The sequence below is a fragment of the Pseudomonas sp. R3-57 genome (assembly GCF_051132065.1).
Classification (GTDB): Bacteria; Pseudomonadota; Gammaproteobacteria; order Pseudomonadales; family Pseudomonadaceae; genus Aquipseudomonas.
The window spans coordinates 2915209-2972717 of the sequence record NZ_CP071655.1; the positions used below are offsets into that span (position 1 = coordinate 2915209).

A 57509-nucleotide genomic window follows, 5' to 3' on the forward strand; every position below is an offset into this window, starting at 1 on the left:
CCAACGCCGCGGCAGAGGGCAGGGTGGCGCTGTTGCTGGTAGAGGCTGAGCGCGAAGTGGCCGGTACGATTGCGGCGAATGCACTGAATCGTGAAGCGGCGGATACCCGTAAGATTCATTCGGAGGATGTCCTCGACGAGCTGATTCTGGCGGTCATCCGTCAGGGCGGTGAAGTGGTGGTCGTACCGCCGGAGCGTTCGATGCCGACCGAAACCGGGGCGGCGGCGGTTTATCGTTATTGATCAGTCAAACCGAGCGCCGGCGATGGACTGCTGGCGCCATCTTGTAGTTTTCAATGAAGGCACGATGCCGGCGTTATCGGTGCGTTGCGCCGCGCGTGACAGTTTTTCACAGATGAAGGTTCACAGTCGGTTACAAACTGTGGCTAAAATGCCACCTTTCACCGACGCCGGAACACGGCGTGGGCTCAAGGACGTGCCACTTTGTATTCAGACCGCTGCACAAGACGCAGGGCCTTCGGCCACCCGGCGCGCAGTTTGTTCACTTCTGACGTGTGACGATTTCCGTGAAACTCATCATTGCTGCTATCTATGTCGTTTCGATTGCCTACGTTCACCTGCGCGGGCGTGTGCGGCACAAGCTCGGTCGACAACTGAGCGACCACTCGACGTTTCTCGCGCCGATCAATTGCTTCCTCTATCTGTTTTCGAAAAAGCCGAACCAGCCTTATCTCGACCCGAGCGAGTTTCCCGACCTGAGTCCGTTGCAGGCGCACTGGGAGGAGATTCGCGAAGAAGGTCAGAATCTGTTGCGTGCCGGTGAGATCAAACGCTCGAACCAGTACGACGATGTCGGTTTCAACTCGTTCTTCAAAAGCGGCTGGAAGCGTTTCTATCTGAAGTGGTACGGCGAGAGCCATCCTTCGGCGATGAAACTCTGCCCGCGCACTACCGAACTGGTGCAGAGCATTGGCTCGATCAAGGCGGCGATGTTTGCCGAACTGCCACCGGGTTCGAAGCTGGTGCGTCATCGCGATCCGTATGCCGGTTCGTACCGCTATCACTTGGGCCTGGATACGCCGAACGATGCCGGTTGCTACATCAACGTTGACGGTGAGAGCTATCACTGGCGCGATGGCGAGGCGGTGATGTTCGACGAGACGTTTATTCATTACGCGGAAAACACCACTGACAAGAATCGCATCATTCTGTTTTGTGACATTGAGCGGCCAATGAAGTATCGCTGGGCGGCGGCGTTCAACAGCTGGTTCAGTCGTACGGTGATGTCGGCGGCGGGTGCGCCGAATGATGCGGGGGATCGTACGGGTGGCATTAACCGTTTGTTTGCGCGGATCTACAAGATTCGGTTGCGGGGCAAGGAGCTGAAGAAGCGTAACCGTACGCGTTATTACCTGGAGAAGTGGGCGATTTTTGCTGGGCTTTTGGCGATCTTTATTTTGATCTGATTCTTGTTTGGGGCTTGCTTTGAGGCGCTGAGTTCTGGGGGGCATATCCGTTGCTTCGGGTGCTGCGGCTGGCGGTTTCGCCTGACGGCGACTCACTTTTTTTCAGACGCCAAAAAAAGTAAGCAAAAAACGCTTGCTCCTACGTACGGCCCTCGCAGGCTCGGGTCCCTTCGCTGCGGGATCGATCCGGGCGCAGCGGCTACGGTTTGCTTCGCTGCACCTCCTTCCGCTGTGTCTGGCTGCGCCAGACGGTCGCTGCGCTCCCACGCCCGGATCGATCCCTCCACTCAGCCTTCCGACGTCGCCGGTGAGTCAAAAGCAAGATCAAAAGCACTCGAGCTGGCGCTCATTGTTGAGTGGTGAGAAGCGTCGCATGGCTTGAGATCTTCGGTGGATTCGCCCCTCATCGGAACGCCGCCCGCCCAGCCCTCTCCCGAGGGAGAGGGGGCCGATTTTGGTTGGTTTTGGAACTTGCGTTCGACTCGGTATTTCAGGTTCGCGCATTTCTCACATCCACCGCGGTCAGTCCCCTCTCCCTCCGGGAGAGGGCTAGGGTGAGGGGCTTTTGATTCTCAGCCTTCAGCCTTCAACACCGCCGGTGACCAGGATCAAAAGCAGGCGAGCTGACATTCGGCCTTATGGTTGTACTCAGTCCCTGTGGGAGCTTGCCTGCAAGCGATGGCGGCCTGACAGCCGACCTTTCCCTGACGGATGTCACCGCTTCCCTGTGGGAGCGAGCCCGCTCGCGAAGAGGCCAGCCCTGACAACACTGTTCCCGACTCGCTGGCTATTGCTCATCCAGACGCCTTCTTCGTCCGCTTCGCCGGCGCCTTGGCCGCCGGTTTTGCTTTGGACTTGGTCGGGGCCTTGCCGCCGAGGCTGCGTTTGAGCAGTTCGGTCAGATCGATAACGTCAGCGGTTTTACGTTCTTCCTCGCCGCCCACTGTTTCAACGTCTTCGATCTTGCCTTCATGGGCTTTCTTCTCGACCAGCGCCATGATCTTGTCTTCGAACTCGTCCTTGTAATCGTCGGGGCTCCAGTCGCCGCTCATGTCTTCCACCAGGCGTTTGGCCATGTCCAGTTCGCCCTTGGCCAACTGTGGTTTGGTCACGTCGCTGCCCAGTGCCAGTTCATCGAGGCTGCGTACTTCCTGTGGCCAGCGCAGTTTCACCAGTACCAGCGCATCCTCGACCGGCATTAGCGCGGCGAGGTACTGCCGTGTGTGCAAGACCACGCGGGAGAGGGCGACTTTGTTGGTTTTGCTCAGGGTCTCGCGCAGCAGGGCGTAGACCTTGCCGCCGCGCTTATCGGGGGCCAGGTAATACGGCGTGTCGATGTTTTGCAGGGGAATCTGTTCGGCGTCGACGAAGGAGAAGATGTCGATGGTCTGGGTCGACACCGGGTGCGCCGAGCGGATTTCTTCCTCGCTGAGCACCACATAACGGCCTTTTTCATAGGCCACGCCTTTGACTATGTTTTCCTTGGTGACTTCCTTGCCGGTGACCTTGTTTACTCGTTTATAGCCCACTGGCTCCATGCTGCGGCTGTCGAGCCAATCGAAGTCCACGCCCTGCGACGAGGTTGCCGAGACCAGCGCGACAGGGATGTGAACCAGTCCGAAACTGATCGCGCCTTTCCAGATTGCTCGAGCCATAGCCAGTTCTCCGAGTGATGATCGGATGACCTGCGCGCCGGGCGGAAAGTTTCCCCGGAATGCGTGGGCCGGGCGTCACTTGGTCAAGTCGTGTTACATGTTGTTTAAGGCGTGTGGGTTAACAAATCCGAACCCGCAGCGTAGCGTGGACTCGAAGGCTCTATTCCTTGCTCATCGAGAGGCTGCGTCATGAAGCGCATCATGCTTGCCATCTTCGCTCTGCTGCTCAGCGGCGGTATGGTCCACGCTGACCTGTTACTGGCGCAAAGCCCGACTGGCAACAGCAATAACCCGTACAACAGCCCGATTCGCCGGGCCAATCCCAACAGCATGCAAGGCACCCAGCCGAGCACACCGCCCATCCGCGGTCCCAACACCGTTCCGACGCCGCGTCAGCCCACCGTCGAGAACCGTGGCATTGGCAACGGCCAACCGATTCGCTCGGTGCCGAGTCACCCGCCGACTTTCATTCCCAACCCGCCTCCGCGCAGCGGAGACAGCAACCGTTGAGCGGCAGAACCGTACTCTGCCGGCCCCTGAAACGAACAAAAGGAATCGTGCATGTTGCGTAAAACCCTTTTAGCCACACTGTGCGCCGGTGCGCTGATCAGCGCGCCGGCCTTCGCCGCTGCGCCCAAAGAGCTGCAAAGCGAGCAGGGCACCCTCGAGGTCACCACCGTCGCCGCAGGGCTGGAACATCCGTGGGCGCTGGCGTTTCTGCCGGATCGCCAGGGCATGCTGGTGACCGAGCGGCCGGGCAATCTGCGTCTGGTCGGCAACGACGGCAAGCTGTCGGCGCCGATCTCCGGCGTGCCGCAGGTCTGGGCCAAGGGGCAGGGCGGTTTGCTGGACGTGGTGCTGTCGCCGGACTTCAAGCAGGATCGGCTGGTGTACCTGTCCTATGCCGAAGGCGGTGGCGCCGGCAACAAGGCCGGGACGGCGGTCGGGCGCGGGCGACTTTCCGATGACTTGAAGACGCTCAAGGATTTCAAAGTGATTTTCCGTCAGGAGCCGAAGCTCTCGGTCGGCAATCATTTCGGTTCGCGGCTGGTGTTCGACCGCGACGGTTATCTGTTCATCACCTTGGGCGAGAACAACGATCGGCCGACCGCTCAGGATCTCGACAAGCTGCAAGGCAAGGTCGTGCGCCTGTACCCGGACGGCAAGGTGCCGGACGACAACCCCTTCGTCGGCCAGTCTGGTGTCCGCCCGGAGATCTGGGCCTATGGCCTGCGCAATCCGCAGGGTGCTGCGCTCAACCCATGGACCGGCACACTGTGGGAAAACGAACACGGCCCGCGCGGTGGCGACGAGGTGAACATCATCGAGCGCGGCAAGAATTACGGCTGGCCGCTGGCAACCCACGGTATCAATTACTCGATGCAACCCATTCCGGAAGCGCAGGGCAAAACTGCCGAAGGCACGGTGGCCCCGCACCATGTCTGGGAAAAATCGCCGGGGGTCACCGGCATGACGTTCTACGATGGCGACCGCTTCAAAGCGTGGCAGCACAATGCGTTTATCGGTGCGCTGGTGACCCAGGAACTGATCCGTTTGCAGTTCGACGGCGACAAGGTCGTGCACGAGGAACGTCTGCTGGGCGAACTGAATCAACGCATCCGTGATGTGCGTCAGGGGCCGGATGGTTATCTGTATGTGCTGACCGATGAGGATAAAGGCTCGCTGTACAAGATCGGCCTGAAGTGACGCAAGTATCACCACAAAACACAGATGATTTTCATTGAATGATCGGCCGCCTTCGCGAGCAGGCTCGCTCCCACATTTGCAATGCAATCCCCCTGTGGGAGCGAGCCTGCTCGCGAAGAGGCCGCCCGGGGCAAAGCAAAACTCAGGACAGTCCCGCATTTGGCCGAACCGCCGCCGTGATGCCTTGTTATAGTTCGGGCCTCATTTCCCGCCCGGTAAAGGATCACTGCCATGTCTCAATACTCCGCTTTCAGCGTCGAACTGGCCGATAACATCGCCCATGTGCAGATCAATCGCCCGGAAAAGATCAACGCGATGAACGCTGCGTTCTGGAGCGAGATCATCGAGATTTTCCAGTGGGTCGATGACACCGACGAAGTGCGCGTGGTGGTGCTCAGTGGCAACGGCAAACATTTTTCCTCGGGCATCGACCTGATGATGCTGGCCGGTGTTGCCAATGAACTGGGCAAGGACGTCGGGCGCAATGCGCGGCTGCTGCGGCGCAAGATTCTCGCCCTGCAAGCGTCTTTCAATGCCGTCGACAATTGCCGCAAACCGGTACTGGCCGCAGTTCAGGGCTATTGCCTGGGCGGTGCGATCGACCTGATTTCTGCCTGCGACATGCGCTACGCCGCCGAGGACGCGCAATTCTCGATCAAGGAAATCGATATCGGCATGGCCGCCGATGTTGGCACTTTGCAACGGTTGCCACGGATCATCGGTGACGGCATGCTGCGTGAACTGGCTTACACCGGCCGCACCTTTGGTGCTGACGAGGCGCGCAACATCGGACTGGTCAATCGCGTTTACGGCGACAAGGACGCACTGCTCGAAGGCGTGTTCGACATCGCTCGCGAGATTGCCGCGAAATCGCCGATCGCGGTCACCGGCACCAAGGAAATGATCAGCTACATGCGTGACCATCGCATCGACGACGGCCTCGAATACGTTGCCACCTGGAACGCCGCCATGCTGCAATCCACTGATTTGCGCGTAGCCATGGCCGCCCATATGAGCAAACAGAAACCCGAATTTCTGGACTGAGAAACCATGACAGCTCGCTGGACCACTGCAGTACTCGACACCGATCAACCCGGCGGCATGGCCGTGGCACGCAGCCCGGAAGGCTTTCTGTTCGATGACAACGGCGCGCTGTTTCCCCGCGAATGGCTCAAGCGCCAGGACCTGTCGATCCTCGCCGAGCATGGCATTGGCCATCTCGATGGCGAGCCGGTGTATCTGCTCGAGTTGCGCAGTGCCAGCGAGGTGCCGGGTTGCAGCTGGAAAGGCCTGCGCGCGTTCATGCTCGAAGGTGACCACACAATCTACAAAGTCCTCGGTTACGCCGCGCAGATCGGCACCTGGGCCCGCGAGCATCGATTCTGCGGCAATTGCGGCCAGCCGATGACGCAGGTGCCGCGCGAGCGGGCGATGTATTGCCAGCCCTGCGACCTGCGCAGTTACCCGCGGATCTCGCCGAGCATGATCGTGCTGATCACGCGGGGCGATGAAGTTCTGCTGGCACGTTCACCGCGTTTCGTCACCGGCGTCTACAGCACCCTGGCCGGGTTCGCCGAGCCGGGCGAGTCGGCCGAGGAATGCCTGATTCGCGAAGTGCGCGAAGAAGTGCAGATCGAAGTGAAAAATATCCAGTACATGGGCAGCCAGTGCTGGCCGTTCCCGCATTCGATGATGCTCGGCTTCCATGCCGAGTACGCCGGCGGCGAGATTGTCTGTCAGGAAGACGAGATCGAAGACGCCCAGTGGTTCAACGTGCACGATTTGCCGCCGCTGCCGGCGTCGAAATCGATTGCCCGTTACCTGATCGACGTCTACGTCGCGCGGCGCTTAGGGCACGCTGAACCAGTGCTGCCAGGCTAGACGTACGGTCAAGCCCAGCACCACGGTAATGAACACCGGGCGAATGAACTTGGCGCCGCCGCTGATCGCGGTACGCGCGCCAAAGAATGCGCCGACCATGACCGACAGGCCCATGCACAGGCCGATGATCCAGTCGACCTGACCGGAAAAGATGAACACCGACAGCGCCGCAATGTTGCTGACGAAGTTCATGCTGCGCGCCACGCCGCTGGCCTTGACCAGATCGATCGGGTACAGCAGCAGGCTGCTCACGGTCCAGAAGGCACCGGTGCCGGGGCCGGCCACGCCATCATAGAAACCGAGGCTGAAGCCTTGGGTCGATTGCCATTTCTTCTTGATCGGCGCGTTGCTGTCCAGCGGCGCTTTCGGCGTGCCCCCAAACAACAGATAGAGCCCGCAGGCAAAGACGATCACCGGCAGCATTTTGTTCAGCCACTCGGCGGGCAGGTAATGCGCGACGACGGCACCGGTCAGCGCGCCGACCAGCGTGCCGACGATCGCGTGGGTCCATTGGCGCGGATGGAACAGTTTGCGCTTATAGAAGGTGAAACTGGCGGTCGCCGAACCGAAGGTCGAACTCAGTTTGTTGGTGCCCAGCACCAGATGCGGCGGTAGGCCCGCGGTGAGCAGGGCGGGCGTGGTGAGCAAACCGCCGCCGCCAGCGATGGCATCGATGAAACCGGCAAGGAAGGCAACAGCGGCCAGAATGGCCAGGGTGGTGAGGTCAACGCTGAGTTCGAAGGGCATGGAATCGGCTTATTCGGCAAGGCGCAGAACGTGGGCTGCGGGGAGGCCGGACATGTTACTCATTTCCGGGTGTTGCGGCGACAGTTGCAGCTCCATCGCCAGCAGGCTGGCTGCCACATTGGTTTCGCGGTGAATGCAAATCCCTTGTGGGAGCCAGCCTGCTGGCGATGGCCGACAACCCGGTCTCAAAAGTGACTCCACAGCCATTCCTTGACTCAAAACCCTGCATCATCAGAAATGCGGCCTAAAGCCAGTACCGGTTCACTCGTTCTACTCAAGGTTATCGCTGGCTTGGCCGTCCACTTCGCGAGCAGGCTCGCTCCCACTGAGGAGCGCATCATCACATTCACAAGGAGTTTCAAACGTGAAAGGTTTCAAGGGGTATATCGGTATTGTCACAGTGGCGCTGGGATCGGCCAATGCCTGGGCCGATCTGCCTCACAGTTCGATTCTCAGCCGTTACGGCGTAACCACCGAGCAATTGCCGAGCGCGGCAGACGTCGAGGTCATTGAACCTGTCGAAGCAAAAAGCCGTTTTCAGATCCAGCCCGAACAACCCTACGTAACGTTTCGCCTGGGCGACGGGGTGGTCTCGCAAACCACCGGCAATCCGATCATCGATCGCATGGAGCAGCAGGACCTGGCGCGTTGCCGGCGCCTGCAGGAGGAACTCGCCCGGCGTGGCGGCACCCATGTCAGTTGCGACAACAGCATTCCGGGCATGAGCCAGCCCCGGTAATTGCGCCGTCGGAGCTGCCTCATGCGGCAGCTCCGCTTGCAGCCCTTCAGTCTTCTTCGCGAACGGTGGCGACTTCGTCTGCACGAACCTTCACTTTCGCCCCGGAGATGTCTTCGAACTCATAGAAGCCATCGTCGGTTTTGGTCTTCGGCATGTCCTTGGTCAGATACTGGGTGCCGTTCTGCAAAGTCACGACGGTTGCGGTCGAGCAACCGCCCAGGGCCAGGGCTGCAGCGATGGCCAAAGGAATGCCCAGTGTCTTGAATTTCATACCCACCTCGTGTGCCTCATTCATGTGCTGCCGAGCATTGTCGGCTTCTAACGCGGTTGGTGCCATCCGCACCGGAAAAGTTCGATGGGCCCGGTAAAAAAATGCCATTGATCATTTTCCGTTTGCGCCGGGCTGTGCAGAGCTGATATCTGTACGCATAACCAGTATCCGCTTCGCCATGGCCCTGAATTCCGTGACTGCCAACCCTCTCGACGACCCGTTCTATTACCTTAACAACTTCCGTCAAGTGCTTGATTGGCTTGAATTTCGTTATGCCGACGTGATGAGCGATCGTGAGCATGCCTTTATTCGCGACTTCAAGTCATTGCCGCGCCCCGCACAGGGCTTGCTGGTGCGGATGGTCATGCGCAAGGGCGTGCATTTTCGCGCGGGCAAACTCAATTACCCGGAAATCGGCGACATCGCTGAAGCGGCTCAGCCATTGCTGGCCCACGGCTGGATCGAGGAACACGCGCCGCTGACGCTCGCCGAGTTGTTCGATGTGCTGCTCAAGGCCGAGCTGTTGCAAGCGTTCGGCGCCGTAATCGAGCAGCCCAAGGGGCGCAAGGATGACTGGTTACCGCAGCTGGCCGAACAGTTCAGCGAACCGCGCAGTCTGCGCGCCTGGGCGCCGCAACTGGGCGACCGTCTGTTCAGCCTGACCCTCATGGACCTGTGCGACCGCTTGCGCCTGATGTTCTTCGGCAATCTGTACCAGGACTGGTCGGAATTCGTCCTCGCCGACCTCGGCATTTTTACCTACGAAAAAGTCGAGTTCTGCGCCGACTCGCGCGGTCTGCGCAGCCGTGACGACGTTGATGCCTGCCTGTTCCTGCACCAGTGTCAATTGCGCTTCGAAGCCGGAGAGCCGCTTGAGGACATCGTCGCTCAGGTAACCGCGCTGCACTTCGACAACCCATGGCTGCAACGGCGGCGCGGCAAGGTGTTGTTTCAGATCGGCCAGTATTGCGAGCGCATCAGCGAATTCGCCCTGGCTCTGAGTATTTACCGCGATTGCGCCTACCCAGGCGCACGTTTGCGCATGATCCGCGTGCTGGAGCGCAGTGGCGAATATCCGCTGGGACTGGAGCTGGCCACCCTCGCGCAGCAGGCCCCGGAAAGCGCCGCCGAGCAACAGGGTTTGCAGCGGATCGTGCCGCGCTTGCGGCGCAAACTCGGTGGGCCGCCGCTCAAACGCGCAGCGGCGAGAGCGGTCGAGCGTCTGGATCTGCATTTACCGAGAGTCGATCCGACGTTGTCCGTCGAGTATTACGTGCAGGCGCATCTGCACGACGACGAAGGCCCGGTGCATTACGTGGAAAACAGCCTGATCAATTCGCTGTTCGGGCTGCTGTGCTGGCCGGCGATTTTCGCGCCTTTGCCCGGCGCATTCTTTCACCCGTTCCAGCGTGGGCCGGTGGATTTGCTCAACGAAGACTTTCAGCAGCGCCGCACCGAGCTGTTTCAGGCGTGCCTGAGCGAGCTCGACGACGGCCGCTACGCTGCAACCATCCGCGAACGCTTCGTTGCCAAGTGGGGCATTCAGTCGCCGTTCGTGTTCTGGGGCGCATTGAATGAGCAATTGCTGGAGCAGGCGTTGGCCTGCCTGCCCGCCGAACATCTGAAACACTGGTTCAACCGCTTGCTGCTCGACATCAAAGCCAACCGCGCCGGCATGCCCGATCTGATCCAGTTCTGGCCGCAGCGCAAGACCTACCGAATGATCGAAGTCAAAGGCCCCGGCGATCGCTTGCAGGACAACCAGTTGCGTTGGCTGGAGTTTTGCCACGAACACCAGATGCCGGTAGCCGTGTGTTACGTGCAATGGGCGGAGCAGAGCGTTTGAGCTACAGCATCGCCGTGCGCGCGTTGTGCGAATTCACCGCCAAGAGCGGTGACCTCGACCTGCGGTTCACCCCGTCACCCACAGCGCTGGAAGGCATCGCCGGGCATCGCACCGTGGCTTCGCGGCGCAGCGAGCATTACCAGAGCGAGGTGGCGCTCGAAGGCGAGTTCCGCCAGTTGAAGGTCAAGGGCAGGGCGGACGGCTACGATCCGACGGCCAACTGCCTGGAAGAAGTCAAAACCTATCGCGGCGATCTGAACAAGCAGCCGGCCAACCACCGCCAGTTGCATTGGGCGCAGGCGAAGATCTATGGCTGGTTGATGTGCTGCAAACTCGACTTGCAGCAAATCAATCTGGCGCTGGTGTACTTCGACATCGTCAGTGAGAAGGAAACCTGTCTGGTCGAGTCGTTCAGCGCTGAAACACTCAAAGGCTTCTTCGAGCAGCAATGCGCGTTGTTCCTGCTATGGGCCGAGCAGGAAATGGCCCATCGCGACGCGCGTAACCTGGCGGCGCAGCAACTGGCGTTTCCCCACGCGGATTTCCGCCCCGGCCAACGGCATCTGGCCGAATCGGTGTTCAAAGCGGTCAGCACCGGTCGCTGCCTGATGGCGCAGGCGCCGACCGGCATCGGCAAGACCCTCGGCACGCTGTTCCCGATGCTCAAGGCGCTGGCGCCGCAGCAACTGGACAAGGTGTTCTTCCTCACCGCCAAGACGCCGGGACGCAAACTGGCGCTGGACGCCAGCCAGGTGTTGTTCAAACAGTCGCCGACGTTGCCCTTGCGGGTTTTGGAAATGGTCGCTCGCGACAAGGCCTGCGAACACCCGGACAAAGCCTGCCATGGCGACTCCTGCCCGCTGGCCCAAGGCTTTTACGATCGCCTGCCCGCCGCGCGCGAGGCGGCCAGTCGGATTCGTTTGCTTGATCAGGCAGCGATGCGCGAGGTCGCCGCGCAACATGCGCTGTGTCCGTATTACCTGAGCCAGGAAATGGCGCGCTGGGCCGACGTGGTGGTCGCCGACTACAACTATTACTTCGACTTCAGCGCGCTGCTGTTCGGCCTCGCCCAACTCAACCAATGGAAGGTCGCGGTGCTCGCCGACGAAGCGCATAACCTCGTCGAGCGCGGCCGGCAGATGTACAGCGCCAGCCTTGATCAGTTCGTGCTGGGTACCGTGCGCAAAACTGCCCCCGCACCGCTGAAGAACAGCCTGCAACGCCTGAACCGCGAGTGGAACGCGCTGCATGCGCCGCAAATTCTGGCGTATCAGGCGTATGACAAGGCGCCGGAAAAACTTCTGCAGGCGATCTCGCTGTGTTGTGCCGCCATCGGCGACTACCTCAACGAACACCCGCAAGGCCTCGACAGCGGTTTGCAGAACTTCTATTTCGACCTGCTGCAATTTGCTCGTGTGGCCGAGCTGTACGACGCGCATTACCTGTTCGATATCAGCAAACGCGACCTCGAGCGCAAAAAACCGCTGTCGCAGCTGTGCCTGCGCAACGTGGTGCCGGCGGCGTTCATCGGCCCACGGCTGACGGCGGCGCGCAGCAGTGTGCTGTTTTCCGCCACGCTCAGCCCGCGTAATTATTACGCCGATCTGCTCGGCACACCGGCCACTACCGTGTGGATTGACGTCGAATCACCGTTCCACGCCGAACAGCTGGATGTGCAGATCATCAGCCGCATCTCCACCCGGTTCAACCATCGCCAGGCGTCGCTGGAACCGATCGTCGAACTGATCGCGCGCCAGTTCAGTGAGCGCCCGGGCAACTATCTGGCGTTCTTCAGCAGCTTCGACTATCTGCAACAAGTCGCGGCGCTGATGGCCGAGCGTTATCCGCAGATCACTCTTTGGCAACAGTCGCGGGGCATGGTCGAAGGCGCGCGGCAGGCGTTTCTCGACCAATTCACCGCAGACAGCCAGGGCATCGGCTTCGCCGTGCTCGGCGGTGCGTTCGGCGAGGGCATCGATCTGCCCGGTGCGCGCTTGATCGGCGCGTTCATCGCCACACTCGGGCTGGCCCAGCTCAACCCGATCAATGAACAGCTGAAACGGCGCATGGCGGCGATTTTTGGTGCCGGTTATGACTACACCTATTTGTACCCCGGCCTGCAAAAAGTCGTGCAGGCCGCTGGCCGGGTCATACGTACACGCGAGGACCGCGGGGTGGTCATGTTGATCGATGACCGCTTTGCCGAAAGCCGGATCAAGCAACTATTGCCGCGTTGGTGGGCGATCAATCATGAAACCACGGCTTCCCAAATCGGCTAATTGCCGCATAATTTCGCTCATGACAACGGCCGGTGAGCATGATGAGCGAAAACACTAAAGACGCTGTGATCGAGAACATGCGTTTTCGCCTGCTGATCGATTCGGTGATCGATTACGCGATCTACATGATCGACCCGGACGGCATCATCACCAGCTGGAACTCCGGGGCCAAGCGCTTCAAGGGCTATGAAGAAGCGGAAATTCTCGGCGAACATTTTTCGCGCTTCTACACCGCTGAAGACCGCGCCGCCGGTTTGCCGCAACGCGCATTGAATACCGCGATCAACGAAGGTCGCTTCGAAGGCGAGGGCTGGCGGGTGCGCAAGGACGGCACCAATTTCTGGTCGCACGTGGTGATCGACCCGATCATCGACCCGGATGGCCGCTTGCTCGGTTTCGCCAAGATCACCCGTGACCTCACCGACCGCAAGATGGCCGAGGAAACCCTCAAGCAAAGTGAACAGCAGTTCCGCCTACTGGTACAGGGCGTTACCGATTACGCCATCTACATGCTCAGCCCCGAGGGCCGGGTCAGTAACTGGAACCAGGGCGCGCAGCGGATCAAGGGCTATCTGCCGGAAGAAATCATCGGTCAGCATTTCTCGATCTTCTACACCCCCGAAGACCGCGAACTCGGCGAGCCGCAACGGTCGCTGGAAATCGCCACCCGCGAGGGCCGTTTCGAGAACAAGAGCTGGCGCATGCGTAAGGACGGCACGCGATTTCTGGCGCATGTGGTGGTCGATGCGATTCGCGGCGATACCGGCATCCTGCTCGGTTTCGCCAAGATTACCCGTGATATCACCGAGGCCCATCAGTCCCGCCAAGCGCTGGAAAAAACCCGTGAAGCGCTGTTTCAGGCGCAGAAGATGCAGGCCCTCGGTCAACTCAGCGGCGGCATTGCCCATGATTTCAATAACCTGCTGACGGTGATCCTCGGCAATCTGGAGATCGTGCAAAAGCGCATGGGCGCCGACCCGAAAATCAGCCGTCTGCTGGAAAACGCCACCCAGGGTGCCTTGCGCGGTGTGTCGCTGACCCAGCGCATGCTAGCGTTCGCGCGCCGCCAGGAACTGAAGACCGAATCGGTCGACATCGCCCAGTTGGTGCAGGGCATCACCGGTTTGCTGCGCAGCTCGCTGGGGCCGGGCATCCGCATCGAGACGCGTTTTCCCGACGATCTGCAGCCAGTGCTGGCCGACAACAATCAGCTCGAACTGGCCTTGCTCAATCTGGCGACCAATGCCCGCGACGCCATGCCCGACGGCGGCACGGTGACCATCACCGCACAGCCGCAAGTGGTGCTGGAGCTGGGTGATTCGCAGTTGCCGGCCGGGCGTTACGTGTGCCTCAGTCTGACCGACACCGGGGAGGGCATGGATGCGCCAACGCTGGCGTCGGCCCGCGACCCGTTTTTCACCACCAAGGGGCTGGGCAAGGGCACCGGGCTGGGCTTGTCGATGGTCCACGGTTTTATTGAACAACTGGGTGGCCGTTTCATTCTCAAAAGCGAACAGGGTCAGGGCACCACGGCTGAACTGTGGATTCCGGTGGCGCTCGAGGTCGTCGCCAGCAAGCCACAGTTTTCCTCGACCGCGCCGGTTTCGGTGCCACGCCTCAGCGTGCTGGTGGTCGATGACGACTCGCTGGTAATGACCAGCACCAGCCTGCTGCTCGAGGACCTCGGTCATCGCGTCCTCGGTGCCGCTTCCGGTGAACAAGCGTTGCGCCTGTTCGATCAGGGCGAAGTCATCGACCTCATGATCACCGACATGGCCATGCCGAAAATGAGCGGCGCGCAACTGGCGCACGCGGTGCGTATGCTCAAACCAGACCTGCCGATCATCCTCGCCACCGGTTACGCCGAACGCCTGGAAGGCTTCGCCGCCGAACTGCCGCGCTTGCCCAAGCCATTCACGCAGATGGGACTGGTGGCGATCATTGCGCAATCGATGAAGTGAGGCACTGGTCAGTTCGCCTGAACTTGTCCGTCACCGAGGGTTTCGAAAGGTTTTTAACCACCTCGGAGCGTGTTTGTTTTGTCTCGCATATTGACCCATCCCACGGCTGAAGAAGAGGCGCTGACCGAACACAACGCCAAGATGTTCGGCTCGCCCAAGGAGCGTCTGGATTTCTATCGGCGCGAAATCCAATACGAAACCAGCATCCTCGCCAACCGCACCGACGCCTATCTGGCGGCGCAGTCGTTTCTGGTGATCGCTTTTGCCTCGTGCATGGCCAACCTCAACCCGGAGTGGGGCAAGCTGTTCACCCTGGTGGTGCCGCCGTTTCTGGCGCTGCTCGGCGTGCTCAGCTCGCTGAACGCCTGGCCGGGGATTCGCGCCGCGTACGACATCATCGATCACTGGCACTTCAAGCAGAGCCAGTTATTGGAGGCTGAACCGGTGATGGGGCTGGCGTACGACGAATCGCCGCTGTTCAGCGAAGTCGAGTCGAGCCACAAGGGTTATCGCAAGTCGCTGTTGTTTTCGTTGCGTACGCCGTGGATCTTTGCGACGTTCTGGATATTGCTGGGGGGGTATGCGGTGTTTATCCAGGTGACGAATCCGGGGGGGTGAAGGCAGCGGTACCGAAGAGTTTGGGCTCTTGGTTCGGCTGTATTTAGTGGTGGACTTTTAGATCGAACCCCCTCACCCCAGCCCTCTCCCCCAAGGGGGCGAGGGGGAAAGGGAGCAAATCTCCAGTGTTCTTCAGTGAAGTGTACGACTGGATATCGCAGGACGACGTAACTCTCAAATCCACTGCGGTCAGTTCCCTCTCCCTCTGGGAGAGGGCTAGGGTGAGGGGCTTTCAGACTTAACTCGCCACTTCAAGCTCACGCTCAACCGCTTGAGAATGCTGCGAAGCCTGAGGAATCGGCGGAAAATCCTCATTCAACACGCACAGATGATCAATCGCATCCTCAAACAGCAAGTCGGCTTTCTTGCGCAAGGCCCGGTAATGCTCGAACTGCTCCATATCCAGATTCTCCACCTCCAGCATCGCGTTGGCCGCGCGATTGAGGGTGTGGGCGTTGTTGAACAATTGACGGTTGCGTTCCAGAGCCAATGCTCTGCAAGCCTTGATTTGCGCAGGAGTCGAACGTTCTTTCATGACCGTAACCTTTTTCTTCAGGATTCCGTTTCATAGGCGTCGCGCCGCAGGGGAATCGAACCTGCCGGGCCGCCGCTTGATGCACTCAGCGACGGTTATGGTTGTGACCGCTGGCAACGAAGCGGGGATCCATTTTTTTGCAGAAAAAACTTCGATCAATTAACCGTTAAAGCGCCACGAAAAAAATCAGCTTTTTTGTTTCTTGTACTGTTCATATCCCGCGAGGATTGGCTGGGTGCTGATGCCGTGCACGAGGATGCTCAGCGCCACCACCGACAAGGTCAGGTCGGTACACAGCGTGGCGACGTTGTTGGTCAGGCCGTGATTCAACGCGAAGAACAGGTAGAACAGGCTGCCGATCCCGCGGATGCCGAACCAGCCGATCAACAGCCGCTGGCGGCCCTTGAGCAGCGTGCCCCATGGCATCAGCGCGACGCAGGCCGGGCGAATCAGGCAGAACAGCACACCGCCGACCAACAGGGCCCGCCAGTCCCAGTGCGCCAACAGCACCACGCCGAGCAGGGTCACCAGAAACACTTCCATGGCCCGTTCGACCAGCCCGCCGAACGCGAGCATGTCGCCCATCATGATGCCGGCGGCCAATTGGCTGCTCTTCAGCTCATCGGTGTCGCCACGCACCGCGTGTTGCGGTTCGACGTTCTGATGGCCGACCACCGGTTGCACCAGATGCTCGGCGGGCGGCTGGCTGACGCCGGTGGACTTCACTTCGACCTGGCGCAAGCCGAGGCCGGCGGCGAATACCGAAAGAAAGCCATAACCGCCAATCGCTTCGGCAACCACGTAAGCCAGGGCGATCAGCGCCAGCGCGAGGTAGTCATTGGGGCTGAGAGTGCTGTCTTCATTGTGGATACGCAGCAACACCGTGACGCGACCGATACCGCGGCCCATCCAGTAACCGGTCAACAGACCCGCCGGCACCGCCCACAGCACACTGCGCAACAGCCAGCCTTGCCACTCGCCGGCGACGTTGTCGCTGTGAATCAGCAACAGGCCGAGAATCACGAACGGGAAGGCGATGCCGTCATTCAGACCCGCCTCGCCGGACAGGCCAAAGCGCACACCGTCGACATCCCGCGCATCGTTGACCTGCACCAGCGCTGCGAGCACCGGGTCGGTCGGCGCCAGAATCGCGCCGATCAGCAACGACGGTCCCCATGGCAACTGAAGGCCCCAGTGCAGCAGCAGGCAGACCCCGGCAATCGTCAGCACCATCACCGGGCCGGCCAAGCCAAACGCGATGCGCCAGCGTTTATCCGTCAGCGGTAAACGCAACTTCAGGCCGCAGACGAACAGGGAAAACAGCACCGCCACTTCGGTCAGGTGCTCCATCCACAGCGAGGCGTTTTCCAGCGACAGTTTCAAAAGGTTCAGGCCGCTCGGGCCGATGGCGACGCCCAGCAGCAGACACACGGCGGACGTCGTCACCGGCATCCAGCGCAAGTACGAGGCGGTTAGCGCCAGGGTCAGCAACACCGCACCGAGCACCGCGACCCACACCGTAAAACTCACGAACGGACACCATCAATTATCAATGTAAACGCACTCATCGACTCAACCTGCGGTCGTGCGCAGGTACTCGGGGATGAGCACGTTGAACCACAGCAGAATCATCGACACCAGCAGGGTCACCAGCACCAGCAGGCCGACGCCCCACACCGAGGCGGAGTAGAGCAGGCCTTGTTCCTTGCGCTCGTGCATGAACGTCGGCAGCCCGACAAACAACAGGAAAGTCGAATAAATCGATGCAGCACCGAGCACTAGAATCGCCAGCCAGCGACTGGGATACAGCCCGGCAATCCCGGCGACGAAAAACGGCGTTACGGTGTAAGCGGCAAAACCTATGCATTGATTGAGCGTCGGCCGCGCGTCAAAGGTGCGCGACATCCAGCGAATGAAACCGCCCATGATCGCCACGCCGACGACGATGGTCAGGTACAGCAGAATGCACAACTGCAACGCGCTGGCCGTGCTCAATCGCACGTTCTCGCCGACCGCCAGGCTCCAGCCGACGTAGGTGGTGCCGATGAACAGGCATACGGCCGGAATCAGCGCGAGCAGCAGCAGGTGCGCAAGGTAATGTCTGGGGTGGGCTTCTTCTTCGCGGCGGATATCGGTCCAGGCGAAGTTGGGTCGGGTGAACAGCTTGACGATAGGTGCGGACATGACGACCTCCAGATCCTGTTGGCCCGTCGGGCTCTACAGGTATGGAGGCACGCCACGCCGCTGGGTTCAGTTTTTCTCGCCGGCGGTCAAAGCATCGGTTTGCCGCCGGTGACGCCGTAGCGCTGACCGGTGATGTAACTGGCTTCATCCGAGGCCAGCAGCACATAGATCGGCGCGACTTCCACTGGTTGACCGGGACGGCCAAGCGGCGTGCTGCCACCGAAGTTCTGTACTTCTTCCTCGGGCATGGTCGAGACAATCAACGGCGTCCAGATCGGCCCCGGCGCCACGCTGTTGACGCGGATTTCCTTCGGCCCTAGCATCTGCGCCAGGCCACCGGTGAAGTTGGCAATCGCCCCTTTGGTGGTCGCGTAGGCGAGCAGGGTCGGTTTGGGCATGTCCGAATTGACCGAACTGGTATTGATGATCGACGAACCCGGACGCATGTGCTTGATCGCCGCCTGACAGATGCGGAACATCGCTGTGATGTTCACATCGAAGGTCATCAGCCATTCTTCATCGGGAATTTCTTCGAAATTCTCATGGGTCATCTGGAACGCAGCGTTATTGACCAGCACATCGATACGCCCAAAGCGCTCGACAGTCTTGTCGACCAGCGCCTGACACTGGGCTTTCTCGGCGATGTCACCCGGCAACAACAGACACTGACGCCCGGCCTGCTCGACCCAGCGCGCGGTTTCCTTGGCGTCCTCGTGCTCATTCAGATACGCCACGGCCACGTCAGCGCCTTCACGCGCGAAAGCAATCGCCACGGCACGACCGATGCCGCTGTCAGCGCCAGTGATCAACGCAATCTTGCCAGCCAGCCGGCCAGAACCGACATAACTCTGCTCACCGCAGTCCGGATACGGCTCCATCTTGCGCTGCGAGCCAGGCACGGGTTGGGCTTGTTTGGGGAAGGGTGGTTTTGGATAGTCGCTCATCGCAGGGTCTCCTTCGTTTCAAGGCAAGTGTCTCGGGTTGACCCGGGGCATTTGCCGTGAGTTCGATCGGATTCGAACAAGATGCAAAACGAATGTGGGAGCCAGCCTGCTGGCGATGGCGGTGTGTCCGTTGACATAAAGGCTGAATGTCATGGCGCCATCGCTTGCAGGCAAGCTCCCACGGGGATCGCGTAGCACCGGGTCGTCTATCGAAAATCAAGAGCCCCTCACCCTAGCCCTCTCCCGGAGGGAGAGGGGACTGATCGCGTTGATTGGCAGACGTACGCCAACATGCAATACCGAGTTGTACACACAACTTGAAAAGCCCAAAGATCGGCTCCCTCTCCAGGGGGAGAGGGCTGGGGTGAGGGGCCGCCACACCGCAAATCCCAAGCCAACCACCCGCTTCTAACCACTCAACAATGAGCGCCAGCTCGAGTGCCCTTGATCTTGATCTTGCCTAACCAGCGACATCGGAAGGCTGAGCGGAGGGATTGATCCGGGCGTGGGAGCGCAGCGACCGTACGACGAAGTCGTACACAGCGGAAGTAGGTGCAGCGCAGCAAACCGTAGCCGCTGCGCCCGGATCGATCCCGCAGCGAAGGGACCCGAGCCCGCGAGGGCCGTACGTAGGAGCAAGCCTTTTCGGTTACCTTTTCGGCGTCTGGAAAAGGTGACTCGCCGTAAGGGCGAAACCGCCAGCCGCAACACCCGCAGCAACGGATATGTCCCCGCAACTCAGCGCCTGAAAGAAAGCCATCGCGAGCAGGCTCACTCCTACAAATCAACCGCGTACATCAACAAGTGATGGGGCGGCTACAAGGCCGCCATCGCTTGCAGGCAAGCTCCCACAGGAATCTCCTGCACAGGGAAATCAAGCACCGCGCCGCGCCAGCGCACGCTCCATCCGACTAATGCCTTCTTCCAGCAACGACCGCGGGCAACCAAAATTCAAGCGAACAAACTGCTGATGCTGATCACCAAAATCCACCCCGGCACTCAACCCAACCTTCGCCTGCTCAAGGAAGAACTGCTGCGGATTAACCAGATCCAGCGCCGAACAATCCAGCCACGCCAGATAAGTCCCCTGCGGCACATCGATCGTCACCCCCGGCAAACGACTGCGCACAGCCTCAACCAGCCAGTCGCGATTGCCCTGCAGATAAACCTTCAGTTCCGCCAACCAGGGCGCGCCTTCGCTGTACGCCACCCGAGTAGCCTCCATACCCAGCGGATTGACACTGTCGACCATGCCGCAACGAGCATGATTGACGCGCTCACGCAGCGCAGCGTTCTGAATGATCATGAACGAAGTCTTCAGGCCGGCAATGTTGTAAGCCTTGCTCGCCGACATCAGCGTAATCGTGCGCTGCGCGATCTCAGCGCTCAGCGACGCCGTCGGAACATGCACGCGACCGTCAAAACACAGCTCGGCATGGATTTCGTCAGAAATGATCCAGGCATCCTGCGCCATGCAGATATCAGCCACATCACGCAGCTCCTGAGCAGCGAACACCTTGCCGAGCGGATTGTGCGGATTGCTCAACAGCAGCGCGCCGCCGCCGACCAACGCATCATTCAGCGCCGTCAGTGGCGTGAGATAACTGCCGTCAGCCTGAGCGACGAACTCCAGCTCAACCTTGTTCAAGCCCCAATGCCCCGGCGCCTGGCGCAGCGGCGGGTAGTTCGGCACTTGCACCACAACGTTCTGCTGCGGCTGCACCAATGCCTTGAGCGCCATGTTGAAACCGGACTCGACCCCCGGCAGGAAGATCAGCTCCTGCGGCTTTACCTGCCAGGCGTACTTGTTCCACAGATCGGCAACGATCGCTTCGCGCAAATTGTCCTGCGCCACGCTGTAGCCCACCAGCGGGTGCAGCAAGCGCTGCTGCAAGGCCTCGATCACCACCGGCGGCGCGGCAAAATCCATGTCCGCGACCCACATCGGCAGAACATCCGCCGGGTAACGGCTCCACTTGGTGCTGCCGGTCTGGTGGCGGTCGAATACCTGATCAAAATCGAAAGTCATGCGCGGTCTCGTGAAGGCGGGTTGTTCAGGGGCGTCATGATAAGCCGCAAGGCCTGCGTGAGCACACAAAACCTCACGGCCACCTGCAACCTTTGTGGGAGCTGGCTTGCCAGCGATTGCGGTGGATCAGGCACCATCAATATTGAATGTGCCGACGCCATCGCTGGCAAGCCAGCTCCCACAGAGTGTGTACAAAGCCATCAAATCGCGCGGCAAAACACCCGACGGTCGGTTTTCACCCAGGCGCTGCGCTGATTGTCTACAGTGAAAAAGTCGACGCCAAGGCGTCGCCACCGTGATTGTCCAGATAAAACCCGGCACCAGTACCGGGTTCCACCTGATCAGGAGTGCACGATGGATCTCAGCCGTCGTCAGTTCTTCAAGGTCGCAGGTCTAGGCCTTGCAGGCTCAAGCCTGGGCGCGTTGGGCATGGCCCCGACGCCAGCCTTCGCCGAGCAGGTGCGCCACTTCAAGCTCGCCCACACCCATGAAACCCGCAACACCTGCCCGTACTGCTCGGTCGGCTGCGGTTTGATCATGTACAGCCAGGGCGATGCCGGGAAAAACGTGGCGCAGAACATCATTCACATCGAGGGCGACGCCGACCACCCGGTCAATCGCGGCACCCTTTGCCCGAAAGGCGCCGGCCTGCTCGATTTCATTCACAGCCCCGGCCGCTTGCAATATCCGCAGGTGCGCAAGCCGGGCAGCAGCGAGTGGACGCGAATCAGCTGGGACGAAGCGCTCGATCGCATCGCCGACCTGATGAAAGCCGACCGCGACGCCAACTTCATCGAAAAGAACGCCAACGGGCAAACGGTGAATCGCTGGCTGAGCACCGGGTTCCTCGCGGCCTCGGCGGCGTCCAATGAAGCTGGCTATATCACCCAGAAGGTGATTCGCAGCCTCGGCATGCTGGGGTTCGATAACCAGGCGCGTGTCTGACACGGCCCGACGGTGGCAAGTCTTGCCCCGACGTACGGCCGTGGTGCCATGACCAATACCTGGACCGATATCGCCAACGCGAATCTGATCCTGGTGATGGGTGGCAACGCAGCAGAAGCGCATCCGTGCGGCTTCAAATGGGTGACCGAGGCCAAGGCGCACAACGCTGCGCGGCTGATCGTGGTCGATCCGCGTTTTACCCGGACCGCTTCGGTGGCCGACTATTACGCGCCGATCCGCACCGGCACCGACATCGCGTTCATGGGCGGGCTGATCAATTACCTGCTGACCACTGACAAGATCCAGCACGAATACGTGCGCAACTACACCGACGTGTCGTTCATCGTCAAAGCCGGTTATGGCTTCGAGGACGGCATTTTCAGCGGCTATGACGCGGAAAAGCGCAGCTACACCGACAAATCCGGCTGGGGCTACGAGTTCGCCGAGGACGGCTTCGTCCGGGTCGACCCGACCCTGCAAGACCCACGCTGCGTCTATCAACTGATGAAGCAGCATTACAGCCGCTACAACATCGAGTTGGCCAGCCAGATCTGCGGCATGCCGGTCGACGCCATGCAGAAAATCTGGAACGAGATCGCCACCTGCTCGACGCCGGGCAAGACCATGACGATTCTCTACGCCCTCGGCTGGACCCAGCACTCGATCGGCGCGCAGATCATCCGCAGCGCGGCGATGGTGCAATTGCTGCTGGGCAACGTCGGCATGCCCGGCGGCGGGGTCAATGCCTTGCGCGGGCACTCGAACATTCAGGGCCTGACTGACCTCGGCCTGCTGTCCAACGCGCTGCCCGGTTACCTGACCCTGGCCAGCGACAGCGAGCAGGATTACGCCCAGTTCATTCACAAACGCACGCAAGTGCCGCTCCGGCCGGGGCAGCTTTCGTACTGGCAGAACTACAGCAAATTCCACGTCAGCCTGATGAAGTCCTGGTACGGCGCCAACGCCACCGCCGAGAACAACTGGCTGTTCGATCATTTGCCGAAACTGGACATTCCCAACTACGACGTCCTGAAGATGTTTGACCTGATGAGCCAGGGCAAAGTGAACGGCTACCTGTGCCAGGGCTTCAACCCAATTGCCGCGCTGCCGGACAAGAACCGGGTGATGGCCGCCCTGGCCAAGCTGAAATGGCTGGTGGTGATGGACCCGCTGGCCACCGAAACCTCGGAGTTCTGGAATAACGTCGGGCCATATAACGATGTGAAAACCGCCGAGATCCAGACCGAAGTCATCCGCCTGCCAACCACTTGTTTTGCCGAGGAAGACGGCTCGCTGGTCAACAGCAGCCGCTGGCTGCAATGGCACTGGAAAGGCGCCGATGGCCCCGGCGAAGCGCAGACTGACATTCGCATCATGAGCGAACTGTTCCTGCGCCTGCGCAAACGCTATCAGACCGAGGGCGGCAAATTCCCCGATCCGCTGCTGAAACTGTCGTGGCCATACAAGATCGCCGACGAGCCTTCGCCGGAAGAGCTGGCCAAGGAAATCAACGGCAGCGCGGTGACCGACTTCACCGATGCCACTGGCGCCATGGTCAAGGCCGGCACGCAACTGGCCGGGTTCGGCTTGCTCAAGGACGACGGCAGTACCGCGTCGGGTTGCTGGATTTTCGCCGGCAGCTGGACCGAGGCCGGCAACCAGATGGCCCGCCGCGACAACGCCGATCCGTATGGCATGCACCAGCATCAAGGCTGGGCGTGGGCGTGGCCGGCCAATCGACGGATTCTCTATAACCGCGCGTCGGCGGACCTTGCGGGCAAGCCATGGGACGCGAAAAAACGCCTGGTCTGGTGGAATGGCAAAACCTGGGGCGGCACCGACGTGCCGGACTACAAGGCCGACGTGCCGCCGGAAGCCGGGATGAACCCGTTCATCATGAACCCCGAAGGTGTGGCGCGCTTCTTCGCCGTTGACAAGATGAACGAAGGGCCATTCCCCGAGCACTACGAGCCGTTCGAAACGCCGATCGGCATCAACCCGCTGCACCCGCAAAACAAGAAAGCCACCAGCAACCCGGCGGCGCGGATCTTCGATTCGGTCTGGGAAAGCCTCGGCGAGGCCAAGGACTTCCCGTATGCCGGCACCAGTTACCGGCTGACCGAGCATTTCCACTTCTGGAGCAAGCACTGCAAGTTGAACGCGATCGCGCAACCCGAGCAATTCGTCGAAATCGGCGAAGTGTTGGCGAAAGAGAAGGGCATCGCCGCCGGTGATCGCGTGCGGGTCAGTTGCAAGCGCGGCTTTATCGAGGCAGTGGCGGTGGTGACCAAGCGGATACGGCCGCTGCAGGTCAACGGCCAGGTCGTGCATCAGATCGGCATCCCGCTGCACTGGGGCTTCACCGGCCTGACGCGCCACGGTTACCTGACCAACACGCTGGTGCCGTTCCTCGGCGATGGCAACACCCAGACCCCGGAATCCAAGTCATTCCTGGTCAACGTGGAGAAGCTCTAGTGGAGACCTTATAAATGGCCAGCCAAGACATCATTGCCCGCTCGGCCACCACCACCGTGCCGCCGTCGGTACGCAATCAGGACGCCGTCGCCAAGCTGATCGACACCACCAAATGCATCGGCTGCAAGGCCTGTCAGGTCGCCTGCTCGGAATGGAACGAGCTGCGCGACGAGGTCGGGCACAACCACGGCACCTACGACAACCCGCAGGACCTGACGGCGGACACGTGGACGCTGATGCGCTTCACCGAGCATGAAACCGACGTTGGCAACCTTGAATGGCTGATCCGCAAGGACGGCTGCATGCATTGCGCCGAGCCGGGTTGCCTGGCGGCGTGCCCGAGCCCCGGCGCGATCATCCAGCACGCCAACGGCATCGTCGATTTCAATCAGGATCACTGCATCGGTTGCGGCTACTGCATCACCGGTTGCCCGTTCAACATTCCGCGTATCTCGCAAAAGGATCACAAGGCCTACAAATGCACGCTGTGTTCTGATCGCGTGGCGGTCGGGCTGGAACCGGCCTGCGTGAAAACCTGCCCGACCGGCGCCATCGTCTTCGGCACCAAGGAAGACATGAAGGAGCATGCCGCCGAGCGCATCGTCGACCTGAAAAGCCGCGGCTTCGACAACGCCGGTCTGTACGACCCGGAAGGCGTCGGCGGCACCCACGTCATGTACGTCTTGCACCATGCCGACACGCCGAAACTCTACGCCGGTTTGCCCGATCACCCAGCAATCAGTCCGCTGGTAGATTTGTGGAAAGGCCTCAGCAAACCCTTGGCGCTGCTGGCAATGGGCGCGGCGGTGATTGCCGGGTTCTTCCACTATGTGCGCGTCGGCCCCAATCGCGTCGAGGAAGATGAACGGCCGACGCCGCCCGACACCGCGGTGCATGTCGTCGACCCGGCGGTGCACACCTACGATCCACGCGGGGAGGAGCGGCCATGAGCCACAAGACGATCCTGCGTTACAGCGCCAACCAGCGCACCAATCACTGGCTGGTGGCGATCCTGTTTTTCATGGCCGGGCTGTCCGGGCTGGCGCTGTTTCACCCGGCGCTGTTCTGGCTGAGCAACCTGTTCGGCGACGGCACCTGGACGCGGATTCTGCACCCTTATATGGGCATCGCCATGTTCGTGCTGTTCCTCGGCCTGGTCTTGAGCTTCTGGCGCACAAACTTTTTCATCGCCAACGATCGGCAATGGCTGCGGCGGATCAACCGGGTCATGGTCAACGACGAAGACAGCGTGCCGCCAGTGGGCAAATACAACGCCGGGCAAAAGCTGCTGTTCTGGACTTTACTGCTGTGCATGCTCGCGCTGCTGTTCACCGGGCTGGTGATCTGGCGCGCGTGGTTCAGCGTGTATTTCGGCATCAGCGTGATCCGCTGGGCGATGCTCTTGCATGCGCTGGCCGGGTTCATTCTGGTGCTGAGCATCATCGTGCACATCTACGCCGGGCTGTGGATCAAGGGGTCGGTCGACGCCATGCTGCATGGCCGGGTCAGCCGCGCCTGGGCGAGAAAACATCACGCGCTGTGGTACCGCGACATCACCCGCGATGAACGTCCCGTGGACGTGCCAGAGCGACCCATCAGTAAAAAGGGCTGACGTTTGCCGACTATTCTGGAACCCGGGGAAATCGAAGCGGCGGCCAGTTCGCCGCCGTTCCTGTACCTGCCGCCGCACAACCTGTTTGCCTTGCGCGCGCAACGGCTGGAACAACTGGCCGAGGGGCATGCGCTGGCCGAGTATCTGCGTTTGATCGCCGGGTTGTGCCGGGTTCAGCAGCAGGTGTTCGATGATCCGCCGCTGACCGCGCCATTTGATCAGCAACGTATCGAGGCTTGCCAGCAACATGGCTTGCCGCCGTTCGCTGCCGACACGCTGGTGCGCGAGGAGGGCTGGCAGGCTTATCTTTCGGCGCTGTTGCAGCGTTATGAGCCTTCTGAACAACCCGCCGTTATTGAGGCAGTGACGACGTTGCGGGTCGCCAGCGCCGGTCAATGGCGTTCCTGGGCTGTCGCTCTGGTCAGCGGCCAGTATTCGCTGGTGCCGGCGCAACTGGTGCCGTTCCTCGGTGCGGCGCTGCAAGTGGCGTGGAGTCACTGGTTGCTCAGCGCGCCCCATCTGCAATTGAAACCCGGCGACAGCCTCAGCCAATGCCCAGCGTGCGGTTCTCCGGCGATGGCCGGGGTGATCCGCCATCGCGGCAAACACAACGGCTTGCGTTATCTGGTGTGTTCGCTGTGCGCCTGCGAATGGCATGTGGTGCGGGTCAAGTGCGTGTATTGCGAATCGAGCAAAGGCCTCGACTATCTGAGCCTTGAGGATGATCGCCACGCCGCCAATCAGGCGCCGTTAAGGGCGGAAGTCTGCCCCGGCTGCAACAGCTATCTGAAACTGGTCTATCTGGAAAACGATGCCGAGGCCGAGGCGTTGTCGGCGGATCTCGGCAGTCTGCTGCTGGACATGCGCCTGGCGCAGGACGGCTTTCAGCGGCTGGCGCCGAATCTGTTGCTGGCGCCGGGAGACGAATGAGCCGCAGCGTCTACACTCTTGGGCGATAGCGATTGACTCCAGGAGTGGCGGATGTCCCTGCGGTTACCTTCCATTGATGGGCTTTTGCGCCATCCGGCGTGCGTGGCTTTGCTTGAGCGCCACGGGCGTGAGTCGTTGCTGGCGAGCTTTCGGCAATTGCTCGATGAACTTCGTGGCGACGTGCTGAACGGGCAACTCTCGGCGATTGAAATCAGCCCTGAAGTGCTCGCCGGCCGGGTTGGCGAACGCCTGATTCAACAGCAACGCAGTCAGGTGCGCCGCGTCTTCAACCTGACCGGCACGGTACTGCACACCAATCTCGGCCGAGCCTTGTTGCCGGACGAAGCCATCGAAGCAGTGGAGCGTGCCGCGCGTTATCCGCTGAATCTGGAATTCGACCTGGCCAGCGGCAAACGCGGGGATCGCGACGATTTGATCGAAGGCCTGATCCGCGAACTGACCGGCGCCGAAGCCGTCACCGTGGTCAACAACAATGCCGCCGCCGTGCTGCTGAGCCTCAACAGCCTCGGCGCGCGCAAGGAAGGCATCATCTCGCGCGGCGAGCTGATCGAGATCGGCGGCGCCTTCCGCATTCCCGACATCATGGCCCGCGCCGGCGTGCGCCTGCACGAAGTCGGCACCACCAACCGCACCCACGCCCGTGACTACGAAGCAGCGATCAGCCCGCGCAGCGGTTTGATCATGCGCGTGCATGCGAGCAATTACAGCATTGAAGGTTTTACCGCCCGCGTGCCGACCGCTGAACTCGCCGAGCTGGCCCATCAGCATGGCCTGCCGTTGCTGGAGGACCTGGGCAGTGGTAGCCTTCTGGATTTGACGCGTTGGGGATTGCCGGCCGAGCCGACGGTGCGTCAGGCGCTGCTCGATGGCGCCGATATCGTCACCTTCAGCGGCGACAAATTGCTCGGCGGGCCGCAGGCCGGGTTGATCGTCGGCCGTAAAGAAATGATCGCGAAGATCAAGAAAAACCCGCTGAAACGTGCGCTGCGCGTGGACAAGTTGACCCTGGCCGCGCTGGAGGCGGTGCTCGGGTTGTATCGCGATCCTGATCGACTGGCCGAGCGCTTGCCGAGTTTGCGTTTGTTGACTCGTCCGCAATCGGAAATCTTCGCCCAGGCCACACGCTTGCAACCGTTAATGGCGCAGATATTGGGCGAGGTTTGGGCCGTCAGTGCGGTCGCAGCGCTGGGCATGATCGGCAGCGGCAGCCAACCGGTGGCGCGTTTGCCGAGTGCGGCGCTGTGCATGCGCCCGCAGGTGTCGAAGCGCCTGCGCGGGCGCTATCTGCTAAATCTCGAAGCCGCGTTGCGCGCCTTGCCGATCCCGGTGCTCGGGCGCATCGACGATGATGCGTTGTGGCTCGATCTGCGCCAGCTCGACGATGAGCCGGCGTGGCTCGCGCAATTGTCACAGTTGCAGGCCACACCTTGATTGTCGGCACGGCGGGGCACATCGACCACGGCAAGACGTCGCTGCTGCAAGCGCTGACCGGGCAAACCGGCGACCGCCGCCCGCAGGAACGCGAACGCGGCATGACCATCGACCTTGGTTATCTCTACGCCGAACTGCAGCCCGGCGCCGGCCTGAGCGGGTTCATCGACGTGCCCGGCCACGAGAAATTCACCCACAACATGCTCGCCGGCGCGCAAGGCATCGATCTGGTGTTGCTGGTGGTTGCCGCCGATGACGGCGTGATGCCGCAAACCCGCGAGCATCTGGCAATTGTCGAACTGCTCGGCATTCCCCGCGCCGTGGTGGCGATTACCAAGTGCGACCGGGTCGAGGCGGGCAGGGTGGAAGAGGTGGAGCGTCAGGTGCTGGATCTGCTCGCACCTGGGCCGTTTGCCGACGCGCCGGTCTTTACCGTGTCGAGCCTGAGCGGGCGGGGTGTCGATGAGTTGCGCGCGGCATTGTTGCAGGCGCAAAACGAGGTACAGGGGCGTAGTGGCGAGGGTGGATTTCGTCTGGCGATCGATCGTGCATTCAGCGTGGCCGGCGCCGGGATTGTCGTCACCGGCACGGCGCTGTCGGGCAGCGTGTCAGTCGGCGACAAACTCACCCTCGCGCCGTCCGGCAAATCCGTTCGCGTACGCGGCCTGCATGCGCAAAATCAACCCGCCGAACAGGCCTTCGCCGGGCAACGGGTGGCGCTGAACCTGAGCGGCGAGCGCCTGGAACTGGCGCAGCTCCATCGCGGCCAATGGCTGCTGAGCGATTGGCTGCACGCGCCGACACAACGGGTCGACATCGACTTTCAACTGCTGCCCGGCGAACGCACTTTTGAACACTTTCATCCGGTGCATGTACACCTCGGTACCCAAGACGTGATCGCCCGCGTCGCCTTGCTCGAAGGCCCACGGTTGAGCCCCGGCGAACGCATGTTCGCGCAACTGCTGATCAACGCGCCGGTACACGCGGTGCAGGGCGACCGGCTGATCCTGCGTGACGCCAGCGCGCAACGCACCTTGGGCGGCGGCACGGTCCTCGATCCGTTCGCCCCGGCCCGGCAACGCCGCAGCCCGGAGCGTCTGGCGCAACTGCAAACCCTGGCCGGCAGCGACAGCCTCGAACAGGCCTTGCCGGTGCTGCTCAGCCACAGCGCTGGCGGCCTCGATCCGCAGCGCCTCGAACGCCAGTTCAATCGCCCGCGCGCATCGTGGTCGTTAGCGCAAAACGTACGCCTGATCGACACCCGCCAAGGTCCGCTGCTGTTCAACGTGCAGCGCTGGGCGCACCTGAAATTCAATCTGCTGCAACGCCTCGCGCAGTTCCACGAACAAGAACCCGACCAGATGGGCCCTGACCGTGACCGCCTGCGGCGTTTCAGCGGTCTGGCGCTCGAGCGTTCAACGTTCATCAGCCTGCTCGACGAACTGCTCAGCGCCGGCGCGATCCACACTAGCGGCCCCTGGCTGCACCTGCCCGAACATCAGGTGCGCCTGAATGCCGAGGACGAAACCCTGTGGCAACAACTGCAACCGCTGTTCGACAACGCCGAATTCGACCCGCCGTGGGTCCGCGACATCGCCAAAATGCTCGGCCACGACGACGCCGCCGTACGCCTGCTGCTGCGCAAACGCGCGCGACTCGGATTGATGCATCAAGTGGTGCGCGATCTGTTTCTGGATGACGCACAACTGCGCCGGATGGCTGAGGTGTTGCTAACACTGGCCGCGGAAAATCCACAGATCCAGGTGACAACCTTCCGCGATGCGCTAGGCTTGGGACGCAAACGCTGTATTCAGTATCTGGAGTATTTCGACCGACTGGGCCTGACCAGGCGCATCGGCGAATCACGGCAGATCCGTTACGACAACGCGTTGGCCAATGCCAACGCGCAATGAGTCAAAGGAAGGCAATCGCGCCCGGTGGCGCGGCCGGGCTTCAAACCCGGTTGGGGACGGCATCCGTTCCTGGGCAGGTTCGACTCCGGCTGCCTTCCGCCAGTTTCCTTAAAGCATTGGCGGTTTAATGTGGGAGCGAGCCTGCTCGCGAAAGCGGTGTACCCGTCGACCTCTCAGTGACTGACCCACCGCCTTCGCGAGCAAGCTCGCCCCCACAGGTTCTGCGTGTAGACACAAAGTTGCTGATCGACACCATTCCCTGTGGGAGCGGGCTTGCCCGCGAAGACGTCAGTAGCCGCAGCGCTTAACTTAGGGCTTGTTACTGCGGCAACTCCAGATTATCCAGCGCCCGACTCACCGCCAATTCCCCAAGCATGATCAGTTGCGCAATCCCCAGCAGCGTTCTGCGTTGCGAGGCCGGAATGAGGTTGGCAAAGTCATTGGCGATGGTTCTGGCCGAGGCAAGGGTTTCGCAGGCGTTGGCCAGCAGTTCCTCGTTTTTGAAATCGGCGGTCACGGCGTACATGGTGCGTTTTTTACGCAGCGGTGGCGGGGAGCCGGGCGGGCAGAGGTAGCGATCTAGGGCGCGGTCGGCGGCGTCGTGGAGTTTGGTGGAGTTGAGGGATTCGTAGGGGGAGGTGGGATCGGTTTCGGGTGGATTTGGCGTTGGTTTGATCATGGTGGAGCTCCTCGAGGTGTGGAGCCGTCACCCTTCGCTGCTAAACGAAGAGGGTGGCGGCTGTGCGCGGGTTAGCAGACCAGGCTCAAGGATCCCGGCGCACCGAAGTGCCCCACGCAAAGCCGCCATAACTGGCGGGACCGCGTGCCTTGAAGTTGCCGAGCTGCTAAACCCGATCGCTGATTCGTCAACGACCGGACCACAATAGAACCCGACCCCAAAGCGCACAAGCCGGCGGATTCTGGCTTGGCTGTAGGCAATGGCGCAAGGATTTGTAGCCTTGGAGGCGTGTCTGGAGGTTTCTTTTAAACACTCAAGTTTAAAAGGCGAAAAGTCGGGCGAAGACATGGTAAACGTGGTCTGTCCCTGTTAGTCCTCGGCTGCCTTCCGCCAGTTTTCTCAAGGCCTTTGCGGTTTGGTGTGGGAGCCAGCCTGCTCGCTCCCACAGGGTTTGTGCTTTGGCATTTTGTGGATATGCCGAACTTGCAGGCGAGTTCGCTATTTCAGGCCATTCAGCATTCTGTTTTTGAATGCCTTGGAATCGAATGGCTGAGGATTTCCACTGATTTCGCCTTTCCCAAGCGCAGCGCGGACGGCGTCCAACGGACTGTTTTGCTCTTGCTCACGTCCAACTGAATCCTGAATGCACTCGCTGTCGTTACAGCCGTGACTTGCATCGATCTGAGCTTGGATTCGTTGGTCTCGGTGTTCAGTCCCGATGCTGGATTTTCGTATGGCAGGCATCGTCGGGTCTCGATTATTAGTTCGCTTCGGCCAATGGTGACAACTGAGGACCATCAACGCTGACACCTTAAATCAAAAGATCACAGCCTTCGGTAGCAAATCGGTGCAGGGCTGCCGAAGGCTGCGATCTTTTCATCTTGCAGATATCAGACGCGCAAACGAATCTGCCGACCCAACACATCCATCACGTCGCAACCATCACGCAGCAACATTGCCGCCGCATGCGCCAGTTGCTGCACGTCGGCGCCTTTAGCCGCGGTGATATCCAGGCTGGCGAGGCTTTCCATCATCTGCGTAACCGCGAGAAAACGGCTGGCGGCGCTGCTGTGCAGGACGTCGAGCGGGGCTTGGGTGGACACCAGCAGGACGGGGATGCTGTGTTCGTTGTGAGTCATCGACAGGTGCGCATTCATACGTCCACCTTGGCCTGAGCGGCTTGCTGACCGGCGATGGAGGCCACGATCAAAGCACGTGCATTGGCGAGCATTTGCTGGCTGGCCCAGCGCAAGGAGCTGCTGTGGTCCGGACGAGCGACGTTGGGGGCTTGATGGGCGAGGGCTTCGGCGCAGTTGAGGTAAACGGCTGCGTGTTCGAGGGCGTCGAGGAGGGGGATATCGGGTTGGACGGTGAAAGGGTGGTGAGAGACTTTGTCACGGGGAATGGACTTTGTAGTTGGATCGGACATCGGCGTAGCTCCTAAGACATTTGGAAAACAATGCACACCTTGAGGATTGCCGAGCCGTCAAACCCGGTCACGAATGAGTCGTGACAGGGCGCGAGGATAGGGAGTGCGGCCAAACCCGTCAACCGCCGCCAACCTTGCGAACTTGCCCAATACCCTTGTAGGAGTGAGCCTGCTCGCGATGGCGGTGGTTCAGCCACAAATGTTGTGCCTGATGTGCAGCCATCGCCAGCAGGCTGGCCACAGGTTGATTGCATTTCAAATCAAGCAGCCGTCAGAGGCCCAACGGATACTCAATCACCACATAAACCCGGTCAATATCATCCCCGGCCTGCGCCTCATTCGCTCGATGGGTGACGTGCGACAGCTGCAATGACAGATCCTTGGCCGCGCCGGACTGGACGACGTATTTCAAGTCGATATCGCGTTCCCAGTGTTTGCCGCCATCGCCTTGCTGTGGCTGGTATTGGCCGCTGTCGGCGTCGAACGGGTTGTAGGCGCCGCCCTTGGGCGCGTGGGTGCCGTCGATGTGGCTGCCGGTGACGTAGCGGGTCATGAACTTCAAACCCGGGATGCCGAAGGCGCCGAGGTCGAGGTCATAGCGCGCTTGCCAGGAGCGTTCGTTGGCGCCGTTGAAGTCGGCGTATTTGATCGAGTTGGCGAGGTAGATCGAGTCACCGCCGACGAAATCGAAGGGGGTGTCGCCGTTGATGCGTTGCCAGCCGAGCATGACGGCATGTGGACCCAAGGCATATTTGCCGGACAGGCTGAACGCGGTGTTGTCGATCTCGCCGGCCAGGGCGCGGCCGGTGTCGCGGGTGTGGTAGAGGTTGGCGTCTAGCAGCAGGCCGGACTGTTTGAAGTGCAGGTTGCCGTAGTACTGGTGCCAGGTGTCGCTGAGTTCCGAGGCGTACAGTGCGCCGCCCAGCGGATTGTCGCTGAACAGATCGGCGCCAACGAAACTGATACCGCCGGCTTCGGTGTTGGCGCCGTAACCGTAAAAGTCGCCATGGCCGGAGGAGCTGTCCTGGTTCTTGAACGCGGTGAAGTGGCCGGCGACCAGATTGACGTTATCGAACTCGGCGCTGTTGAGCAGAAAACCTGTGGCGTATTCCGGTTGCAGGCGTTTGTCGGAGGTGTCGAACACCGGGGTTTCGACGGTCATTTCGCCGAAGGCGAGGGTGGTGCGTGAGGCTTTCAGTTTCAGCGCACCGCCGGCGCTGGAGTAGTCGTTTTCGCTACGGCCGCTGCTGTCGACTGGCAGCAGGCCGGTTCCGGAATGGCCTCTGCCGCCGTCCAGTTTCAGTCCGGCGAAAGCGTGGGCATCGATACCGAAGCCGATGCTACCTTCGGTGAAACCCGATGAGAAGGTGCCGATAAAGCCTTGTGCCCATTCCTGTTTGTAGTTTTTTCCGGAGGGCGTGGGGGAGCGGTAGTCGTTGCTCAGGTAGAAGTTGCGGCTCAGGACCTGGCCGTTGGCATCGTCGAAGAAACCGCTGGCGTGGGCGCTCGCGTTGAGGCCGCAGAGCAGCGCAAGCAGGGTAAGGCGCGAAGGGGCGCGGTCGATCATGATCAGTGTGCCAGCGGTGATGGGGATGGCCGGGATGATCGGGGAATTGCGGGGGGAGGGATTGGGTGGATGTGCTCAGTTCATGCCGTGACACAGAACCTTGTAGGAGTGAGCCTACTCGCGAAAGCGGTGTGTCAGTCAATTTCATCGAAGCTGACACACCGCCATCGCGAGCAGGCTCACTCCTACATTTGATCGGGTATCGGCTTGAGAGCAGTGGTGAAATTGCTGGCGCCATCGCTGGCAAGCCAGCTCCCACAAGGTTTTTGGTGTGCCTGAATATTCAGCCATTACACAAAACCTGTGGGAGCTTGCCTGCAAGCGATAGCGGTTGAACATTCAACTGTTCATTGACTGAAAGTCAGCTATCGCCAGCAAGCTGGCTCCCACAATGGATCTTGGTTCGGCTTGAGTGCGGTGGTGAATGGGCTGGCGTCATCGCTGGCAAGCCAGCTCCCGCAGGGTTTTTGGTGTGCCTGAATATTCAGCCATCACACAAAACCTGTGGGAGCTTGCCTGCAAGCGATAGCGGTTGAACATTCAACCGCTCATTGACTGACAGTCAGCTATCGCCAGCAGGCTGGCTCCCACAGTGGTTGCATTTCAGATTGAAATCTTCATTGCCCCTTGGCCGACAGCGGCGGTGTGCGCGGGGGGATTTGGCGTTTGTTGCCGGTAGATTCGAAGGCGGCGGCCAGGCGCAGCAGGCTGGAGTCGTCGTAGGCGCGGCCGGCGAAGGTCAGGCCGACGGGCATGCCGATGTCGGCCATGACACCCATGGGTACGGTGACCGTTGGAACGCCGAGGTGACGGATTGCGAGGTTGCCGTTGGCCACCCAGATGCCGTTGCTCCAGGCGATGTCGGCCGAGGCCGGGTTGACGTCCGCGTCCGCCGGGCCGACGTCGGCGACGGTGGGGAACAGCACGGCGTCAAGGCCAAGGTTGTCCATCCAGTCTTCGAGGTCGAGGCGGCGGGTCTGTTCGAGGCCGCGCAGGCCGTCGGCGACGGTCGGGATCTCGTTCCACGGAGTAATGCCGCGTTCGGCCATGCGCACGTATTCATCCATGCCGGCAGCCAGATCGCCTTCACGGTTGGGCAGGGTGCCCGGGTCGTGCGGGAAGATTTTCGGCCCGTCGACGTCGACCAGACGATTGAGCTTCGGGTCACCGTTGGCTTGCAGGAACTCGTCGAACGCCCACGCGGTCAGGTCCCACAATTCATGATGCAAAAACTCTTTCGACACCAGCCCACGGTTGAACACGGTCGGCGCGCCGGGGCGATCGCCTTCGCAATTGGAGACGAGCGGGAAATCGGTTTCGATCACTTCAGCGCCGGCCGCTTCCAGTGCCTGACGCGCCTGTTGCCACAACTCGATCACCGAGGCGCGGGTGTTGATGCGTTGACCAGTCGGGCCGCCGATGCCCGGCGCTTCGCTGGTGCCAGCCTCGGGATCGGCATTGATGTACATGCGCGGAATGGCGAAACGTTTGCCGGCCAGCGCTGCGGGGGCGGCAGCGAGTTCGGCGTAAGACGCCGGGCGCACTTCGCTGACGCTCGGGATCGGCACCCATGGTTGCAGGCGCCAGAGGTCGCCGCGGGTGTCCGGGTCTTCGGCGACCACCACGTCGAGCACTTCGAGCAAGTCGGCCATGGTGCGGGCGAAGGGCACCACCACGTCCATGGTCGGCGTCAGCGGCCAGTTGCCGCGCACCGAGATCACCCCGCGCGACGGCGTATACGCGCACAGACCGTTGTTGGACGCCGGGCCACGGCCGCTCGACCAGGTTTCTTCAGCCAGACCGAACGCGGCGAAACTCGCGGCAGTGGCGGTACCGGCACCGTTCGACGAGCCGGAGGCGAACGGCGCCGTCAGGTAGGCCGCGTTGTAAGGGCTTTCAGCCCGGCCATATACGCCGCGCTGCATGCCGCCATTGGCCATCGGCGGCATGTTGGTCTTGCCCAGGCAAATCGCCCCGGCGGCGCGCAGGCGTTCGATAGTGAAGGCGTCGCGATGGGCGACCAGATCGGCGAAGGCCGGGCTGCCCGAGGCGGCGGTCAGGCCTTTGACCAGATAACTGTCTTTGGCGGTGTAAGGAATGCCGTCGAGCGGGCCGAGGGTCTGGCCGTTGGCGCGGCGCGCATCGGAGGCTTTGGCCTCGTTCAAGGCTTCGGGGTTGCGCACCACCACGGCGTTCAGCGCGGTTGGCGTGTCGGGGCCGTCGTAGGCGTCGATGCGTGCCAGATAGGCTTTGACCAGCTCGACCGCGGTGGTCTGGCCGGATTCTAGTGCGGCGCGCAATTGCGCGATGGACACTTCAGTAACTTCGATCATGCGCGTACCGCCGTTTGCGGTTGGGCGTTGTAGCAATAGCTGTTCATGGCAATTCTCGTTGCACGGCTTCAGGCGACAAGGTTAAGACTGGCGCCTATTTAACACCAAGCAGGGCGCGGAGTAATCGGCGGAGTGGTTTGGCAGCATAACTTCTTCGCTTTCGCAGGCCTCATCGCCAGCAGGCTGGCTCCCACATTTGTAATGTATTCCAGGCAGTAATGAGTTTCACAGCAAGAATGCAGTTCAGGCGGCCATGGGTTTCAGGGGAAGAATGCATTCCAAATGTGGGAGCTTGCCTGCAAGCGATGGCTTTCTTTCAGGCGCTGAGTTTTTTGGTTTGCTGTGTACATATCCGTTGCTGCGGTCACGGCTACTTAGGGTTCCGCCCTGACGGCGGGTCACCTTTTTCAAACGCCAAAAAGGTAACCCAAAACGCTTGCTCCTGCGTTCGGCCCTCGCAGGCTCGGGTCCCTTCGCTGCGGAATCGATCCGGGCGCAGCGGCTACGGTTTGCTTCGCTGCACCTCCTTCCGCTGTGTACGACTTCGTCGTACGGTCGCTGCGCTCCCACACCCGGATCAATCCCTCCGCTCAGCCTTCCGACGTCGCTGGTTAGGCAAGATCAAGGGCACTCGAGCTAACGCTCATTGTTGAGTGGTGAGAAGCGGGTGGTTGGCTTTGGATTTGTGGTGTGGCTGCCCCTCACCCCAGCCCTCTCCCCAAGGAAAGGGAGCTGATTTTGGTTGGATTCGAAATTTGCATTCGACTCGGTATCTCAGATTTGCGTATCTAGCCCAATCACCACGGTCAGTCCCCTCTCCCTCCGGGAGAGGGCTAGGGTGAGGGGCTTTTGATTTTCAGGTTGAGTTCAAGCATTTGCCTGACCTGCGCTATCGCCAGCAGGCTGGCTGGCTGCCACAAGTTGATGTCGTTCCTACTGAAAGAATGCGATCAAAATGTAGGAGCTTGCCTGCAAGCGATAGTGGCCGGCCAGCCAACAACACTGAAACTGACCCACCACGCCCCCAGCAAAATCGCATCCGCTGAAAAAAACCATAAAAAAACCCCGCGACCGAATGATACGCGGGGCAAAAAAATTGGTTGGTTGCGGCCAACCAAAGGAGCTCAGTTACAACGGTTATTTGCTGGCAACGGTCTCCGGCTGCCAGCCGCCGCCGAGGGCTTTGTAGATGGCGACGATGCCTCGATACAGGTCGACTTCGGCCTGGGCCTGGCTGTCTTCGGCGTTCAGCCGCTCGCGCTGTGCGTCGAGCAGCACGAGGAAGTCGGTGGTGCCTTCGCGGTAGCGGATTTCAGCGAGGTCGGCGGCCTTGCGGCTTGATTCGCTCTGGCGGATCAGCGAGATCAACCGTTGCTGACGCTTGCCGTAATCGCTGAAGGCGTTTTCCGATTCTTCCAGTGCCAGCAGCACTTGCTGCTCATAGGTCGCCAGTGCGCCTTCGGCTTCGGCATCGGCGCCGCGTAAACGGGCGCGCACGCTGCCGAGGTCAAACGCAGCCCAGGTGATGCTCGGGCCGAGGGCCCAGGCATTGGCGGCCGAGGAACCAATCTGCGAGCCGCGCCCGGCCGTCCAGCCGAGGAAGCCGCTGAGGCTGACCCGTGGGAACAGATCGGCTTTCGCTACACCGATACGCGCCGTGGCCGAGGCCAGTTGGCGTTCAGCGCTGAGGATGTCCGGGCGTCGTTGCAGCAGTTCACCCGGATCGCCGATCGGCAAGGCCTTGGCAATCGCTGGCAGGTCTTTCGGGCTCAGGTCAACGGTCAGCTTGTCCGGACGTTCGCCGAGCAGGGTGGCGATGCGGTTTTTCTGCCGCACCTGTTCCGCCTGCAATTGCGGCACGGTCGCTTCGACGTTGGCCAGACGCGCATCGGCCCGTTCGACGTCGAGCTGATCACCGACACCGGCATCTCGCAGGCTGACGGTAATCTTGCGCGATTCCACCTGGTTGTTCAGGTTGGCCACGGCAATCTTTTCACGCAGTTGCGCACCGCGCAGTTGCCCGTAAGCGTCGACCAGTTCGGCAATCATGGTGACTTGCAGTTGATACAGGTCGGCTTCGGCCGCCTGCTGGTCGGCGTCGCTGGCTTCCAGATTGCGCTGGATGCGCCCGAACAGGTCCAGTTCCCAGGCCATGTCCAGGCCCAGATCGTAGCGTTCGCTGTTGACCCGGTCGGTGGTCTGGCCGGGAATCTGGCCTTTACCCAGGTCACTGCTGGCACGGCTGGTGATGGTCGGCATCGCGTCGTTGCTGGCATCGTCGCGGATCGCCCGAGCAGCTTTCCAACGGGCGAACGCTACGCGCAGTTCACGGTTGCCTTGCAGCGATTGCGTGACCAACTGGTTGAGGGTCGGGTCATCGAATTGCTGCCACCAGATGCCTTCGAATTTCGACCGGTCGAAGTTCTTTTGCCCGGCGGCGCCGTCGGTGGCGGCCGTGACGTTGGCCGCCTCCGTGGCTGGGGTCTTGTAGTCGGGGCCGACAGCGCAGGCGCTGAGGGCCAGCACCAAGAGGCTCGGCAGGAAGACTTTCAGACTCATTGATGCGCCTCCAGTGGCTTTGGAAGGTTGTGCGCCTTGGCCGCCTTGCTGGCCTCACTGCGTTCAACGAAGTTACGGATCAGCACGTAGAACACTGGCGTCAGCAACAGACCGAAGAAGGTCACCCCGAGCATCCCGGAGAACACCGCCACACCCATGGCGTGACGCATCTCGGCACCGGCACCGCTGGAGAACACCAGTGGCACCACACCCATGATGAACGCGAAGGAGGTCATCAGGATCGGCCGCAGACGCAGACGGCAGGCTTCCAGTACCGCGGCAAGCGGGTCGAGGCCTTCTTCCTGTTTGTCCTTGGCAAATTCGACGATCAGAATCGCGTTTTTACACGCCAGTCCCACCAGTACGATGAGACCGATCTGGGTGAAGATGTTGTTGTCACCACCGGAGATGATCACACCGGTGATGGCCGACAGCAGGGTCATCGGTACGATCAGGATCACCGCCAGTGGCAGGCTCCAGCTTTCGTACTGGGCAGCGAGCACCAGGAACGCCAGCAGTACGCAGAGCGGGAACACGAACAGCGCGGTGTTGCCGGACAGAATCTGCTGGTAGGTCAGGTCGGTCCACTCGTAGGTCATGCCGTTCGGCAGTTCGTCCTTGAGCAGTTTCTCGATGGCTTTTTCGGCCTGGCCGGAGCTGTAGCCGGGAGCTGCTGCACCGTTGATTTCAGCGGTGATGAAGCCGTTGTAGTGCATCACACGATCCGGACCCGAGGTGTCGCTGACCTTGATGAAGGTCGCCAGCGGGATCATTTCGCCTTTGTTGTTGCGTACTTTCAGCTGACCGATCTGATCGGATTCGAGGCGGAACTGTTGTTCGGCCTGAACGTTGACCTGATAGGTGCGCCCGAAGCGGTTGAAGTCGTTGGCATACAGCGAACCCAGGTAGATCTGCAGGGTGTCGAAGATGTCGCTGACGGCCACGCCGTGAGTCTTGGCTTTTTCGCGGTCGATGGCGGCATCGACCTGTGGCACGTTCACCGTGTAACTGGTGAACAGGCCGGCCAGTTCTGGCACGTTGTGGCTCTTGTTGATGATGTTCATGGTTTCTTTGTACAGCTCGTCGTAACCGAGGTTGCCGCGGTCTTCGATTTGCAGACGGAAACCGCCAATGGTGCCCAGACCCTGTACCGGCGGTGGCGGGAAGATCGCCATGTACGCCTCTTGAATGTTCGCGTACTGGCCGTTCAAGGCCCCGGCAATCGCGCCGGCGGACATGCTCGGGTCTTTACGCTCGTCGAACGGTTTCAGGGTGACGAAAACGATGCCGGCGTTCGGGCTGTTGGTGAAGCCGTTGATCGACAGGCCCGGGAACGCTACGGCGCTTTCCACGCCTGGCTGTTTCAGCGCCAGGTCAGACATGCGCTTGATCACGTCTTCGGTGCGGTCCAGGCTCGAGGCGTCCGGCAGTTGCGCGAAGGCCACCAGGTATTGCTTGTCCTGGCCGGGTACGAAACCGGTCGGCGTGCTGGAGAAACCGAAGAACGTCAGCACCATCAGGCCTGCGTACAGCAGCAGGGCGATGCCGCTGCCACGGATGACCCGGCGCACGGTGCCGACGTAACCATGGCTGGCACGATCGAAGAAACGGTTGAACGGGCGGAACAGCCAGCCACCGAAGATCTTGTCGAGCACTTTCGAGAAGCGGTCTTTCGGCGCGTCGTGGCTTTTCAGCAAGACAGCGGCCAGCGCTGGCGACAGGGTCAGCGAGTTGAAGGCCGAGATCACCGTCGAGATGGCGATGGTCAGGGCGAACTGCTTGTAGAACTGCCCGGTGAGGCCGGAGATGAACGCGGCCGGTACGAACACCGCACACAGCACCAGCGCCGTCGCGATGATCGGGCCGGTCACTTCACGCATCGCCCGTTTGGTCGCTTCAACCGGTGTCAGGCCGAGTTCGATATTTCGCTCGACGTTCTCCACGACCACGATGGCGTCGTCCACCACAATGCCGATCGCCAGTACCAGACCGAACAGTGACAAGGCGTTGAGCGAGAAACCGAACAGGTGCATCACCGCAAACGTACCGATCAACGATACCGGCACCGCCACCAACGGAATGATCGAGGCGCGCCAGGTCTGCAGGAACAGGATCACCACCAGCACCACGAGAATCAGTGCTTCGAACAGGGTGTGCACCACCGCTTCGATCGAGCCGCGCACGAAGATCGTCGGGTCGTAGACAATGCTGTAGTCCATGCCCTGCGGGAAGCCTTTCTTCAGCTCTTCCATCTTGCCGCGAACTTCGTTCGAGATATCGATGGCGTTCGAGCCCGGGCGCTGGAAGATCGGGATCGCCACCGCCGGCTGGTTGTTCAGCAGCGAACGCAAAGCGTATTGGCTGGAGCCGAGCTCGACGCGAGCGATGTCTTTAAGACGGGTGATTTCACCGTCGTCGCCAGCACGAATCACGATGTTTTCGAACTCTTCCTCCGTGACCAGGCGGCCCTGAGTGTTGATCGACAGCTGGAAGCTTTGCGCGGTCGGGGCAGGGGGCGCGCCGAGTTGGCCGGCAGCCACCTGACGGTTCTGCTCGCGGATCGCGGTCACGACGTCGGTTGCGGTCAGATTACGCGAAGCGGTCTTGTTCGGATCGAGCCAGACACGCAGCGAGTAATCGCCCATACCGAACAGCTGCACGTCACCGACACCACCCAGACGCGCTAGCTCATCCTTGATGTTGAGGATCGCGTAGTTGGACAGGTAGAGCATGTCGTAGCGCTTGTCCGGCGAGGTCAAGTGCACAACCATGGTCAGGTCGGGCGAGGCCTTGTCGACGGTGATACCGATGCGCGTCACTTCTTCTGGAAGTTTCGGCTCGGTCCGGGTCACGCGGTTCTGCACCTGCACCTGCGCGTTGTCCAGGTCAGTACCCAGGGCGAAGGTGATGGTCAGGGTGATCTTGCCGTCAGCGGTCGATTGCGAGGACATGTACAGCATGTTCTCGACGCCGGTGATCGCTTGCTCCAGAGGCGCAGCCACGGTTTCACCGATGACTTTGGGGTTGGCACCCGGGAAGTTGGCGCGTACCACCACGGTCGGCGGCACGACTTCCGGGTATTCGCTGATCGGCAACTGGAACAGCGAGATCGCACCGGCGATCAGGATCAACAGCGACAGCACCGCTGCGAAGATCGGCCGGGAAATGAAGAATTGGGAAAAATTCATCGGAGTTGTCGTCCCTTAACCGCGTGGGGTCGTAGCAGCCAGCTTCGCAGCCGAACCCGACGCACCCTTGGCAGGGGCGACTTTGGGCAGGTTGCTGGCTTCCAGCGCTTGACGTTGTTGGGCGAGAGCGGCGAGGGTCTGCTCGCTGGCCATCGGAATCACTTCAGGGGTGACTGGCGAGCCGGGACGCACCCGCTGCAGGCCCTTGACGATGATCGTGTCGTCTTTTTGCAAACCGGTGCGGACGATGCGCAGGCCTTCGATTTTCGGCCCGAGTTCGACAGGGCGGTACGCGGTTTTGTTGTCCGCATCCATCACCAGCACGAACTTCTTGCCCAGGTCAGTACCGACGGCTTCGTCGTTGATCAGCATGGCGTTGTAGGTGCCGCTGCCGACCAGTTTCAGCCGTGCGTACAAGCCCGGGGTGTAGGTGCCGTCAGTGTTGTCGAACACCGCGCGGCCACGGATGGTGCCGGTTTTCGGGTTGACCTGGTTGTCGACGAAGTTCATCTGGCCGAGGTGCGGGTTGCCGTCCTCGTTGGACAGGCCCATGTACACCGGGGTGGTCGCACCGCGTTGGCCGTTGCGGGCCAGCTGGGTGTACTTAAGGAACACACGCTCGTCGGCGTCGAAGTAGGCGTAGACCTTGTCGGTCGAAACGACGCTGGTCAGCGCAGTGGTGTCGGCGGTGACCAGGTTGCCGGCGGTGATCTCGGCGCGGCTGACGCGACCGCTGATCGGCGCGGTGACGCGGGTGAAGCTCAGGTTCAGTTTGGCCAGATCCAGTTGCGCTTGCAGGGCACCGACGGCGGCGCGGGCTTCCTGGGCGGCGCTGGTGCGCGAATCGGCCAGTTCGGCGGAGATCGCGTTGCTGGTACGCAGACGTTCGCCGCGAGCGGCTTCGTTTTCGCTGCGGGTGGCGGTAGCGCGAGCCTGGGCAACCAGTGCTTCGAGGCGGCGGACCTCGGCCTGGAACGGACGCGGGTCGATCTGGAACAGCAGGTCGCCTTTCTTGACCAGTGCGCCTTCGGTGAAGGCTACCTGATCGATCTGGCCGGAGACCCGCGGACGGATTTCAACGGTTTCCGGCGCCTCGAGGCGCCCGGTGAATTCGTCCCACTCATTGACCGGTTGTTCCAGCACCTTGGCCACGCTGACTTTTGCAGGTGGCATGGCAGCGGTGGTCTCCGGGGTTTTGCCGCAGGCGCTCATCACCAGCACGGCCAACAGGGCCATCGGGAAGCGCAAATGTTTGAGTGAATGTTCCATGGATGCATCCGCCAAAGTATTGAAGATGGGCGGATGATGCTCGGCGGGGTGTGATGGCACGAATCGAATGAAGCAAAGGTAACTATCATTCGGAATGATATAAGACCCGAGTCAGCCCTCTAGCGTGCGCCTTTCGTTAGGGGGCTATCAATAGGTTTTTGGGCAATGATGTGTTGCTTTTCGCGCAATGATCACGATTCGTGGGTGGCACTGGATTTTGTGGGAGCTTGCCTGCAAGCGATGGCTTTGTTTCAGGCGCTGAGTTTTTTGGTTTGGGTACATATCCGTTGCTGCGGTAACGGCGGCTTAGGGTTCCGCCCTGACGGCGGGTCACCTTTTTCAAACGCCAAAAAGGTAACCCAAAACGCTTGCTCCTACGTACGGCCCTCGCAGGCTCGGGTCCCTTCGCTCCGGGATCGATCCGGGCGCAGCGGCTACGGTTTGCTTCGCTGCACCTCCTTCCGCTGTGTCTGGCTGCGCCAGACGGTCGCTACGCTCCCACGCCCGGATCAATCCCTCCGCTCAGCCTTCCGATGTCGCCGGTGACGCAAGATCAAAAGCACTCGAGCTAACGCTCATTGTTGAGTGGTGAAAAGCGCCGTATGGCTTGAGATCTTCGGTGGATTCGCCCCTCACCCCAGCCCTCTCCCCCTGGAGAGGGAGCCGATTTGTGGGCTTTTCGGAAACTGCGTACGACTCGGTATCCCAAGTCGGCGTATATCTCACATCCACCACGGTCAGTCCCCTCTCCCTCCGGGAGAGGGCTAGGGTGAGGGTTGGCTTTTGGCTGTGCCCCCTGAGAAGGACCAAGCCTGATGAATGCAATTAAATGTGGGAGCTTGCCTGCAAGCGATGGCGGCCGCACAGGCAACCCTTTCATTGCCAGACCCCCCGCCATCGCCAGCAGGCTGACTCCCACAGGTTTACGCGGCAATTCAAACGCCGAACCCGCCATTGCGGCGGGTTCGGCAGGCCGGTCAGAGCTTCGGCAACTGGCCGATGCGGCCGATCATTTCGGTGACGATCTGCAGGTCCAGCTGGAATTGCTCGACGGTCTTGAACTCCCCATCGGTGTGGCCGGTGTATTTCACGTCAGGCATGGCCAGGCCGAACTGCACGCCGTTGGGCAGTTCATGCACCGAAGTCGCGCCGGCGGAGGTGCCGAATTCGTGTTTCATGCCAAGGTTTTCCGTGGCAACCGCCAGCAACGCCTTGACCCATTCACCCTCGGGATTGCGGTACATCGGCGCCGCGACCGAATAATCGAACGCCACCGCGACGTCGGTTTTCTTGCTCCACGCAGCGAGTTTGTCGGCGATTTCGGTTTTCAGTTTCTCCGGCGATTTACCTTTCGGCACACGCAGATTGACCGCCAGCTTGAAGGTCTTGTTGTCCATGCCGACAAAGGTCGGCGAGGTGGTCAGCGGCCCCATGAACGCGTCGGAGAAACCGACGCCAAGCTTGTTGCCGAGATAATCCAGGCCCCAGTTGTCGGCGAGGTAACGGGCGGCGTCGGTGATGTGGTTGTGCTTGAGCGCGACCTTGCCATCAAGGCTATTGATGAAGTCGAGCATGCGCGCCACCGGATTGACCCCGGATTCGGGTTCGGAGGAGTGCGCGGACACGCCGGTCACCGTCAGTTTGACGTCCTTGCCATCGACTTTGGCGCTGACCTCAAAATCGCCGCCGTTGCGCTTGGCGTATTCGCTACCGGCCTTTTGCAGGCTGGTCGCCAGTTCCGCGGGCTGGTCGGTGAGCAAAGTGGCCACCGAGGCCGATGGGATCTGGTTGGTCGCCATGCCGCCGGTCAGCGCAACGATTTCCGCACCTTTGCCTTCGCCTTTGCGCTTGGCGAAGTTGGCCATGACGGTGCCGTAACCTTTTTCGGCGATCACCACCGGGTAGCCGCCGTCCAGTGCGAGGTTGTAGTTGGGTGTCGGATTGCGTTCGAAGTAATAAGGAATGGCATCACCGGTGGTTTCTTCGGTGGTGTCGACCAGCAGCTTGAAGTTGCGCACCAGCGGCAGCTTTTCTTCCTTTATGACCTTCATCGCGTACAGGGTGACGACGATGCCGTTCTTGTCATCTTCAGTGCCGCGACCGTACATGCGATCACCGATCAGGGTGATCTTGAACGGGTCGAGGCGGGTGCCATCCTTGAGCACCCAGTTATCCGGCGTCACCGGCACCACATCGGCGTGCGCGTGAATGCCCACGACTTCGTCACCGTTGCCGTCGAGGGAAATCTCGTAGACACGATTGTCGATGTTGCGGAATTTCAGACCGAACGACTCGGCGAGGCTCTTGATCTTCGCGGCGATCTTGATGAATTCCGGGTTGTCGTGCTGCTCGACGCCGTCCTTGCGGTAGGTCGGGATCTCGACCAGCTCACGCAGGGTTTCGGTGGCCGCAGCGCTGTATTTAACCCGCGTGTACAGCCCGAGCAGGCGATAGATTTCGTTCTGCTGTTCAGCGGTCAGGGGCTTTTGGCCGAGATAGGCGCCGATGGCCGGGCCGATCTCGGCTTTTTTCGCCAGATCACTTTTGCCCAGTTCGTTGAGGAACTGATGGAAATCAGTCACCGACGCGGCGTTGTACGTCTTCAGTATTTCGGCGCTTTGCTGCGGGGTGATGTTGGCTTGTGCAGGCGTGGTGAAGACGGCGAGGCCGGCCAGCATCAGCGTGGTGGCCGCGAGTTTTTTTAAAGGGACATTCATTGCGAAAGGCATTCCTTTGCAGAGTGATAAATAAGTCGTGCCTGAATCTCAGGACACATGCACTTACAAACTACCACCGCTGCGCAGGAATGCGGGAGCCCTGAAACGGGACGTGTCGCACAGAACGGCAAAAGCGACGCATCGATGAAAACGTCTCCACGCGCAAAAACTTGTCATGGCTTGATCATGAGCGCTTGTTCATGCTCAGCTCGTGGCCGACAATTCGATCGGATGACAGGCCCATGAAAGATCTCCCGCCGACCGCGACATTGCGTGCCTTTGAAGTTGCCACCCGGCATCCGACTTTAACCGCTGCGGCAGAAGAACTGCACGTGACCCAGAGCGCGGTCAGTCATCAGCTCAAACACCTCGAAGCGCTGTGGGGGCTGCCGTTGTTCGAGCGTGGCAAAGCGTTACGCCTCACCGCAGCGGGGGCGACGCTGGCGCCGATCGTACGGGAGTTTTTCATCAGTCTGGAGGCGACACTGGCTGATTTGCGTGAGCAAAAGGGCAGGGTACGTCTGAGCGTCAGCACGACTTATTCCTTTGCGCTGAAATGGCTGTTGCCGCGATTGCCGAGTCTGTCGCGGCAGCACCCCGAGCTGTTGGTCGCGCTGGACACCACAGACAAAATCATCCATTTCGCCGCCGGCCAGGCTGACGTGGCGATCCGCCTGGGCAAGGGCAATTACCCGGGTCTGTTTGCGGAATTTCTGTTCGGCGAGCAGGTGTTTCCGGTCGCCAGTCCCGAATTGTTGCAACGCTTGGGCACGCCGCACAGCCCGGCCGAATTGCTGCACTTTCCGCTGCTGACACGTGACGGTGCCGAGCTGGTGCCGAAATGGGAAGCCTGGTTCGAAGCCATCGGGCTGGGGTTTTCGCCCGTTCGCGAAAGCGTGCGGTTTGGCGACACCAACATGACCGTAGAAGCCGCGTTGCTCGGTCAGGGTGTGGCGTTGGTGCGCAGCGGCCACGTCGAGAACGAGATTGCCGATGGCCGACTGGTGCGCCTGTTCGATGTGCGGTTCGCCTCGCCGCTGGCCTACTACTTTGTCTGCCCGAAGGGCATCGAAGCGCAGCCGCACATAGTCAGCTTTCGCCAATGGTTGATGAGCGAGGCGTTGAAAGTTCGTTAAGTGGATTCATGAGTATTTGCTCATGACACAGTGAGGAGACTTCGCTGTAGTCCGCTGATTGCCTTACTTAATATGGTGCCCATGCCTACTCATATCGTGATCCTGGTTCTTTTTGCCGCATTGCTGCATGCCAGCTGGAACGCGCTGCTGCGCGGCGGTGCTGATCGGCTGTGGTCGATGACCGTGATGTGCATCGCCATTGCGATCACCTGCACCATCGCCGCCGCGTTCATGCCGATGCCCGCCGCCGCGAGCTGGGGGTACGCGCTGCTATCGGCGCTGCTGCACGTCGGCTACAACCTGTTTCTGGTGCGCAGTTACCGAGTCGCTGAACTTGGCCAGGTCTATCCGATTTCCCGGGGATCGTCGCCCGCGCTGATCACCCTCGGTGCCGCCGTTTTCGCTGGCGAACGCATCGCCCCCGGCCAACTGCTTGGCGTTGCGTTGGTGTCCGGCGGGATCATTTCGCTGGCCTTTAGCGGGCGCAGGCTGTCGGTGCCGAGCCTGCCTTACGCATTGGGCACCGGTTGTTTTATCGCCGCCTACAGCATTGTCGACGGTATCGGCGCCAGGCTGTCCGGCGCGCCGCTGGCTTATACGGTGTGGATGTGCGCGTTGTGGGGTGTGCTGATGCCCGCGGTGTACATCGGCCTGCGCGACGCCCGCAGCCTGTTCACCCTGCGACCGGGAACATTGGCGGCGGTGGTCGGCGGGCTGGTGTCATTGCTGGCCTATGCGATCGTCATCTACGCGATGAACGAAGCGCCGCTGGGCGCGGTATCGGCATTGCGTGAAACCAGCGTGCTGTTCGCAGCTTTGATCGGCTATCTGTTTCTCGGCGAAGCACTCAGCGTCCGGCGGATGTTGGCGTGCGTGGTGATCGTCAGCGGCATTTTCATCATTGGCTGAAACGGCCGACTGTTCAGGAGCCAGGTTCATGAATGAAGTCTCGCAGGCACCGTTGATTCTGATCACCGGTGGCAGCCGCGGAGTCGGTGCCGCTACGGCCCGCCTCGCCGCCGCGCAAGGCTACGACGTTGCCATCAGCTATGTGGCGAACGAGTCCGCGGCGCGGGCGGTGATCGCCGATGTTCAAGCCGCAGGACGCATGGGGTTGGCGGTGCGCGCTGACAGTGCCGATCCAGAACAGGTCGCCGAGCTGTTCGCGGCCATCGATCGCATGTTCGGACGCATCGACGTGCTGGTCAACAATGCCGGGATGCTGTCCAGACAATCGCGACTCGAAGACCTCGACTTCGCGCGGATGCAATGCATCTTTGCAGTCAACGCCATCGGGCCGATCCTGTGCGCCCAGCAGGCCATCAAGCGCATGTCGCACCGGCATAACGCCCCGGGCGGCGTGGTGATCAATGTATCGTCGGCGTCGGCGCGTCTCGGCAGCCCGAATGAATACATCGACTACGCCGCGTCAAAAGGCGCACTGGAAACCTTCACCATCGGCCTGGCCAAGGAAGTCGCCCGCGAAGGCATACGCGTCAACTGCATCCGCCCCGGCCACATCTATACCGATATGCATGCCAGCGGGGGCGAACCGGGGCGGGTCGACCGCGTCAAGGACTCGATTCCCATGGGCCGCGGCGGGCAACCGGAGGAAGTGGCGCGGGCCATTCTCTGGCTGGCGAGCGCGGAGGCATCGTTTGTCACTGGTACCTTTCTGGATGTGACCGGGGGTAAATGAATCACAACGCCGTTGATAGACGTGCCATCACCCCGCTTGGGTGGGGCACTGATCAACTCCATTTGTGCCAGCCTGGCACGTCTGAATTTCCATTGGCCTGCATTTCCATGTTTCCCGCAAACCCCTAATTTGCACGCTGCGCCTGCCTGTCCATCAACGGCGTTTCAGACAGCGCTTGGGCGTGCAATCAAAGCGGATGAAATGATTCAGGGAAACGCTCGAAAAATCATGCCTTACGTGGAATACCTTTTTTGCTCTGCCGTCTCATATGGGCTTTTCAGCGCCTGTGGGTTCATATCAAGAGAAGGCAATGATGATCAGATTTAACGACCTGGCGATTTTTGTGCGTGTGGCAACCGTGGACAGTTTCTCTGCCGTAGCCCGGGAAATGGATCTGTTTCCGGCACAGATCAGCGCCGCCATAAAGCGCTTGGAATGTGAACTCGATACGCGCCTGTTTGCGCGTTCCACACGAAGTCTGCGCCTGACTGCAGAAGGCGAGCGCTATCTGCCTTATGCGCGGGAAGTGCTCAATACATTGAGCGAGGGCAGAGCCGGATTACAGCAGGACGATCGGCAACTCCATGGGGTTTTGCAAATCGCCAGTGCCTCGGATTTCGGCAGAAACGTGCTGCTTCCCTGGCTGATCGATTTTCGCCGCGAGAACCCCGGCCTGGTGCTCCGCGTCATGTTGTCCGACAGCGTCTCGGACATCTTTCGTGATCCCGTAGACGTGGCCGTCAGGTATGGCACGGTACAGAACGCTGACTTCATCTCGCTGCCCTTGGTGCCAGGCAATCGCCGCGTTTTGGCAGCATCGCCAGCTTATATCGCGCTGCACGGACGGCCCGAATCGGTGGGAGACCTTAAGAAGCACGCCTGCCTGCGATTCCACATGAATGGAAAGCTCTACGACCGGTGGATATTTCCCAATTTGCCGGAGAATGACTCGGTCATCGTAAACGGCCCTGTTCTGAGTGACGACGCAGACGTCATTCGACGCTGCGCCATCGCCGGCGAAGGGATTTTGTACAAATCATGGTTGGACGTTTGTGAGGATGTAAGTGCCGGTCACCTGGAGGTGTTACTGCCTGATATTCCCGGGGAGCTTTATCCTCTGAGCTTTGTGTGCCCGCACCGCAAGCAGTTTACGCCAGCGCTTCGTTTGCTTTACGCGTACTTGAAAGACAAGTGCGAAGCGCTACTGGTAACGCACGCCTAGGCGCGCGTCAGTGTTGACTGTGTTGCAACCTGGCCGGATCGAAGGCCGGGATAATCGGTATACCCTTCTACCCCTTGGCTGAACCATGTCGAACGGTCCTCCTGCGCCAGTGGCAGGCCCCGGCGCAGCACCTCTGGCAACTGCGGATTGGCAATAAATGGCCGCCCAAACGCGACTGCATCGGCAAGGCCCGTTGCCAGGGCGGCTTCGGCACGCGCCGAATCGTAATCGGAGTTGAGAATCAGCGTGCCTTTGAAGGACTCACGAATGATTGCGGCGCTTGGAGGATATTCCGACACGCCGAAACTGCCGTCAGCCGGCGGCTCGCGTAGCTCGAGATGAGCAATGCCGATTTCGGACAAGACTTCTGCGGCGCGGGTAAACAGAGGCACAGGATCGCTGTCCCTCACGCCCTGATCATGGCTGCTGGGGGTTAATCGAACCCCGGTCCGGTCCGCCCCGACAACGTGCGCCACCGCTTGCGTTACTTCCCTGAGCAGCCTGACCCGGTTCTCGACCGAGCCGCCATAGGCGTCGGTGCGGAAATTGCCGCTGTCACGTAAAAACTGATCGATCAGGTAGCCGTTGGCGGCGTGAATTTGCACGCCATCAAATCCTGCCAGCAACGCATTGCGGCCTGCCTGGGCGAACTCGGCGATCAGCGAGGGTATCTCCTCAAGCGGTAGCGCCCGGGCCTGGGAGTAGGGTTGTTTACCGGCGTAGGTATGGGCCAGTCCAGGCGCTGTCGTTACCGATGGGGCGATGGGTTGTGCGCCATCCAGGAAGCTCGGATGGACCACCCGGCCCATGTGCCAGAGTTGAGCGATTATCCGGCCACCGGCAGCGTGGACTGCGTCGGTAATCAGTCGCCATCCGGCAATCTGTTCAGCGGACCAGATACCCGTGGCGTAAGCCCATCCCAGGCCTTGCTGGCTGATGCCGATCGCCTCGCTGATGATGAGGCCGGCTGTCGCACGCTGGGCGTAGTAGTCGGCCATGATCGGGGTAGGGACGTGATGCTGAGTTCCCCTGGCCCGAGTCATCGGGGCCATGATGATGCGGTTAGGTAACGTGATAGCGCCCAGTGGAAGCGGCTCGAACAGTGTGGTCATAAATACCTCCTACAGAACTGACAAAAGTGCTTCACACCAAGCGTGCGCCGCCATCGACATTGATCGTCGCGCCGTTCATGAAACCATTGCTCATCAAGAAAACCACCGCTGCGCCGGCCTCTTCAGCGGTGCCGAGGCGATGCAGCGGCAGCGTCTGCTCGAGCGCGGCGACAAAACCGTCACGCGCATCGCCCATGGCTTTGGCGAGGATCGGCGTGTCGATAGGTCCCGGGGAGAGGGTGTTGACCCGCACAGGCGCCAATTCGAGAGCGAGGCCACGGGCGAAGGCTTCCATGGCCGCTGATGCAGCGGCGAGCACCGCCGTCCCATAGGCGTTGGGGCGGTCCGCCAATGACCCGGAAATGAAGGTGACGGAGCCGTCTTTCGAGAGGCGATCACCGAGTGCTCTGAGCGCGTGAATCGAGGCCCAGATTCGCTCATCGAACGCACGGTGCAGATAGGCAACGTCGGCTTCGAGCACTTTGCCTGCGACGAAAGTGCCGGCCAGCAACACCAGGTGATCGACCTTTGAAAGGTCTGCCAGGGCCGCTTGAATCTGCTCAGGCTGAGTGACATCCGCCGCACGCCAGCCATCCAGCCCGTGGGTCTTGGCGGCTTGGCGGGCGCGTTCCGGGTTGGAACCTATTACCACAACCTGGGCGCCAGCCGCTTTGGCCTGAATGGCTGCGGAGAGTCCGATACCGGATGTGCCGCCGACGATCACCACAGTGCGATTATTGAGCGGGTTTGGCTGTACTTCAGGCATGTCTGTTTGCTCCTCAAGGGCATCGAATTGATGCTGTGGAGACAGCGTATGCGCTTGGCTCAGCGTTGATAATAGGGCTGCAAGTGGTTACTCTTGTGCCATGAAAGCACAAATTGGTCTGGACCGCCTGACAGGTCTCATCGCCTTCGCTCGCACGGCCTCGCTGGGTAGTTACACAGCGGCTGCACGCGATCTCTCTGTCTCGCCTTCGGCAGTCAGCAAAAGTGTCCAGCGCCTGGAAGAACATTTCGGCCTGCGGCTCTTCAGCCGAACCACTCGCTCATTGACCCTCACCCCCGAGGGGCGTGAGCTGTATGAGCGTGCATTGCGCGTCATCCGCGAAGTCGAGGACATCGAACAAGCCGCTGTCGCGTCGAGGGGCGAGCCGTCAGGAACGCTCAAAGTGACCGCGCCACTGCCGATCGGGGTTAACATTCTTGCCCCGGCGCTTCCTGCGTTCCGTGAGCGATATCCGAAACTGGTGGTGGATCTGCGGCTCGGCGATCAGTTCGCCGACATCATCGAACAAGGCATCGACGTCGCCATCAGAGTCGGCAATCTGGCTGACTCGCGGCTGGTATCCAAGCCACTCGGCCCGCATCGAATCTGCACGTTTGCATCGCCCGGTTATCTCGCCAGAAAAGGCAAACCGCGCAACATTGATGATCTGGTCAACCATGATTGCGTGAATTTTCGCTATCAGAGTTCGGGGCAGGCGCTGCGCTGGCCGTTTCAGGTCGGTGAGCGTGTCGTCGAGATCACGCCCGACGCCACCATGACCATCGATGTAAGCGATGCCGTCGCAGTGACACTCGCGGCAGGCGGCGGCATCGGTATCTCTCCGACCTACGTTGCCGCGCCTTTTGTACAGCGAGGTGAGTTGGTTCCGGTGTTTCCCGAGCACGCCGTAGACCGGTTCGTCATCACCGCACTCTGGCCCGAGAGCCGAAGAGGTAATCCCAACGTGAAGGCATTTGTAGACTTTTTACAGGAAGTCTTCCCGGTGCCGGCGCCTTGGGATGTGATCGTTCAATCGTCCGGTGATACCGCGCGCTAAGGGCGTCGGACAGCACAGGGATCAGTGGGCAACGCTGCGCCAGAACTGATGAAGCTCGGCACTGATGAATTCGGGCTGTTCTTCGAACACCCAATGCCCGCAGTGCTTGATGACCCCACCTGCTGCCGATAGCGCGATGTGCTTCGCAGCGCTGAAACAATGCTCCCCGAAAGAGACCTCGCCACCCCAGGCCAACACCGGGATGTTGAGCTTTTCCTTGGTCAACTGTGCGGTCTGCTCGGCCATCTCCGGGATTGAACCATAGTGGTTCAGGCTTGCTCGCAAATTACCAGGCTGGCGCATCTGCATGACGTAGTCGGCAATATCACTCTCGGGCATTGCCGTGGGGTTGTAGGAAAAATCCCTGAAAAAGTGCCGCAGGTACAAGTCTTCCCGACCTTCAACAAGGGCACGGGTTATGTCCATGTTCATATGCATGCTCAGATGCCAATAGGGCACTCGGGGATCGACGTAGCCTGGAAAATCCAGCCCGAAAAAAGGTGTTTCGATGGTCGCCAGCGACAATGCACGGTCAGCCGCCAGATAAGCGAGGGCAACCGAAGGCGGACCGCCCAGATCATGGCTGAGGATGTGGCATTGATCGACCTGCTCGATATCGAGCAGGCCGAGCATGTCTTTAGCAATATTGATCGGATCGTAACCCTGATAAGGCTTATCGCTGTCAGCAAAACCACGAAGGTCCGGGGCGATGAACGTGTAATGCTGCGCAAGCCTGTCAATGACAGGTATGAACTCTCGATGGTTTTGTGGCCAGCCGTGCATGCACAAAACCACCGGGCCTGCGCCCGCAACCACGTAGTTGAGCCGAATACCGTTAACCCCGGCGCGTTTGTAGGTCAGGTTGATCATGGTGAACTCCTTTGTTGTCCCGCCCAGGCTGGCCTGGCGAGCCCGATAGCGTGAGGCGGGAGGGCAAATGATGCATGCCGCACCCAACCGCGAATACGGCATGCGCAAGGCTCGCTTAGTTGAGGTGAGCTTTGAGCTCCGTGCCTGCCTGCCTCATGGCCGCTTTGACTTCGGGCACCTGGCTCAACGGGTTGAGCAGGCCATAGTCATGGATCATGCCGTTGTAGCGAACCGCCGTGACATCGACCCCGGCCGCGTCCAGCTTCTGCGCGTACGCTTCGCCTTCATCGCGCAACACATCCAGCCCTGCGGTTTGAACGAGTGCAGGTGGAAGGCCCTTCAACTGATCAATGCTGGCTTTGAGCGGTGATGCATGAATTTGCGCCCGTGCATTCAGGTCGGTTGTGTAGCTGTCCCAGAACCAGGTCATCATTTTTTTGGTGAGGAAATGACCTTCAGCGAACTGCTTGTAGCTGTCCGTTTCGAAGCTGGAGTCGGTGACCGGCCAGAGGAGCAACTGGAATCGAATCTTCGGGGTGGCTTTCTCTTTGGCCATCAGGCTCACGACGGCGGCCATGTTGCCGCCGACACTGTTACCGGCCACCGCCAGACGCGTGCCATCGACATTGATCTGTTGACCGTTTTCAGCCACCCATTGCGTGGCCGCGTAGGCCTGGTTAATGGCGGTGGGATAGTGGGCTTCGGGGGAGGGGGTGTAATCGACATACACCGCGACCGCGCCGGAGGAAACGACCAGGTCGCGAATCAGCCGCGCGTGTGTCGGGTAATCTCCCAGAACCCAGCCGCCGCCATGAAAGAACATGAACGCGGGAAGCTCGCCTTTGACTTTTTCCGGCCGTATCACCGTCAGCTTGAGGGGTTTACCTTCGAAGGTGATCGTCCTGTGAGTGACCTCTACGCCCGATAAATCAACCTTTACCGAGTTTTGTGCGCCGGTCAGCACGGCGCGGGCTTCTTTAGGGCTCAGTTGCTCCAGAGGCTTGCCACCACCCGCCGCAAGCGCGTTGAGAAAGGTGTGGGTTTGATGTTCCGGCACCGGATCGGTAGCAGCCATTGCCGACCCGACCGATAGAGCGAGCATCGCCGGCACTGCTTTCACGAGATGTTTCATATTGCCTCCTGAGGCCATTGGTTTTATTTAATGATTTGCTGCGGGGACGTTCGGAGCCACATCGATACGGCGTTGGCAAAAGCTTCAACATCCTTGCCGTTACCGGTGATGATCCATTTCAATATCACTACATCTTCGGGCACGAAGATGGCGCCATAGCTTTTCAACTGAATCACTAACTCGACTGAGTTATCGATGGTCGCTTTTTTTCCAAGCAGAACACCGGCCTGGGCCAGTACTATCGAGCCAAGGCCAATTCCGGCAATCAACTTTCGCGCTTTGTCGAATTTTTGCAGTCTGGAAATAATGTCCGTGTTGTTCCATAGATACTCTTTGGTTCCCGTCTCGCCCATCACGGCGATAGCGTCAAAGCAATCGCTATGCAGTTCTTGCAGGTCGTGCGTCTTGAGATTGGCAATTGGCATCTCTTCGCTGTTGCGCACATCAACGGAGAAAATTCTCAAGTTGTATTTTTTGCGCCATATACCCAGGCACGACATGAGCATCGGCGCGTCAATCCGCTTCGGCGGAATAATGATCGCTAAACTTTTCATCGGTGTGTCCTGGTCGTGCAGCTGATTGCAGGTCGGTAACGAGCATCAACCAGTGGAGCGTTCAGATACAGCTGAGTAATGAATGAGGACTTACATCCCAGCGATTTAAATGACTCAGGGGCTTCGTTTCAAAGGCCTCGGCGGCATTCGCACTTTATTTGTGTAAGTGCTGAATACCCGCGCGTGTTCTCTTTTCGGCTGCCGAAAAATATGCTTCGGCTACATAGGGCTCACGCATGACTTGCGGACTTTCTACAAGTCACGCTGTAAATGAACGTGTGAAGGTAGCCAGTGAGGTGCTGAAATGAATGAGTCACCAGAGAAGCGGCAGACGAGTGAAAGTTACAATCAAATCAGAGTGCACTTTCATGTGTGCCCGTCTCAAACCTGCATTGAAGTACAAGGCGCGCTTGATCGCCTCGCGACGCTGCCGGGTTGCGTCGACTATGTTTTAAGGCATACACAGTCAAATAGATTTCAATGGATCATCACCGGTGTATGGAGCCATGCGGAAAACCGCAATCGTCATTATTGCAGCGAGCAGATTCAGGTTCTTTTCAAGTGTCTGCTGCTGCAGCGCGCCTCGCTGATCTGCTGCAGCGAGGGGCAGAAATTGCATCCCGAAGACCTGGACGTCTGAGCGCAATGTTGCATGCCGGCGTGTGAGCGGTTTCCTCGATAGGTATTTATCGTGCTGAAGGCGCAGCCGAACTTTCACGTATCGTCAGTTCAAAAGGCAGAATCACATGCTGCTCGGGATTGATCTTTTTCTCGATCAGGTTGATCAACATCTCGACGGCCGTGCGGCCAAAACCTTCGGCGGGTTGGGCGATGGTGGTCAGGGGCGGATCGCAGTAGTGCGCCAACGGAATATCATCGAAGCCCACCACCGAGATATGTTCGGGCACCCGCAGGCCGGCTTCCTTGATGCGCTTGAGTGCACCGATGGCCATCTCGTCGTTTTCACAAAACAGCGCGGTAGGGCGATCGCTTAGCGTCAGCAGGGTGGCGGCGCCGTCGTAGCCGGCGCGCAAGCTGAAATCGCCGTGGCAGATGATCGCCGGGTCGCTGGGGATGCCTGCCTTGTCCAGCGCCGCCTGATAACCGGCGACTCGCGCTTGGGTCAGGGGGCTGTGTTGAGGGCCTTTGATCAGGCCAATCCGCCGATGGCCCAGACCGATCAAGTGTTCAGTCATGGCCTTGGCAGCTGCGTGATTGTCGAGGCTGATGGTGGGATGGCGTCCGCCCTGGATGACTTCACAGGCGTTGACCATCGGGGGCGGCTGATTGCTGTCGACCGGGAAGGGATCGTAGGCGCGCAACTGAATCACGCCATCGGCCTGATGCGCGTAGACCAGTTCGGCAAATTCACGCTCGATTTCTTCGCGCCCCTGGGTATCGCACAACAGCAATCGGTAACCGGCGGCCTGGGCCGCCGATTGTGCGCCGCTGATCACCCGGGCGAAAAACGTATTGGCAATTTTCGGCACCAGAATCACCAGGTTGCCGGTGCGTCGTGAGCGGAACTGCACGGCCATCAGGTTGGGGCGATAACCGGCTTGCTCGACGGCGGCATTGACGATGTCTCGGGTGGCCTGGCGCACGCGCTCGGGCGATTTCAGGGTACGCGATACGGTGGCGACCGAAACGCCAGCGAGCCGGGCGACTTCACGGATATTGGACAAAACCACCTCATGTTTGAACTGTACGTCGGGCGAGCTTACAGCAGCTCTGCCTGCGCTTGAATCCTTGTGAGCGTGGATGATCGATTTGACAGCTCTCGCCCCAGCGCCTAAATTTCTGCTCAGATGTAACCGGTTACATTCCCCTGCAAACAGCTTTCAGCCGCGCCAGACAGAGAAGGTCAGCGATGAACACAGTGATACCTAAAATAAGAATGGGCTTTGTCGGTGGCGGAGAGGGCTCGTTTATCGCCCAAGCGCACCATCAGGCCGCGGGCCTCGATGGCCGCTTTGAGCTGGTGTGCGGAGCGTTCAGTCGCGACGCGCAGAACAACCTGCGAACCGGCAACCGCTTGGGCCTGCCTCAGTCGCGTTGTTACAGCACATGG

49 protein-coding genes and 1 tRNA gene (2 of these 50 only partly in view) are annotated in these 57509 nt (G+C 60.4%); 26 read left to right on the top strand and 24 right to left on the bottom strand.

Features of this window, described 5'->3' with window-relative positions:
* Positions 1–242 carry the 3' end of a hypothetical protein gene (locus J3P93_RS13225; RefSeq protein WP_434598058.1) on the top strand. The gene continues 934 nt to the left of window position 1, outside the view, so 242 of the gene's 1176 nt are visible here — the last part of the coding sequence; its start codon lies off the left edge, out of view; it ends in the stop codon at positions 240–242.
* 284 nt (positions 243–526) lie between these two features.
* Complete coding sequence (gene lpxO, locus J3P93_RS13230) at positions 527–1426, top strand: lipid A hydroxylase LpxO (protein ID WP_394502181.1); 900 nt, start codon at positions 527–529, stop codon at positions 1424–1426.
* A 794-nt stretch (positions 1427–2220) separates the two neighbouring features.
* On the opposite strand, the gene J3P93_RS13235 is transcribed toward lpxO, so the two are convergent.
* The gene (locus J3P93_RS13235; protein WP_434598061.1) at positions 2221–3081 is read right to left on the bottom strand and encodes a Ku protein; all 861 of its coding nucleotides are present in this window, start codon (positions 3079–3081) and stop codon (positions 2221–2223) included.
* A 189-nt stretch (positions 3082–3270) separates the two neighbouring features.
* Between J3P93_RS13235 and J3P93_RS13240 the strand changes: the two genes are divergently transcribed.
* From J3P93_RS13240 to nudC, 4 genes are all read left to right on the top strand, one after another.
* The gene (locus tag J3P93_RS13240) at positions 3271–3591 is read left to right on the top strand and encodes a hypothetical protein (protein WP_434598063.1); all 321 of its coding nucleotides are present in this window, start codon (positions 3271–3273) and stop codon (positions 3589–3591) included.
* 51 nt (positions 3592–3642) lie between these two features.
* Positions 3643–4788: a PQQ-dependent sugar dehydrogenase gene (locus tag J3P93_RS13245; protein ID WP_434598065.1), complete on the top strand. Its 1146-nt coding sequence runs from the start codon at positions 3643–3645 to the stop codon at positions 4786–4788.
* Positions 4789–5019: 231 nt separating this feature from the next.
* Entirely contained in the window at positions 5020–5832 is an 813-nt protein-coding gene (locus J3P93_RS13250; protein ID WP_434598067.1) for a crotonase/enoyl-CoA hydratase family protein, read from the top strand.
* A gap of 6 nt (positions 5833–5838) precedes the next feature.
* Positions 5839–6669 (top strand): NAD(+) diphosphatase, encoded by an 831-nt coding sequence (gene nudC, locus J3P93_RS13255; RefSeq protein WP_434598069.1) that lies wholly within the window; start codon positions 5839–5841, stop codon positions 6667–6669.
* Here nudC and J3P93_RS13260 read toward each other — a convergent pair.
* Complete coding sequence (locus tag J3P93_RS13260; protein ID WP_434598071.1) at positions 6637–7416, bottom strand: TSUP family transporter; 780 nt, start codon at positions 7414–7416, stop codon at positions 6637–6639. The two genes, nudC and J3P93_RS13260, sit on opposite strands and share 33 nt — an antisense overlap.
* Positions 7417–7780: 364 nt before the next feature.
* Between J3P93_RS13260 and J3P93_RS13265 the strand changes: the two genes are divergently transcribed.
* Positions 7781–8155 (top strand): hypothetical protein, encoded by a 375-nt coding sequence (locus J3P93_RS13265; protein ID WP_434598073.1) that lies wholly within the window; start codon positions 7781–7783, stop codon positions 8153–8155.
* A gap of 46 nt (positions 8156–8201) precedes the next feature.
* On the opposite strand, the gene J3P93_RS13270 is transcribed toward J3P93_RS13265, so the two are convergent.
* Positions 8202–8426 (bottom strand): YgdI/YgdR family lipoprotein, encoded by a 225-nt coding sequence (locus tag J3P93_RS13270; RefSeq protein WP_090283590.1) that lies wholly within the window; start codon positions 8424–8426, stop codon positions 8202–8204.
* A gap of 178 nt (positions 8427–8604) precedes the next feature.
* Between J3P93_RS13270 and J3P93_RS13275 the strand changes: the two genes are divergently transcribed.
* The 4 genes from J3P93_RS13275 to J3P93_RS13290 all read left to right on the top strand — a co-directional run bounded on the left by J3P93_RS13275 (position 8605) and on the right by J3P93_RS13290 (position 15130).
* Positions 8605–10272, top strand: a complete 1668-nt coding sequence (locus J3P93_RS13275) for a VRR-NUC domain-containing protein (protein WP_434598076.1) — start codon at positions 8605–8607, stop codon at positions 10270–10272.
* Entirely contained in the window at positions 10269–12551 is a 2283-nt protein-coding gene (locus J3P93_RS13280; RefSeq protein ID WP_434598078.1) for an ATP-dependent DNA helicase, read from the top strand. Before J3P93_RS13275 ends, J3P93_RS13280 begins: the two co-directional genes overlap by 4 nt.
* Positions 12552–12592: 41 nt before the next feature.
* Positions 12593–14512, top strand: a complete 1920-nt coding sequence (locus tag J3P93_RS13285; protein ID WP_434598080.1) for a PAS domain S-box protein — start codon at positions 12593–12595, stop codon at positions 14510–14512.
* A gap of 78 nt (positions 14513–14590) precedes the next feature.
* Positions 14591–15130: a hypothetical protein gene (locus J3P93_RS13290; protein WP_203418150.1), complete on the top strand. Its 540-nt coding sequence runs from the start codon at positions 14591–14593 to the stop codon at positions 15128–15130.
* 238 nt (positions 15131–15368) lie between these two features.
* Here J3P93_RS13290 and J3P93_RS13295 read toward each other — a convergent pair whose 3' ends face one another.
* Positions 15369–15665 (bottom strand): hypothetical protein, encoded by a 297-nt coding sequence (locus J3P93_RS13295; protein ID WP_434598082.1) that lies wholly within the window; start codon positions 15663–15665, stop codon positions 15369–15371.
* Here J3P93_RS13295 and J3P93_RS13300 point away from each other — a divergent pair.
* The gene (locus J3P93_RS13300; protein ID WP_203418149.1) at positions 15664–15828 is read left to right on the top strand and encodes a hypothetical protein; all 165 of its coding nucleotides are present in this window, start codon (positions 15664–15666) and stop codon (positions 15826–15828) included. The genes J3P93_RS13295 and J3P93_RS13300 overlap by 2 nt on opposite strands.
* A 23-nt stretch (positions 15829–15851) precedes the next feature.
* On the opposite strand, the gene J3P93_RS13305 is transcribed toward J3P93_RS13300, so the two are convergent.
* From J3P93_RS13305 to J3P93_RS13320, 4 genes are all read right to left on the bottom strand, one after another.
* Positions 15852–17195, bottom strand: coding sequence for a cation:proton antiporter (locus tag J3P93_RS13305; protein WP_434598084.1), 1344 nt, complete (start codon positions 17193–17195; stop codon positions 15852–15854).
* 42 nt (positions 17196–17237) lie between these two features.
* Complete coding sequence (locus J3P93_RS13310) at positions 17238–17849, bottom strand: Yip1 family protein (protein WP_434598086.1); 612 nt, start codon at positions 17847–17849, stop codon at positions 17238–17240.
* A gap of 86 nt (positions 17850–17935) precedes the next feature.
* On the bottom strand, positions 17936–18793 hold the full coding sequence (locus tag J3P93_RS13315; RefSeq protein ID WP_206416235.1) for a glucose 1-dehydrogenase: 858 nt from the start codon (positions 18791–18793) through the stop codon (positions 17936–17938).
* An 874-nt stretch (positions 18794–19667) separates the two neighbouring features.
* A complete protein-coding gene (locus J3P93_RS13320) occupies positions 19668–20822 on the bottom strand; it encodes a MalY/PatB family protein (protein ID WP_434598090.1) in 1155 nt (384 codons plus the stop codon).
* 354 nt (positions 20823–21176) lie between these two features.
* On the opposite strand from J3P93_RS13320, the gene fdnG reads away from it, so the two are divergent.
* The 7 genes from fdnG to J3P93_RS13355 all read left to right on the top strand — a co-directional run bounded on the left by fdnG (position 21177) and on the right by J3P93_RS13355 (position 30251).
* Positions 21177–24242 carry a formate dehydrogenase-N subunit alpha gene (gene fdnG, locus J3P93_RS13325; protein WP_434598092.1) on the top strand — a complete coding sequence of 1022 codons (3066 nt, stop codon included), beginning with the start codon at positions 21177–21179 and terminating at the stop codon, positions 24240–24242.
* A 14-nt stretch (positions 24243–24256) separates the two neighbouring features.
* On the top strand, positions 24257–25192 hold the full coding sequence (gene fdxH, locus J3P93_RS13330; protein ID WP_434598094.1) for a formate dehydrogenase subunit beta: 936 nt from the start codon (positions 24257–24259) through the stop codon (positions 25190–25192).
* On the top strand, positions 25189–25854 hold the full coding sequence (locus J3P93_RS13335; RefSeq protein ID WP_434598096.1) for a formate dehydrogenase subunit gamma: 666 nt from the start codon (positions 25189–25191) through the stop codon (positions 25852–25854). Before fdxH ends, J3P93_RS13335 begins: the two co-directional genes overlap by 4 nt.
* A 3-nt stretch (positions 25855–25857) precedes the next feature.
* Positions 25858–26784, top strand: coding sequence for a formate dehydrogenase accessory protein FdhE (gene fdhE, locus J3P93_RS13340; protein ID WP_434598098.1), 927 nt, complete (start codon positions 25858–25860; stop codon positions 26782–26784).
* 51 nt (positions 26785–26835) lie between these two features.
* Entirely contained in the window at positions 26836–28236 is a 1401-nt protein-coding gene (gene selA / locus J3P93_RS13345; RefSeq protein ID WP_434598099.1) for an L-seryl-tRNA(Sec) selenium transferase, read from the top strand.
* Complete coding sequence (selB, locus tag J3P93_RS13350; RefSeq protein ID WP_434598362.1) at positions 28233–30149, top strand: selenocysteine-specific translation elongation factor; 1917 nt, start codon at positions 28233–28235, stop codon at positions 30147–30149. Before selA ends, selB begins: the two co-directional genes overlap by 4 nt.
* Before the next feature lie 6 nt (positions 30150–30155).
* Positions 30156–30251, top strand: a tRNA-Sec gene (locus J3P93_RS13355).
* 217 nt (positions 30252–30468) lie between these two features.
* On the opposite strand, the gene J3P93_RS13360 is transcribed toward J3P93_RS13355, so the two are convergent.
* From J3P93_RS13360 to J3P93_RS13405, 10 genes are all read right to left on the bottom strand, one after another.
* Positions 30469–30828 carry a DUF6124 family protein gene (locus tag J3P93_RS13360; RefSeq protein ID WP_434598101.1) on the bottom strand — a complete coding sequence of 120 codons (360 nt, stop codon included), beginning with the start codon at positions 30826–30828 and terminating at the stop codon, positions 30469–30471.
* Positions 30829–31326: 498 nt separating this feature from the next.
* Positions 31327–31626, bottom strand: coding sequence for a type II toxin-antitoxin system ParD family antitoxin (locus J3P93_RS13365; RefSeq protein ID WP_434598364.1), 300 nt, complete (start codon positions 31624–31626; stop codon positions 31327–31329).
* 92 nt (positions 31627–31718) lie between these two features.
* Entirely contained in the window at positions 31719–31985 is a 267-nt protein-coding gene (locus tag J3P93_RS13370) for a short-chain dehydrogenase (protein WP_434598102.1), read from the bottom strand.
* Positions 31982–32257 (bottom strand): DUF3077 domain-containing protein, encoded by a 276-nt coding sequence (locus tag J3P93_RS13375; protein WP_434598105.1) that lies wholly within the window; start codon positions 32255–32257, stop codon positions 31982–31984. The genes J3P93_RS13370 and J3P93_RS13375 overlap by 4 nt, the downstream gene beginning before the upstream one ends.
* A 271-nt stretch (positions 32258–32528) precedes the next feature.
* Entirely contained in the window at positions 32529–33824 is a 1296-nt protein-coding gene (locus J3P93_RS13380) for an OprD family porin (RefSeq protein WP_434598107.1), read from the bottom strand.
* A gap of 617 nt (positions 33825–34441) precedes the next feature.
* Entirely contained in the window at positions 34442–36157 is a 1716-nt protein-coding gene (locus J3P93_RS13385; protein WP_434598109.1) for an amidase, read from the bottom strand.
* A gap of 1137 nt (positions 36158–37294) precedes the next feature.
* Positions 37295–38716, bottom strand: a complete 1422-nt coding sequence (locus tag J3P93_RS13390; RefSeq protein WP_434598111.1) for an efflux transporter outer membrane subunit — start codon at positions 38714–38716, stop codon at positions 37295–37297.
* The gene (locus tag J3P93_RS13395; protein WP_434598113.1) at positions 38713–41904 is read right to left on the bottom strand and encodes an efflux RND transporter permease subunit; all 3192 of its coding nucleotides are present in this window, start codon (positions 41902–41904) and stop codon (positions 38713–38715) included. The genes J3P93_RS13390 and J3P93_RS13395 overlap by 4 nt, the downstream gene beginning before the upstream one ends.
* Positions 41905–41919: 15 nt before the next feature.
* Positions 41920–43173 carry a multidrug efflux RND transporter periplasmic adaptor subunit MexE gene (gene mexE / locus J3P93_RS13400; RefSeq protein WP_090283543.1) on the bottom strand — a complete coding sequence of 418 codons (1254 nt, stop codon included), beginning with the start codon at positions 43171–43173 and terminating at the stop codon, positions 41920–41922.
* 977 nt (positions 43174–44150) lie between these two features.
* Positions 44151–45890 (bottom strand): dipeptidase, encoded by a 1740-nt coding sequence (locus tag J3P93_RS13405; protein WP_434598115.1) that lies wholly within the window; start codon positions 45888–45890, stop codon positions 44151–44153.
* Between the two features lie 242 nt (positions 45891–46132).
* Between J3P93_RS13405 and gcvA the strand changes: the two genes are divergently transcribed.
* The 4 genes from gcvA (at position 46133) to J3P93_RS13425 (ending at position 49947) form a co-directional block, all read left to right on the top strand.
* Positions 46133–47026 (top strand): transcriptional regulator GcvA, encoded by an 894-nt coding sequence (gene gcvA / locus J3P93_RS13410; protein WP_434598117.1) that lies wholly within the window; start codon positions 46133–46135, stop codon positions 47024–47026.
* A gap of 81 nt (positions 47027–47107) precedes the next feature.
* Positions 47108–47935: an EamA family transporter gene (locus tag J3P93_RS13415; RefSeq protein ID WP_434598120.1), complete on the top strand. Its 828-nt coding sequence runs from the start codon at positions 47108–47110 to the stop codon at positions 47933–47935.
* Positions 47936–47963: 28 nt separating this feature from the next.
* Positions 47964–48725: an SDR family oxidoreductase gene (locus J3P93_RS13420; protein ID WP_434598122.1), complete on the top strand. Its 762-nt coding sequence runs from the start codon at positions 47964–47966 to the stop codon at positions 48723–48725.
* A gap of 313 nt (positions 48726–49038) precedes the next feature.
* Positions 49039–49947, top strand: a complete 909-nt coding sequence (locus J3P93_RS13425) for a LysR family transcriptional regulator (RefSeq protein WP_434598366.1) — start codon at positions 49039–49041, stop codon at positions 49945–49947.
* Here J3P93_RS13425 and J3P93_RS13430 read toward each other — a convergent pair.
* Together J3P93_RS13430 and J3P93_RS13435 are read right to left on the bottom strand one after the other, a co-directional pair.
* Positions 49944–51059: an alkene reductase gene (locus J3P93_RS13430; protein ID WP_434598125.1), complete on the bottom strand. Its 1116-nt coding sequence runs from the start codon at positions 51057–51059 to the stop codon at positions 49944–49946. The genes J3P93_RS13425 and J3P93_RS13430 overlap by 4 nt on opposite strands.
* A gap of 31 nt (positions 51060–51090) precedes the next feature.
* A complete protein-coding gene (locus tag J3P93_RS13435; RefSeq protein WP_434598128.1) occupies positions 51091–51825 on the bottom strand; it encodes an SDR family oxidoreductase in 735 nt (244 codons plus the stop codon).
* Positions 51826–51925: 100 nt separating this feature from the next.
* On the opposite strand from J3P93_RS13435, the gene J3P93_RS13440 reads away from it, so the two are divergent.
* A complete protein-coding gene (locus tag J3P93_RS13440; RefSeq protein ID WP_434598130.1) occupies positions 51926–52882 on the top strand; it encodes a LysR family transcriptional regulator in 957 nt (318 codons plus the stop codon).
* A gap of 21 nt (positions 52883–52903) precedes the next feature.
* On the opposite strand, the gene J3P93_RS13445 is transcribed toward J3P93_RS13440, so the two are convergent.
* The 3 genes from J3P93_RS13445 to J3P93_RS13455 form a co-directional block, all read right to left on the bottom strand.
* Positions 52904–53752 (bottom strand): alpha/beta fold hydrolase, encoded by an 849-nt coding sequence (locus J3P93_RS13445; protein ID WP_434598132.1) that lies wholly within the window; start codon positions 53750–53752, stop codon positions 52904–52906.
* A gap of 115 nt (positions 53753–53867) precedes the next feature.
* Positions 53868–54884: an alpha/beta hydrolase gene (locus tag J3P93_RS13450; protein WP_434598134.1), complete on the bottom strand. Its 1017-nt coding sequence runs from the start codon at positions 54882–54884 to the stop codon at positions 53868–53870.
* A 23-nt stretch (positions 54885–54907) separates the two neighbouring features.
* Positions 54908–55438, bottom strand: a complete 531-nt coding sequence (locus J3P93_RS13455; protein ID WP_434598136.1) for a DJ-1/PfpI family protein — start codon at positions 55436–55438, stop codon at positions 54908–54910.
* 304 nt (positions 55439–55742) lie between these two features.
* Between J3P93_RS13455 and J3P93_RS13460 the strand changes: the two genes are divergently transcribed.
* A complete protein-coding gene (locus tag J3P93_RS13460) occupies positions 55743–56078 on the top strand; it encodes a hypothetical protein (protein ID WP_434598138.1) in 336 nt (111 codons plus the stop codon).
* A gap of 46 nt (positions 56079–56124) precedes the next feature.
* Here J3P93_RS13460 and J3P93_RS13465 read toward each other — a convergent pair whose 3' ends face one another.
* A complete protein-coding gene (locus tag J3P93_RS13465) occupies positions 56125–57123 on the bottom strand; it encodes a LacI family DNA-binding transcriptional regulator (protein WP_434598140.1) in 999 nt (332 codons plus the stop codon).
* A 185-nt stretch (positions 57124–57308) separates the two neighbouring features.
* Here J3P93_RS13465 and J3P93_RS13470 point away from each other — a divergent pair, with 185 nt between their 5' ends.
* Positions 57309–57509, top strand: the 5' portion of a protein-coding gene (locus tag J3P93_RS13470; protein ID WP_434598142.1) for a Gfo/Idh/MocA family protein. 966 nt of this gene lie beyond the right edge of the window; 201 of the gene's 1167 nt are visible here — the first part of the coding sequence; it begins with the start codon at positions 57309–57311; its stop codon lies off the right edge, out of view.

Excerpts from the sequence above, each read along its gene's own strand:
- J3P93_RS13235 (WP_434598061.1), bottom strand. The coding sequence starts at position 3,081 with ATGGCTCGAGCAATCTGGAAAGGCGCGATCAGTTTCGGACTGGTTCAC.
- J3P93_RS13240 (WP_434598063.1), top strand. The coding sequence starts at position 3,271 with ATGAAGCGCATCATGCTTGCCATCTTCGCTCTGCTGCTCAGCGGCGGT.
- J3P93_RS13245 (WP_434598065.1), top strand. The coding sequence starts at position 3,643 with ATGTTGCGTAAAACCCTTTTAGCCACACTGTGCGCCGGTGCGCTGATC.
- J3P93_RS13250 (WP_434598067.1), top strand. The coding sequence starts at position 5,020 with ATGTCTCAATACTCCGCTTTCAGCGTCGAACTGGCCGATAACATCGCC.
- nudC (WP_434598069.1), top strand. The coding sequence starts at position 5,839 with ATGACAGCTCGCTGGACCACTGCAGTACTCGACACCGATCAACCCGGC.
- J3P93_RS13260 (WP_434598071.1), bottom strand. The coding sequence starts at position 7,416 with ATGCCCTTCGAACTCAGCGTTGACCTCACCACCCTGGCCATTCTGGCC.
- J3P93_RS13270 (WP_090283590.1), bottom strand. The coding sequence starts at position 8,426 with ATGAAATTCAAGACACTGGGCATTCCTTTGGCCATCGCTGCAGCCCTG.
- J3P93_RS13275 (WP_434598076.1), top strand. The coding sequence starts at position 8,605 with ATGGCCCTGAATTCCGTGACTGCCAACCCTCTCGACGACCCGTTCTAT.
- J3P93_RS13285 (WP_434598080.1), top strand. The coding sequence starts at position 12,593 with ATGAGCGAAAACACTAAAGACGCTGTGATCGAGAACATGCGTTTTCGC.
- J3P93_RS13300 (WP_203418149.1), top strand. The coding sequence starts at position 15,664 with ATGACCGTAACCTTTTTCTTCAGGATTCCGTTTCATAGGCGTCGCGCC.
- J3P93_RS13295 (WP_434598082.1), bottom strand. The coding sequence starts at position 15,665 with ATGAAAGAACGTTCGACTCCTGCGCAAATCAAGGCTTGCAGAGCATTG.
- J3P93_RS13310 (WP_434598086.1), bottom strand. The coding sequence starts at position 17,849 with ATGTCCGCACCTATCGTCAAGCTGTTCACCCGACCCAACTTCGCCTGG.
- J3P93_RS13315 (WP_206416235.1), bottom strand. The coding sequence starts at position 18,793 with ATGAGCGACTATCCAAAACCACCCTTCCCCAAACAAGCCCAACCCGTG.
- J3P93_RS13320 (WP_434598090.1), bottom strand. The coding sequence starts at position 20,822 with ATGACTTTCGATTTTGATCAGGTATTCGACCGCCACCAGACCGGCAGC.
- fdxH (WP_434598094.1), top strand. The coding sequence starts at position 24,257 with ATGGCCAGCCAAGACATCATTGCCCGCTCGGCCACCACCACCGTGCCG.
- J3P93_RS13335 (WP_434598096.1), top strand. The coding sequence starts at position 25,189 with ATGAGCCACAAGACGATCCTGCGTTACAGCGCCAACCAGCGCACCAAT.
- selA (WP_434598099.1), top strand. The coding sequence starts at position 26,836 with ATGTCCCTGCGGTTACCTTCCATTGATGGGCTTTTGCGCCATCCGGCG.
- J3P93_RS13360 (WP_434598101.1), bottom strand. The coding sequence starts at position 30,828 with ATGATCAAACCAACGCCAAATCCACCCGAAACCGATCCCACCTCCCCC.
- J3P93_RS13365 (WP_434598364.1), bottom strand. The coding sequence starts at position 31,626 with ATGGTCCTCAGTTGTCACCATTGGCCGAAGCGAACTAATAATCGAGAC.
- J3P93_RS13370 (WP_434598102.1), bottom strand. The coding sequence starts at position 31,985 with ATGAATGCGCACCTGTCGATGACTCACAACGAACACAGCATCCCCGTC.
- J3P93_RS13375 (WP_434598105.1), bottom strand. The coding sequence starts at position 32,257 with ATGTCCGATCCAACTACAAAGTCCATTCCCCGTGACAAAGTCTCTCAC.
- J3P93_RS13380 (WP_434598107.1), bottom strand. The coding sequence starts at position 33,824 with ATGATCGACCGCGCCCCTTCGCGCCTTACCCTGCTTGCGCTGCTCTGC.
- J3P93_RS13385 (WP_434598109.1), bottom strand. The coding sequence starts at position 36,157 with ATGATCGAAGTTACTGAAGTGTCCATCGCGCAATTGCGCGCCGCACTA.
- J3P93_RS13390 (WP_434598111.1), bottom strand. The coding sequence starts at position 38,716 with ATGAGTCTGAAAGTCTTCCTGCCGAGCCTCTTGGTGCTGGCCCTCAGC.
- J3P93_RS13395 (WP_434598113.1), bottom strand. The coding sequence starts at position 41,904 with ATGAATTTTTCCCAATTCTTCATTTCCCGGCCGATCTTCGCAGCGGTG.
- mexE (WP_090283543.1), bottom strand. The coding sequence starts at position 43,173 with ATGGAACATTCACTCAAACATTTGCGCTTCCCGATGGCCCTGTTGGCC.
- J3P93_RS13405 (WP_434598115.1), bottom strand. The coding sequence starts at position 45,890 with ATGAATGTCCCTTTAAAAAAACTCGCGGCCACCACGCTGATGCTGGCC.
- gcvA (WP_434598117.1), top strand. The coding sequence starts at position 46,133 with ATGAAAGATCTCCCGCCGACCGCGACATTGCGTGCCTTTGAAGTTGCC.
- J3P93_RS13415 (WP_434598120.1), top strand. The coding sequence starts at position 47,108 with ATGCCTACTCATATCGTGATCCTGGTTCTTTTTGCCGCATTGCTGCAT.
- J3P93_RS13420 (WP_434598122.1), top strand. The coding sequence starts at position 47,964 with ATGAATGAAGTCTCGCAGGCACCGTTGATTCTGATCACCGGTGGCAGC.
- J3P93_RS13425 (WP_434598366.1), top strand. The coding sequence starts at position 49,039 with ATGATCAGATTTAACGACCTGGCGATTTTTGTGCGTGTGGCAACCGTG.
- J3P93_RS13430 (WP_434598125.1), bottom strand. The coding sequence starts at position 51,059 with ATGACCACACTGTTCGAGCCGCTTCCACTGGGCGCTATCACGTTACCT.
- J3P93_RS13435 (WP_434598128.1), bottom strand. The coding sequence starts at position 51,825 with ATGCCTGAAGTACAGCCAAACCCGCTCAATAATCGCACTGTGGTGATC.
- J3P93_RS13440 (WP_434598130.1), top strand. The coding sequence starts at position 51,926 with ATGAAAGCACAAATTGGTCTGGACCGCCTGACAGGTCTCATCGCCTTC.
- J3P93_RS13445 (WP_434598132.1), bottom strand. The coding sequence starts at position 53,752 with ATGATCAACCTGACCTACAAACGCGCCGGGGTTAACGGTATTCGGCTC.
- J3P93_RS13450 (WP_434598134.1), bottom strand. The coding sequence starts at position 54,884 with ATGAAACATCTCGTGAAAGCAGTGCCGGCGATGCTCGCTCTATCGGTC.
- J3P93_RS13455 (WP_434598136.1), bottom strand. The coding sequence starts at position 55,438 with ATGAAAAGTTTAGCGATCATTATTCCGCCGAAGCGGATTGACGCGCCG.
- J3P93_RS13460 (WP_434598138.1), top strand. The coding sequence starts at position 55,743 with ATGAATGAGTCACCAGAGAAGCGGCAGACGAGTGAAAGTTACAATCAA.